This is a genomic window from Arthrobacter sp. B2060 (assembly GCF_059090445.1).
Genome location: NZ_JBNHFR010000002.1, coordinates 343,096 through 398,511, shown reverse-complemented (window position 1 = coordinate 398,511; position 55,416 = coordinate 343,096). Strand labels below are relative to the sequence as shown.

Annotated in this window: 56 protein-coding genes and 1 pseudogene (1 of these 57 only partly in view); 20 read left to right on the top strand and 37 right to left on the bottom strand. The window is 66.4% G+C overall.

From position 1 onward, the window contains the following. The 5 genes from AC5RUM_RS06640 to AC5RUM_RS06620 form a co-directional block, all read left to right on the top strand. Positions 1 to 396, top strand: the final stretch of a protein-coding gene (locus AC5RUM_RS06640; protein ID WP_494034186.1) for an arylsulfatase. Its footprint begins 1,959 nt before the window's first position; 396 of the gene's 2,355 nt are visible here — the last part of the coding sequence; its start codon lies beyond the left edge, outside the window; the stop codon is at positions 394 to 396. 284 nt (positions 397 to 680) lie between these two features. After that, positions 681 to 1,679, top strand: coding sequence for a formylglycine-generating enzyme family protein (locus AC5RUM_RS06635; protein ID WP_494034225.1), 999 nt, complete (start codon positions 681 to 683; stop codon positions 1,677 to 1,679). Positions 1,680 to 1,712: 33 nt separating this feature from the next. Then, entirely contained in the window at positions 1,713 to 2,108 is a 396-nt protein-coding gene (locus AC5RUM_RS06630; protein WP_494034185.1) for a YidH family protein, read from the top strand. A gap of 3 nt (positions 2,109 to 2,111) precedes the next feature. Further along, positions 2,112 to 2,285: a DUF202 domain-containing protein gene (locus AC5RUM_RS06625; protein WP_494034184.1), complete on the top strand. Its 174-nt coding sequence runs from the start codon at positions 2,112 to 2,114 to the stop codon at positions 2,283 to 2,285. Further along, entirely contained in the window at positions 2,267 to 2,455 is a 189-nt protein-coding gene (locus AC5RUM_RS06620; RefSeq protein ID WP_494034183.1) for a hypothetical protein, read from the top strand. The genes AC5RUM_RS06625 and AC5RUM_RS06620 overlap by 19 nt, the downstream gene beginning before the upstream one ends. A 10-nt stretch (positions 2,456 to 2,465) precedes the next feature. Here the strand turns inward: AC5RUM_RS06620 and AC5RUM_RS06615 are convergent, their stop codons facing one another. After that, positions 2,466 to 2,651 carry a hypothetical protein gene (locus AC5RUM_RS06615; RefSeq protein ID WP_494034228.1) on the bottom strand — a complete coding sequence of 62 codons (186 nt, stop codon included), beginning with the start codon at positions 2,649 to 2,651 and terminating at the stop codon, positions 2,466 to 2,468. A 184-nt stretch (positions 2,652 to 2,835) separates the two neighbouring features. Here AC5RUM_RS06615 and AC5RUM_RS06610 point away from each other — a divergent pair, with 184 nt between their 5' ends. Then, on the top strand, positions 2,836 to 3,099 hold the full coding sequence (locus tag AC5RUM_RS06610) for a hypothetical protein (RefSeq protein ID WP_494034182.1): 264 nt from the start codon (positions 2,836 to 2,838) through the stop codon (positions 3,097 to 3,099). 57 nt (positions 3,100 to 3,156) lie between these two features. On the opposite strand, the gene AC5RUM_RS06605 is transcribed toward AC5RUM_RS06610, so the two are convergent. Next, positions 3,157 to 4,305, bottom strand: coding sequence for a D-TA family PLP-dependent enzyme (locus AC5RUM_RS06605; RefSeq protein WP_494034181.1), 1,149 nt, complete (start codon positions 4,303 to 4,305; stop codon positions 3,157 to 3,159). Positions 4,306 to 4,490: 185 nt separating this feature from the next. On the opposite strand from AC5RUM_RS06605, the gene AC5RUM_RS06600 reads away from it, so the two are divergent. The 3 genes from AC5RUM_RS06600 to AC5RUM_RS06590 all read left to right on the top strand — a co-directional run bounded on the left by AC5RUM_RS06600 (position 4,491) and on the right by AC5RUM_RS06590 (position 10,946). Next, on the top strand, positions 4,491 to 5,456 hold the full coding sequence (locus AC5RUM_RS06600; protein ID WP_494034180.1) for a quinone oxidoreductase family protein: 966 nt from the start codon (positions 4,491 to 4,493) through the stop codon (positions 5,454 to 5,456). Between the two features lie 96 nt (positions 5,457 to 5,552). After that, on the top strand, positions 5,553 to 9,530 hold the full coding sequence (locus tag AC5RUM_RS06595) for a Pls/PosA family non-ribosomal peptide synthetase (protein ID WP_494034179.1): 3,978 nt from the start codon (positions 5,553 to 5,555) through the stop codon (positions 9,528 to 9,530). Between the two features lie 60 nt (positions 9,531 to 9,590). Next, positions 9,591 to 10,946: a M1 family metallopeptidase gene (locus AC5RUM_RS06590; protein WP_494034178.1), complete on the top strand. Its 1,356-nt coding sequence runs from the start codon at positions 9,591 to 9,593 to the stop codon at positions 10,944 to 10,946. Between the two features lie 192 nt (positions 10,947 to 11,138). On the opposite strand, the gene pheT is transcribed toward AC5RUM_RS06590, so the two are convergent. Continuing rightward, positions 11,139 to 13,682: a phenylalanine--tRNA ligase subunit beta gene (pheT, locus tag AC5RUM_RS06585; protein WP_494034177.1), complete on the bottom strand. Its 2,544-nt coding sequence runs from the start codon at positions 13,680 to 13,682 to the stop codon at positions 11,139 to 11,141. Between the two features lie 3 nt (positions 13,683 to 13,685). Then, positions 13,686 to 14,747, bottom strand: coding sequence for a phenylalanine--tRNA ligase subunit alpha (pheS, locus tag AC5RUM_RS06580; RefSeq protein WP_494034176.1), 1,062 nt, complete (start codon positions 14,745 to 14,747; stop codon positions 13,686 to 13,688). Between the two features lie 242 nt (positions 14,748 to 14,989). On the opposite strand from pheS, the gene AC5RUM_RS06575 reads away from it, so the two are divergent. After that, positions 14,990 to 15,457 carry a hypothetical protein gene (locus AC5RUM_RS06575; protein WP_494034175.1) on the top strand — a complete coding sequence of 156 codons (468 nt, stop codon included), beginning with the start codon at positions 14,990 to 14,992 and terminating at the stop codon, positions 15,455 to 15,457. Positions 15,458 to 15,488: 31 nt separating this feature from the next. After that, positions 15,489 to 16,634, top strand: a complete 1,146-nt coding sequence (locus AC5RUM_RS06570) for an Rv2578c family radical SAM protein (RefSeq protein WP_494034174.1) — start codon at positions 15,489 to 15,491, stop codon at positions 16,632 to 16,634. Here the strand turns inward: AC5RUM_RS06570 and AC5RUM_RS06565 are convergent, their stop codons facing one another. Next, positions 16,635 to 17,090, bottom strand: coding sequence for a (deoxy)nucleoside triphosphate pyrophosphohydrolase (locus tag AC5RUM_RS06565; RefSeq protein ID WP_494034173.1), 456 nt, complete (start codon positions 17,088 to 17,090; stop codon positions 16,635 to 16,637). Between the two features lie 187 nt (positions 17,091 to 17,277). Between AC5RUM_RS06565 and AC5RUM_RS06560 the strand changes: the two genes are divergently transcribed. Further along, complete coding sequence (locus AC5RUM_RS06560; protein ID WP_494034172.1) at positions 17,278 to 18,486, top strand: MFS transporter; 1,209 nt, start codon at positions 17,278 to 17,280, stop codon at positions 18,484 to 18,486. Positions 18,487 to 18,603: 117 nt separating this feature from the next. On the opposite strand, the pseudogene AC5RUM_RS06555 reads toward AC5RUM_RS06560, so the two are convergent. Further along, positions 18,604 to 19,409 (bottom strand): annotated as a pseudogene (locus AC5RUM_RS06555) (cation diffusion facilitator family transporter); the annotation flags it as partial. A gap of 218 nt (positions 19,410 to 19,627) precedes the next feature. On the opposite strand from AC5RUM_RS06555, the gene AC5RUM_RS06550 reads away from it, so the two are divergent. Continuing rightward, positions 19,628 to 19,894, top strand: a complete 267-nt coding sequence (locus AC5RUM_RS06550; protein WP_400577751.1) for a GlsB/YeaQ/YmgE family stress response membrane protein — start codon at positions 19,628 to 19,630, stop codon at positions 19,892 to 19,894. A gap of 91 nt (positions 19,895 to 19,985) precedes the next feature. Here AC5RUM_RS06550 and AC5RUM_RS06545 read toward each other — a convergent pair whose 3' ends face one another. From AC5RUM_RS06545 to infC, 4 genes are all read right to left on the bottom strand, one after another. Further along, the gene (locus AC5RUM_RS06545; RefSeq protein ID WP_494034171.1) at positions 19,986 to 20,879 is read right to left on the bottom strand and encodes a TrmH family RNA methyltransferase; all 894 of its coding nucleotides are present in this window, start codon (positions 20,877 to 20,879) and stop codon (positions 19,986 to 19,988) included. Between the two features lie 57 nt (positions 20,880 to 20,936). After that, positions 20,937 to 21,407: a 50S ribosomal protein L20 gene (gene rplT / locus AC5RUM_RS06540; RefSeq protein WP_400577754.1), complete on the bottom strand. Its 471-nt coding sequence runs from the start codon at positions 21,405 to 21,407 to the stop codon at positions 20,937 to 20,939. Between the two features lie 119 nt (positions 21,408 to 21,526). Then, positions 21,527 to 21,721, bottom strand: a complete 195-nt coding sequence (gene rpmI / locus AC5RUM_RS06535; protein WP_009358635.1) for a 50S ribosomal protein L35 — start codon at positions 21,719 to 21,721, stop codon at positions 21,527 to 21,529. Between the two features lie 117 nt (positions 21,722 to 21,838). Then, complete coding sequence (gene infC, locus AC5RUM_RS06530) at positions 21,839 to 22,852, bottom strand: translation initiation factor IF-3 (RefSeq protein WP_494034170.1); 1,014 nt, start codon at positions 22,850 to 22,852, stop codon at positions 21,839 to 21,841. Positions 22,853 to 23,231: 379 nt separating this feature from the next. On the opposite strand from infC, the gene AC5RUM_RS06525 reads away from it, so the two are divergent. Together AC5RUM_RS06525 and AC5RUM_RS06520 are read left to right on the top strand one after the other, a co-directional pair. Beyond that, entirely contained in the window at positions 23,232 to 23,618 is a 387-nt protein-coding gene (locus AC5RUM_RS06525; RefSeq protein WP_400577757.1) for a DUF1844 domain-containing protein, read from the top strand. A gap of 326 nt (positions 23,619 to 23,944) precedes the next feature. Beyond that, positions 23,945 to 24,406 (top strand): hypothetical protein, encoded by a 462-nt coding sequence (locus AC5RUM_RS06520; protein WP_494034169.1) that lies wholly within the window; start codon positions 23,945 to 23,947, stop codon positions 24,404 to 24,406. Between the two features lie 91 nt (positions 24,407 to 24,497). Here the strand turns inward: AC5RUM_RS06520 and AC5RUM_RS06515 are convergent, their stop codons facing one another. From AC5RUM_RS06515 to AC5RUM_RS06480, 8 genes are all read right to left on the bottom strand, one after another. Then, the gene (locus AC5RUM_RS06515) at positions 24,498 to 25,880 is read right to left on the bottom strand and encodes an MFS transporter (protein WP_494034168.1); all 1,383 of its coding nucleotides are present in this window, start codon (positions 25,878 to 25,880) and stop codon (positions 24,498 to 24,500) included. A gap of 61 nt (positions 25,881 to 25,941) precedes the next feature. Continuing rightward, positions 25,942 to 26,835, bottom strand: coding sequence for an SseB family protein (locus tag AC5RUM_RS06510; RefSeq protein ID WP_494034224.1), 894 nt, complete (start codon positions 26,833 to 26,835; stop codon positions 25,942 to 25,944). 24 nt (positions 26,836 to 26,859) lie between these two features. Further along, positions 26,860 to 27,606 carry a bifunctional 1-(5-phosphoribosyl)-5-((5-phosphoribosylamino)methylideneamino)imidazole-4-carboxamide isomerase/phosphoribosylanthranilate isomerase PriA gene (priA, locus tag AC5RUM_RS06505; protein ID WP_494034167.1) on the bottom strand — a complete coding sequence of 249 codons (747 nt, stop codon included), beginning with the start codon at positions 27,604 to 27,606 and terminating at the stop codon, positions 26,860 to 26,862. A gap of 119 nt (positions 27,607 to 27,725) precedes the next feature. Further along, the gene (locus AC5RUM_RS06500; protein ID WP_400577764.1) at positions 27,726 to 27,884 is read right to left on the bottom strand and encodes a hypothetical protein; all 159 of its coding nucleotides are present in this window, start codon (positions 27,882 to 27,884) and stop codon (positions 27,726 to 27,728) included. Next, positions 27,885 to 28,673 carry an imidazole glycerol phosphate synthase subunit HisH gene (gene hisH / locus AC5RUM_RS06495; protein WP_494034166.1) on the bottom strand — a complete coding sequence of 263 codons (789 nt, stop codon included), beginning with the start codon at positions 28,671 to 28,673 and terminating at the stop codon, positions 27,885 to 27,887. Further along, positions 28,670 to 29,296, bottom strand: a complete 627-nt coding sequence (gene hisB, locus AC5RUM_RS06490) for an imidazoleglycerol-phosphate dehydratase HisB (RefSeq protein ID WP_056627824.1) — start codon at positions 29,294 to 29,296, stop codon at positions 28,670 to 28,672. Before hisB ends, hisH begins: the two co-directional genes overlap by 4 nt. 60 nt (positions 29,297 to 29,356) lie before the next feature. Then, complete coding sequence (locus AC5RUM_RS06485; protein ID WP_494034165.1) at positions 29,357 to 30,475, bottom strand: histidinol-phosphate transaminase; 1,119 nt, start codon at positions 30,473 to 30,475, stop codon at positions 29,357 to 29,359. Between the two features lie 77 nt (positions 30,476 to 30,552). Beyond that, positions 30,553 to 30,993, bottom strand: coding sequence for a LysM peptidoglycan-binding domain-containing protein (locus AC5RUM_RS06480; RefSeq protein ID WP_494034164.1), 441 nt, complete (start codon positions 30,991 to 30,993; stop codon positions 30,553 to 30,555). A gap of 321 nt (positions 30,994 to 31,314) precedes the next feature. Here AC5RUM_RS06480 and lexA point away from each other — a divergent pair, with 321 nt between their 5' ends. After that, positions 31,315 to 32,064 carry a transcriptional repressor LexA gene (gene lexA, locus AC5RUM_RS06475; RefSeq protein WP_494034163.1) on the top strand — a complete coding sequence of 250 codons (750 nt, stop codon included), beginning with the start codon at positions 31,315 to 31,317 and terminating at the stop codon, positions 32,062 to 32,064. An 82-nt stretch (positions 32,065 to 32,146) separates the two neighbouring features. Here lexA and AC5RUM_RS06470 read toward each other — a convergent pair whose 3' ends face one another. Together AC5RUM_RS06470 and hflX are read right to left on the bottom strand one after the other, a co-directional pair. After that, positions 32,147 to 34,201: an ATP-dependent DNA helicase gene (locus AC5RUM_RS06470; RefSeq protein ID WP_494034162.1), complete on the bottom strand. Its 2,055-nt coding sequence runs from the start codon at positions 34,199 to 34,201 to the stop codon at positions 32,147 to 32,149. After that, positions 34,194 to 35,771 (bottom strand): GTPase HflX, encoded by a 1,578-nt coding sequence (gene hflX, locus AC5RUM_RS06465; protein WP_400577774.1) that lies wholly within the window; start codon positions 35,769 to 35,771, stop codon positions 34,194 to 34,196. Before hflX ends, AC5RUM_RS06470 begins: the two co-directional genes overlap by 8 nt. Before the next feature lie 370 nt (positions 35,772 to 36,141). Here hflX and AC5RUM_RS06460 point away from each other — a divergent pair, with 370 nt between their 5' ends. Beyond that, on the top strand, positions 36,142 to 36,756 hold the full coding sequence (locus AC5RUM_RS06460; RefSeq protein ID WP_494034161.1) for a class I SAM-dependent methyltransferase: 615 nt from the start codon (positions 36,142 to 36,144) through the stop codon (positions 36,754 to 36,756). Here AC5RUM_RS06460 and dapF read toward each other — a convergent pair. From dapF to AC5RUM_RS06430, 6 genes are all read right to left on the bottom strand, one after another. Beyond that, complete coding sequence (dapF, locus tag AC5RUM_RS06455; protein ID WP_494034160.1) at positions 36,737 to 37,681, bottom strand: diaminopimelate epimerase; 945 nt, start codon at positions 37,679 to 37,681, stop codon at positions 36,737 to 36,739. The two genes, AC5RUM_RS06460 and dapF, sit on opposite strands and share 20 nt — an antisense overlap. 58 nt (positions 37,682 to 37,739) lie before the next feature. Continuing rightward, entirely contained in the window at positions 37,740 to 38,642 is a 903-nt protein-coding gene (miaA, locus tag AC5RUM_RS06450) for a tRNA (adenosine(37)-N6)-dimethylallyltransferase MiaA (protein WP_494034159.1), read from the bottom strand. Between the two features lie 3 nt (positions 38,643 to 38,645). Then, a complete protein-coding gene (gene miaB, locus AC5RUM_RS06445) occupies positions 38,646 to 40,190 on the bottom strand; it encodes a tRNA (N6-isopentenyl adenosine(37)-C2)-methylthiotransferase MiaB (RefSeq protein ID WP_494034158.1) in 1,545 nt (514 codons plus the stop codon). A gap of 52 nt (positions 40,191 to 40,242) precedes the next feature. Then, positions 40,243 to 40,749, bottom strand: coding sequence for a regulatory protein RecX (locus tag AC5RUM_RS06440; RefSeq protein ID WP_494034157.1), 507 nt, complete (start codon positions 40,747 to 40,749; stop codon positions 40,243 to 40,245). A 70-nt stretch (positions 40,750 to 40,819) separates the two neighbouring features. After that, complete coding sequence (recA, locus tag AC5RUM_RS06435) at positions 40,820 to 41,872, bottom strand: recombinase RecA (protein WP_400577781.1); 1,053 nt, start codon at positions 41,870 to 41,872, stop codon at positions 40,820 to 40,822. Positions 41,873 to 42,081: 209 nt separating this feature from the next. Next, positions 42,082 to 42,306, bottom strand: a complete 225-nt coding sequence (locus tag AC5RUM_RS06430) for a DUF3046 domain-containing protein (protein ID WP_494034156.1) — start codon at positions 42,304 to 42,306, stop codon at positions 42,082 to 42,084. Positions 42,307 to 42,348: 42 nt separating this feature from the next. On the opposite strand from AC5RUM_RS06430, the gene AC5RUM_RS06425 reads away from it, so the two are divergent. Beyond that, the gene (locus tag AC5RUM_RS06425; RefSeq protein WP_494034155.1) at positions 42,349 to 42,858 is read left to right on the top strand and encodes a MarR family winged helix-turn-helix transcriptional regulator; all 510 of its coding nucleotides are present in this window, start codon (positions 42,349 to 42,351) and stop codon (positions 42,856 to 42,858) included. A gap of 123 nt (positions 42,859 to 42,981) precedes the next feature. Here AC5RUM_RS06425 and AC5RUM_RS06420 read toward each other — a convergent pair whose 3' ends face one another. From AC5RUM_RS06420 to AC5RUM_RS06385, 8 genes are all read right to left on the bottom strand, one after another. Next, complete coding sequence (locus AC5RUM_RS06420; protein ID WP_400577784.1) at positions 42,982 to 43,434, bottom strand: helix-turn-helix domain-containing protein; 453 nt, start codon at positions 43,432 to 43,434, stop codon at positions 42,982 to 42,984. Positions 43,435 to 43,572: 138 nt separating this feature from the next. Next, positions 43,573 to 44,067, bottom strand: a complete 495-nt coding sequence (locus tag AC5RUM_RS06415) for a CinA family protein (protein WP_494034154.1) — start codon at positions 44,065 to 44,067, stop codon at positions 43,573 to 43,575. Continuing rightward, a complete protein-coding gene (pgsA, locus tag AC5RUM_RS06410) occupies positions 44,064 to 44,729 on the bottom strand; it encodes a CDP-diacylglycerol--glycerol-3-phosphate 3-phosphatidyltransferase (RefSeq protein ID WP_494034153.1) in 666 nt (221 codons plus the stop codon). Before pgsA ends, AC5RUM_RS06415 begins: the two co-directional genes overlap by 4 nt. Before the next feature lie 67 nt (positions 44,730 to 44,796). Continuing rightward, positions 44,797 to 47,712, bottom strand: coding sequence for an FtsK/SpoIIIE family DNA translocase (locus AC5RUM_RS06405; protein ID WP_494034152.1), 2,916 nt, complete (start codon positions 47,710 to 47,712; stop codon positions 44,797 to 44,799). Positions 47,713 to 47,816: 104 nt separating this feature from the next. Continuing rightward, complete coding sequence (locus AC5RUM_RS06400; protein ID WP_494034151.1) at positions 47,817 to 49,508, bottom strand: ribonuclease J; 1,692 nt, start codon at positions 49,506 to 49,508, stop codon at positions 47,817 to 47,819. Between the two features lie 42 nt (positions 49,509 to 49,550). Continuing rightward, positions 49,551 to 50,459 carry a 4-hydroxy-tetrahydrodipicolinate synthase gene (gene dapA, locus AC5RUM_RS06395; protein ID WP_494034150.1) on the bottom strand — a complete coding sequence of 303 codons (909 nt, stop codon included), beginning with the start codon at positions 50,457 to 50,459 and terminating at the stop codon, positions 49,551 to 49,553. Positions 50,460 to 50,557: 98 nt separating this feature from the next. Beyond that, entirely contained in the window at positions 50,558 to 51,316 is a 759-nt protein-coding gene (locus AC5RUM_RS06390) for a carbon-nitrogen hydrolase family protein (protein ID WP_494034149.1), read from the bottom strand. A 9-nt stretch (positions 51,317 to 51,325) separates the two neighbouring features. Next, entirely contained in the window at positions 51,326 to 51,760 is a 435-nt protein-coding gene (locus AC5RUM_RS06385) for a hypothetical protein (protein WP_494034148.1), read from the bottom strand. 146 nt (positions 51,761 to 51,906) lie between these two features. On the opposite strand from AC5RUM_RS06385, the gene AC5RUM_RS06380 reads away from it, so the two are divergent. Beyond that, positions 51,907 to 53,142: a heparan-alpha-glucosaminide N-acetyltransferase domain-containing protein gene (locus AC5RUM_RS06380; protein WP_494034147.1), complete on the top strand. Its 1,236-nt coding sequence runs from the start codon at positions 51,907 to 51,909 to the stop codon at positions 53,140 to 53,142. A gap of 105 nt (positions 53,143 to 53,247) precedes the next feature. Here AC5RUM_RS06380 and AC5RUM_RS06375 read toward each other — a convergent pair whose 3' ends face one another. Together AC5RUM_RS06375 and dapB are read right to left on the bottom strand one after the other, a co-directional pair. Beyond that, positions 53,248 to 53,736: a hypothetical protein gene (locus tag AC5RUM_RS06375; RefSeq protein ID WP_494034146.1), complete on the bottom strand. Its 489-nt coding sequence runs from the start codon at positions 53,734 to 53,736 to the stop codon at positions 53,248 to 53,250. A 5-nt stretch (positions 53,737 to 53,741) separates the two neighbouring features. Next, the gene (dapB, locus tag AC5RUM_RS06370) at positions 53,742 to 54,500 is read right to left on the bottom strand and encodes a 4-hydroxy-tetrahydrodipicolinate reductase (protein ID WP_494034145.1); all 759 of its coding nucleotides are present in this window, start codon (positions 54,498 to 54,500) and stop codon (positions 53,742 to 53,744) included. A gap of 208 nt (positions 54,501 to 54,708) precedes the next feature. Between dapB and AC5RUM_RS06365 the strand changes: the two genes are divergently transcribed. Then, positions 54,709 to 55,026, top strand: a complete 318-nt coding sequence (locus tag AC5RUM_RS06365) for a hypothetical protein (protein WP_494034144.1) — start codon at positions 54,709 to 54,711, stop codon at positions 55,024 to 55,026. On the opposite strand, the gene AC5RUM_RS06360 is transcribed toward AC5RUM_RS06365, so the two are convergent. After that, the gene (locus AC5RUM_RS06360; RefSeq protein ID WP_494034143.1) at positions 54,997 to 55,302 is read right to left on the bottom strand and encodes a hypothetical protein; all 306 of its coding nucleotides are present in this window, start codon (positions 55,300 to 55,302) and stop codon (positions 54,997 to 54,999) included. The two genes, AC5RUM_RS06365 and AC5RUM_RS06360, sit on opposite strands and share 30 nt — an antisense overlap. Positions 55,303 to 55,416 lie beyond the last annotated feature (114 nt).

Below are 55,416 nucleotides of genomic sequence, written 5' to 3'. Positions count from 1 at the left end.
GCGGACGGGCACCTCAGCTACGCCCACAACTGCTACGGGCGGGACCTCTACATCGTCCGCTCCGAGGAGCGCCTCGTGCCGGGAACCCAGGAAGTCACCCTGGAATTCCAGTACGACGGCGGCGGCATCGGCAAGGGCGCGGAAATCCGGCTCGCCGCTGATGGCAAGATCGTCGGCAAGGGCAGGGTAGAGGAGACCACGGCCTACTACTTCTCCTTCGACGAAACGCTCAACGTCGGCGTCGACCGCGGAACGCCGGTCACCGATGAATACCGCCCGATCGACAACGCTTTCACCGGCACGATCCACACCGTGCGCATCGACCTGCACGACGACAGCCACGACCAGCACCTCACGGCTGCAGACCGTCAGCGCATGGCACTGGCGCACCAGTAGCCGAAGGAGGCGGGGGAACCAAAGCCCCAGGGCGCCACGCGGGGCGCGGTCTCGTACAAAACCCCCGTCCGTGCCCCTACGCCGTCCATACAGTAGCCCTCCGGCACGGAGCACGCCCGCCCTCGCCGAAGAACGTATTCCAGCAAGCGGCTGACCCAGAGCCCCCGCGGGTGGCCTCGCCTAGCCAGCAAGGTCACCTGCGGAGGCCGCGGACCAGCGAAACACCCGAAAAGCCCCTCTACACCTCGAGAACAGCCGCAAGAAGAGGAAATATGAACCTGCCAATCACTGACTCCACAACAGACTCATCTGGTGGCGAACCCCTCAGCACCGGCCAAGCGAAAGGATGTTGTTCACCCTCCCGTGAGCCGTTTCTGCCTGATGTTGCCAACGACGGGCCCGCCCGCAGCATAGGCCTGACAGGGCAGGAATCCCACCGCAGCATTGACATCCCCGGGGGGACATTCAGCATGGGTGACGCATTTGGGGAAGGCTATACAACCGACGGCGAGACGCCTGTCCACGAGGTCAGACTGGACGGTTTCCGGATCGATGCCACCACCGTCACCAACAACATGTTCGCCGCCTTCATCCAGGCCGCCGGATACCGCACCGAGGCTGAGCAGTATGGCTGCTCGGCAGTGTTCCACCTGCTCTCCACTGCCACGGGCAAAGACGTCCTCGGAACCGCTGCCGGAGCGCCCTGGTGGCTGAACATCCGCGGCGCCGACTGGGCACACCCCACCGGCCCAAACTCGAACTGGCAGGACATCCCGGACCATCCCGTGGTGCACGTCTCCCACCACGACGCCTTGGCCTACTGCACCTGGGCCGGCCGCCGGCTGCCCACTGAAGCCGAATGGGAATACGCCGCGCGCGGCGGCCTGGACGGAATGCGCTACCCCTGGGGCAACGAACTCACCCCGGAAGGGGAACACCGCTGCAACATCTGGCAAGGCGCATTTCCAGCAGCCAATACACGCGATGACGGCCACCTCGGTACCGCCCCCGTCAGGTCCTTCCCGCCCAACGGGTACGGCCTGTATGAGATGGCCGGTAACGTCTGGGAATGGTGCGCGGACTGGTTCCTGCCCAAGTACTACCGCAACTCCCCCACCCACAACCCGCAAGGACCCACCATCGGCGCCGGACGCGTGATGCGCGGCGGCTCCTACCTCTGCCACGACTCCTACTGCAACCGCTACCGAGTCGCAGCACGCACCTCCAACACACCCGAATCATCCTCCGGCAACCAGGGCTTTCGCACTATAGCGATGGACTGAACAGGCATCGTCGACAACAAAGGGAAACCCCACGTGGCAGCTACAAACTCCCAGGGCGGCGAGCGAAGCGGCCTTTCCGCCCGGATCCTTGGCGGCGGAACCGAACCCGACCCCCGGTTCACCCTCGCCAACGAGCGCACCTTCCTGGCCTGGATCCGCACCTCCCTGGCCCTGCTCGCCGGCGGCGTCGCCGTCGAAGCCTTCATGGCCGACCTCTTCGCCCCGGAACTCCGCAAAACCATCGCGGTGCTCCTGCTCGTGCTCGCCCTCGTCATCGGCGGCGGATCGTTCTTCCGCTGGCTGAACGTCGAACGCTCCATGCGGCACAAGACCCCACTGCCGCTGCCCTGGATCGCACCCATCCTCGCCGCCGGCGGCGCCCTCGTCGCCGCCGTCATGGTCGTCTTCGTCCTCGTCCGCACCACCTGACCCGTGCCGCGACAGCGCGATACACAGACACACGGCGACGCCGGCCTCCAACCCGAGCGCACAGACCTCGCCTGGGGCCGCACCACCATGTCCATGATGGTGGCCGCCGCCATCTTCCTGCGCTGGATGCCGCACCACGGCTGGTTCGCCGGCACCTTGTGGCCGCCGCCGTCCTGACCGCCCTGGCCATCAACCTCACCCGCAGACGCCGCCTCCACCGCGCCATCCGCGGCATCCAACAGGATGCGATGGCCCCGGACATCGCTTCGACGGCGGCCGTCGCGGCGAGCGTCGTCCTTCTCGCCGTCCTGGGGATCTACACCGTCCTCTTCCTGCCCCTCACGTAACTGGCTCTTCCTACCTGAGGTGGGGGTGGGACAGTCCGCCGCCGATGAGCAGCATGCGTAGTCGGTAGTGCTCCCGGTTGCGGAAGCAGCGGGCAACGCGGCGGTGGAGTTCGATGAGGCCGTTGATCGCTTCGGTGCCGACGCGGACGGTGAGCAACGCGCCGCTCACCCCCACCGCAACTCGGAAGAGCCACATAACTGGCGAAGGTCCTTAAACTCCGGCAGCGGGACCCATGCCGTGGCTCCGCCGCGCAGCTACGCCCATCCGCATCCGGTTCCGCTCCGAACAACACATGTCTCTGGACAGATCCGGCCTATACCAGAGGCGGCGAGATCTGACACGAGACCGGAAGCGATGAACAACCCTGAAACGAGCGCACATGACCTCCACCCCAGACTTTGACCGGTTTCTTTACGAGGCCATTGCCTCCGATCGGGAAGCAGGAGCCGGACTCGGGCCCGACTCCCTGTACGGTCTCTACACGAGTTGGTGCATGGTGAGTCGCTCCCCTATCGCCTCACCGGGGGCGTTGTTCACGGCGCTCAGGGACCGGCATGGCATCAGCCCCTCGGACAATTGCCTTGCCATGACTGGTCCGGCCGCGATCGATTACATCCTGGCCAGTGCACCAAACATCGTTTGAAGCAGCCAACCCCACTCCGGCCAGGCCTGCCACGCGTCTCCTAAAGACACACCCTGGTCAGCTGTTCCGTCCCCGTGCCGCAACCGTCCATCGGCCTGCCGGTGCCCCCTGCTGGACGACGGCCACCTCGTCCACCAGGTTCATGGTCAGGCACACGTGGTTGGGGATCACCCTGAGCACGTCTCCGCGGCCGGGCAGCGGGAGTCCCCCCGGCCATTCCACCGTGGCGTGGTGTTCTGACAGCGCCGTGATTCTGGCATCCGGATGGTCGAGCAGCCTGCCATAGCCACTGGCCCAGGCCGGACGGTCGCTGCCCAGGACCTTGCTCCCGGCGTCGATGATGAAGCGTCCGGGTTCGCCCGGTTCCGTCCGGTGGTGGCTGACCACCGTGCTGGCCACCGTCAGCGCGATGTCCTCGGTGCCGCAGCGCCCGAGCTCGAGCTGCTGGGCATCACCGAACACGTAGACGCCGGGGCGCAATTCTGTTGCTGCCGTCTCGCCTTCGAGCAGGGCAGTGGGCGTGGATCCTCCGCTGATGGTTCGTACAGGGAAGCCCGCGGCCGCCAGAGCGTCGGCTCCTCGGCGCAGCGCCTCATCCTCCTGCCGGACCGCTGCCAGCGGCATCCCCGGCGCGTAGCTGTGGCCGGGAAACGTGAAGACGCCGGCGACGTCCAGCCCGGCATCGGCGGCCGCGCGGGCAACCGCGGGGGCGTCGTCCGGGTGGACTCCGCTGCGGTGGTGCCCGCTGTCGAGCTCCACCAGGACGGCAATCCTGCCGGCGGCGGCGCCGAGGTTTTGCCCCATGAACGATGCGCTCTCCGCCGAGTCCACTCCCACCGTGATGCTGCTGGACTCCAAGAGGGTGCGCAGCCGTTCCGCGTGGGGTGCTGTCACCCACAGCGGGTAGGCGATGAAGAAGTCGCGGACCCCGGCCTTGGCAAAGACTTCCGCTTCGCCGATGGTCGCGACGGTCAGCCCGACTGCCCCGGCCGCGAGTTGCCGCTCCGCTATTTCCAGAACCTTGTGGGTCTTCGCGTGCGGGCGGAGCCGCAGTCCGCGGGCCCGGGTGGCGGACGCCATCCGGGCGATGTTCCGGTCCAGGACGTCGACGTCGATCATCACCTCCGGGGTAACGGTGCCGGGAGGGATCACAGCCGTGACCGGGACGTGTTGGTTCTCGTGTCCCCGGGCGTTGACGGTACTCATGTATTCCCCTTCGTGACGGCGGCCCTTCCTCATGTTATGGGCTGGACCGACGGGCTTGGGTCACGGGGGATGCCAGGCCGCGGGAACCCATGGCTGCCGTCCGGCTTCGCCTCACGCGCCGCCCTCCTTAGGATGGACTGAGCATCCGGCAGCCGGAAGTCCCGGCCCGGGAAAGGAGAGATTCCATGACGCACGCCATCGTCGCCCAGCAGCCGGGCGGACCGGAGGTCCTGGACTTCACGGAGATTGACCGCCCCGTTCCCGGCCCCGGCCAGCTGCTCATCAAGGTGGCGGCAACAGGCGTGAACTTCATTGACACGTACCAGCGCGGTGGCATGTACCAGGTTCCTTTCCCCTTCACTCCGGGGTCTGAAGCGGCCGGCACCGTCGAGGAAGTCGGCGAGGGCGTCGAGGATTTCGCGGTCGGCAGCCGGGTCGCCACGGCAGAGGGGTCGAAATGCTACGCCGGCTACACGGTACTGGATGCGGCCAAGGCCCTTCCGGTGCCGGACGGCGTCGACGACCTCACAGCCGCAGCGCTGCCGCTCCAAGGCATGACAGCCCATTACCTGATCAATTCCTCCTTCAGGGTGGAGCCGGGCCACACGGTGCTGACGCACGCGGGCGCCGGCGGGGTAGGCCTGCTGCTGACCCAGTTGCTCAAGGAACGGGGCGCACGGGTCATCACCACTGTTTCCTCCGATGCCAAGGAAGAGCTCGCCCGCGAGGCCGGCGCCGACCATGTGCTGCGGTACGAGGGCTTCCCCCGGCACATCCGCGAGTTGACCGGAGGGAAAGGCGTGGACGTGGTGTACGACGGCGTGGGCAGGAACACCTTTGACGGTTCGCTCTCCTGCCTGCGCACCCGGGGAACGCTGGTCCTTTTCGGTGCCGCCTCGGGTGCTGTTCCGCCGGTGGACCCCCAGCGCCTGAACTCCGGCGGATCGTTGACTCTGACCCGTCCTTCACTGGGGCATTTCCTGCTCAACGCACAGGAGCGCCACTGGCGATCAGGTGAGATTTTCGCCGCCGCGGCGAACGGGCACCTCAAGGTCCGCATCGGCGGCACCTATCCCCTGGCCGAAGCCCGGCGGGCCCACGAGGACCTCGAAGGGCGGCGCACCACGGGCAAGGTACTTCTCGTTCCCTGAATCCGGGGCAATCCCTGAGTACAGGGCAATGCCGCCATGTGAACACCCGGTAAAGCGCGCTACCTTTTGTTCATCTTGGCGGGAGAGAATCCCCCAGTGAATGAGCAACTCCCGGAGAGCAACCCAACCGCAAGCCTTGGAGCGCGCGGGACAGCGGCCGCCGCCGTCCACGCTGCCCAGCTGCCGGGTTCGCGGTCAGCCCCTCCGGAGCGGACACTGGTGGACATACTGCAGGAGACTGCGGTCCGGTACCCGGACGCGTCGGCGCTGGATGACGGCCGGCAGTCCCTAAGTTACGCGCAGCTGATGGCGGCGGTCCGCGCCGAGGGCCGCCGTCTTCATGCGGCGGGCCTGGGCGCCGGTGACAGGATAGGCGTCAGGATCCCCTCCGGAACCAACGAGCTCTACATATCAATCCTCGCCGTCATGATGATCGGAGCGGCCTACGTTCCGGTCGACGCAGACGACCCGGACGAACGTGCCAAGCTCGTGTTCAGTGAGGCGGGCGTCGCCGGCATCCTGCGCGCCAAAGGCGACATTGTCACTGACAAGGAGCGCCCGCGCCCCTTTCCGGCGCCCCGGCCGGCGACCCCCGACGACGACGCCTGGGTGATCTTCACCTCAGGTTCCACGGGCACACCCAAGGGTGTGGCGGTCAACCACCGGTCAGCGGCCGCCTTCGTCGACGCCGAGGCGAGGATCTTCCTGCGCGAAGATCCCATCGGCCCCCTGGACCGCGTCCTTGCCGGCCTTTCCGTGGCCTTCGACGCCTCGTGTGAGGAAATGTGGCTGGCATGGCGCCACGGAGCGTGCCTGGTGCCGGCTCCGCGTGCTCTGGTCCGGACCGGGATGGATCTGGGGCCGTGGCTGATCAGCCACGGCATAACGGTGGTGTCCACGGTGCCCACTCTCGCGGCGCTCTGGCCCTCCGAGGCCCTTGAAAACGTCCGGCTGCTGATCTTCGGCGGGGAAGCGTGCCCGCCGGAACTGGCTGAACGGCTCGCGGTGGAGGGCCGCGAAGTCTGGAACACCTACGGGCCGACCGAAGCGACAGTGGTCGCCTGCGCCGCTCCCCTGGGAGGCACCGGCCCGGTCCGGATCGGTTTGCCGCTCGATGGCTGGGACCTCGCTGTGGTCGGTTCCGACGACGTTCCCGTCGCCGAGGGCGGAATCGGTGAACTGATCATCGGAGGCGTGGGCCTGGCCCGCTACCTCGACCCGCTCAAGGACGCGGAAAAGTACGCCCCCATGCCGGCGCTGGGGTGGGACCGGGCCTACCGCTCCGGCGACCTGGTCCGCTACGAACGCGAGGGACTGATCTTCATCGGACGCGCCGATGAACAGGTCAAGCTGGGCGGCCGCAGGATCGAACTCGGTGAAATCGACGCTGCACTCCAGTCGCTGCCAGGCGTGGCGGGCGCGGCTGCCGCGGTACGCACGACGGCGGCAGGCAACCAGGTCCTGGTCGGTTACCTCGCCCCCGCCGGCGGTTCCGACCCGGATCTGGCGGCCGCCCGGGAGCTGCTGCTCGCCACGCTCCCCGCTGCGCTGATTCCGCTGCTGACGGTTGTCAGCAGCCTGCCCACGAAAACCAGCGGCAAAGTGGACAGGCATTCGCTGCCCTGGCCGCTGCCCGGAGCCGGCGCCGCAGACGCGGACGCCGCCCCGCTCAACCTGCCCGACGACGCCCAGTGGATCGTGGAGCAGTGGGCGGCAGTTCTGGGAAGCAGCGTGGCAAACCTCGACGCGGACTTCTTCGCCCACGGCGGCGGCTCACTGGCCGCAGCCCAGCTCGTGTCGGCCCTCCGCGTCCGCTATCCCACGATCACGGTGGCGGACATCTACGCCACTCCCCGTGTTGGCGCCCTCATCGACACTGCCCGCCAGTCACTGCCGGACGGCGTTGCTGCCGGCCCGGCACCGGTGCGGCCCGTGCGGCCCACCGCCCGCAGGTCTCAGGTGTTCCAGACCCTGATGGGAGCCCCGCTGCACATTCTCGTGGGAATGCGCTGGCTGACCTACCTCATGGCAGCGAACAACCTGCTGGCCGCATTTGCAGGTTTTACGGCGGCTCCGGTGCTCTCCTGGTGGTGGATCGCAGCGTCCTGGCTGGTTTTCGTCAGCCCGCCGGGACGGATGGCCATCTCAGTCGCCGCGGCCCGCCTGCTGCTGCGCGACGTTGTCCCGGGCACGTACCCGAGGTCCGGGCGCGTGCATCTGCGGCTCTGGCTGGCCGAGCAGATCCAGGATCTCTCCAGCGCCATCAGCCTTGCCAGCGCACCGTGGGTTCCGTACTACGCCCGGGCGCTCGGGGCCAAGATCGGGAGCAACGTCCACCTGCATTCACTGCCGCCCGTGACCGGTTTCCTGTCGCTCGGCAACGGCAGCAATGTCGAGCCCGAAGTGGACCTTTGCGGCTGGTGGATTGACGGCGACCGGGTGCACATCGGCCAGATTCACGTCGGCGCGGGGGCATCGGTCGGTGCCCGGAGCACGCTCATGCCCGGGGCGAGCATCGGAGCCGGCGGGCAGGTGGAGCCAGGCTCCGCTGTGCTCGGCAAAGTGAAAGCCGGCCAGCTGGTGGCGGGATCTCCCGCTGAACGCCGGGGCAAGGCCAAGCAGGACTGGCCGGATTCCACGCCGTCTGGCTCCCTCATGGGCAGGCTGTGGTTTGCCGCCTTTGCCGGCGCCTCGGCGGTCCTGGCCATGATTCCCTACATCTCGGCGCTTGCGGCGGCGCTGGTTGTGTTTCTCTTCATCAGGGGAAACGAGTCACTGGCCGGCGCCTGGCCCCAGCTCCTGGCCTCGCTGCCGCTGGCAGCCCTGACGTGGTTCGTGGCCAACCTGCTGCTGGTCCTGGCGGTCACGAGGCTGCTGGGGACGGGCCTCGCGGAGGGCCACTACCGGGTACGCAGCCGCATCGGCTGGCAGGTGTGGGCCACCGAGCGGGTCCTGGACATGGCCCGGGACCTGCTCTTTCCCATCTACGCGAGCCTGTTCACGCCGGTCTGGCTGAGGCTACTGGGCGCCAAAGTGGGCAAGAACGTTGAGGCGTCTACGGTCCTGCTGCTCCCCAAAATGACGACCGTGGGCGAGGGGGCCTTCCTCGCAGACGACACCATGGTGGCATCCTACGAACTGGCTGGCGGCTGGATACACATCGCCCCCGCCAAGATCGGCAAGCGCTCGTTTCTGGGCAACTCGGGGATGACCGCCGCCGGGCGCAACGTACCCAAGAATTCGCTCGTGGCGGTACTTTCGGCGACGCCGAGCAAGGCCAAGTCGGGAACGTCGTGGCTCGGCAGCCCTCCCGTCAGGCTTAGGCGCACGGCCATTGCGTCGGACAACACGCGGACTTACCGGCCGCCTGCCAGGTTGAAGGCGGCAAGGATGCTGTGGGAGCTGTGCCGCTTCGTTCCAGTCATGCTGACGGTGGCCTTGGCGATAGGCGTGATGGCCGTCTTCGATTGGCTGGCAGCCCAGCTGGGCTATGCAGCCACGGCAGCGCTCGGGGGACTGGTGCTCATGGCCGTCGGGGGCATTGCGGCAGGAAGCGCCGTTGCGGCCAAATGGATCCTGGTGGGACGAATCAAGCCGGGGGAACATCCGCTGTGGAGCTCGTTCATCTGGCGCAACGAGGTGGTGGACACTTTCATCGAGATGGTCAGCGCCCCATGGTTCGCACGGGCAGCCACCGGCACGCCGGCCCTCGTCTGGTGGTTGCGTGCCCTTGGCGCAAAGATTGGCCGCGGAACGTGGTGTGAAAGTTACTGGCTTCCCGAGGCCGATCTCGTGACCCTGGGCCACAGCTCGACGGTCAATCGCGGCTGCGTCGTGCAGACGCACCTCTTCCACGACCGCATCATGAGCATCGACGCTGTTACGCTCGAAGACGGCGCCACCATGGGACCGCACGGTGTCATCCTGCCACAGGCACGGATCGGCGACGGCGGAACTGTGGGCCCGGCTTCACTGGTGATGCGCGGGGAGACCGTCCCGGCCGCAACGTACTGGATGGGCAACCCCGTGACTCCCTGGACGGGACCGGGGGTTCCCGCGCGGCGCCTGAAGTAGTTGCCCGCCAGAAATACCACCGCAAGACCGCCCGACTAGCTTGATTGAGGCATCCGCCTGATGAGTTCTCCAGAATCCCCCGGCCCGGCGGCCGTGCTGTCCGCGGCCGGGTCCGGCACCACCGATCCTTACGTCTCGGGGCACGGCACGGATGCCTACCGCGTCCTGCGCTACGAGCTGGAGCTTGATTACCGGCTTGCCAGCAACCGGCTTATCGGCCGCGCAGTGGTTCAGGCCGTCGCGGCCCGCCGCACCTCCGCTGTGGTGCTGGACATGACGGGCCTCCGCGCCCAGAAAATCGCCTTGAACGGATCCCGGGTCCGGAGGTTTACGCAACGCGCCGAGCAGCTGGTGGTTCACTGCGAACGTCCCCTGAATCCCGGCGAAGAATTCACGCTGGACGTCCGCTACGCCGGCAACCCGGAGCCGCGCAACGGCCTCTGGGGCGAAGTGGGGTGGGAGGAACTGACGGACGGGGTGCTGGTCGCCGGCCAGCCCAACGGGGCCCCGTCATGGTTTCCGTGCAATGACCACCCCCGGAACAAGGCAAGCTACCGTATTTCCGTCACCACCGATGCGGGCTACCGGGCTGTATGCAACGGCTTGCTGGTGGGCCACTTCACGAGGTCCAGCAGGCAGACCTGGGTTTATGAACAGACGGAGCCCATGGCGACGTACCTGGCGACGGTGCAGATCGGCAGGTATGAGCTGCTGGCCCTGCCGGCGGCTGCAGGCGTGGCGCAGTTCGTTGCCGTGCCGGCCCCGCTGGCCGGTTCCGCCCGCTCTGGACTGGCACGCCAGCCGGACATGATGCGCACCTTCATTGGCTGCTTTGGGCCATACCCCTTCCCCGAGTACACCGTGGTGGTCGCCGACGACGATCTCGAAATTCCGCTCGAAGCCCAGTCCCTGTCCATCCTCGGCCGCAACCACCTGGACCCCGGGTGGGAGTCCCAGCGGCTCATTGCGCACGAACTGGCCCACCAGTGGTTCGGGAATTCGCTGACGCTCAGCTCGTGGAGCGATATCTGGCTCCATGAGGGCTTTGCCTGCTATGCCGAATGGATCTGGTCCGAGGAGGCCGGCATCATGCCCGTCCAGGAGCGGGCCGCAGCGGCGTGGCGAAAGCTTGAGGCCGGCATCCAGGACATCCTCGTGGGAGATCCCGGCCCCGAACTCATGTTCGACGACCGGGTGTACAAACGCGGTGCGCTGGCCCTGCATGCCCTCCGCCGGCGATGCGGTGACCTGGCGTTCTTCGCCGTGCTGCAAGAATGGACCAGGGGCATGCGCCACGGTTCGGTCACCACGGCTGAGTTCATCCTGACAGCCGACCGGGTCACGGGGCTGGACTCGGAGTCTGTGCTGCATCCCTGGCTGTACGAGGAATCTCTTCCCCCGCTGCCCGGCGCATAAGGCCTGGGGCCCGAGCGGCGGACTGCCGGCTCCATTGCGGCGGCGCGTGCAAGCTCAGCAGGATCAAGCAGCGATTCGTCAGCCGGGCGTTCCGGGGAGGCGCGAAAGACCACGCCGGACGGCGTGGTCTTTCGCGTTGTTCCCTGGCCGATGCTCAGGCGACTCGTCCCCTGCCTAGCACCGGGCGGCTGGCTAGCGCTGGACGGCGCCGAAGCGCTCTGCGGCCAGTGCTACCGCGCCCTCGCGGGCCGCCGAGGCCTCGTCGGCGGTCAGCGTCCGGTCGTTGGCGCGGAACCGAAGCCCGAACGCCAGTGATTTCTTGCCGTCCTCGATGCCCTTGCCGGCGTAGACGTCGAACAGTGCGACATCTTCCAGGAGTTCACCGGCACCTTCGCGCAGGGCGGCCAGCACCTCGTCTGCCGGAATCTCCTGCGGCACCACGAGGGCCACGTCCTGGGTTGCGACCGGGAAGGTGGAGATGTGGCGCGCCACAATAACATCCGCGGCGGCACTGAAAAGGACGTCGGCGTTGATTTCGAGCGCGACGGAGCGGGCGGGCATGTCCGAGGCTGCCAGGAGCTTCGGGTGCAGCTCGCCGGCGTAGCCCACGATTTCGCCGCTGCGCAATGACAGCTGGGCTGCACGGCCAGGATGGAAGGCCTGGTGATGGCCCTGCCCCACCACGATGTCAACGCCCAGGACCTCGCCCGCAAGCCGCGCGATGTCCAGCGCGTCCGCCCAGTCCCAGACCCGCGGGGTGTGGCCGGCGGCAGCCGGTGAGTCGTGGCCGGTCAGGACCGCGGCGACGTGCAGCGGCTGGTCAGGAACGCCGTCGTACAGTGCGTCCAGCACCTCGTCGGATGGCTTGACGCCGAGCGGCGGAATGGAGGCCGTGCCCACAGTCCCTCCCGGCAGGAAGACAAGCCCAGCCTCGAACAGGGCCAGGTCGCGGAAGCCGCGCGAGTGGTTGCGCTTTGCCACCTCGATCAGGCCGGGCAGCACGGACGTCCGCAGGTATCCGTGCTCCTCGCTGATCGGGTTGGCCAGCTTGACGGCGCTACGGGGAGCCCCGGCCTCCGGCACGCCGAAGGTGTCGTTGGCAGCCTTCGAGACAAACGGGTAGGCCAGGACTTCCGTGAGCCCGGCGTCGGCGAGGGCCTGGATGAGGCGCCGCCGCTGCTGCTGGACGCGCGTCAGCCCCCGGCCCGGAGGAGCGACGGGAAGCGTCGCCGGGATCTTGTCGTAGCCAACCAGACGGGCGATCTCTTCGGACAGGTCTTCCTTGGTCTCAAGGTCGTTCCGCCAGCTCGGCGCCGAAACGGTCCAGCCGCCGTCGGCCTTTTCCACGACGGCGCCGAGATCCTCGAGGGAGGTGACGATTTGCTCTTCGGTGAAGTCGATGCCGATCCGCTTGGCGGCGAAAGCGGCGGGCAGGGCAATGGACACGGCGTCCGGAGCTGTACCGACGTCGGTCCCCGCCTCGTCGGCGGTGCCGCCGGCGAGTTCGACCAGGAGGTCGGCAGCGCGCTGGGCAGCAACGTTCGCCACCTGCCAGTCGACGCCGCGTTCGAAGCGCTTGGAGGCCTCCGACGGCAGCTTGTGGCGGCGGCGTGAGCGGGCGATCGAGACTTCTTCGAAGTGGGCCGCCTCAATCAGGACGGTGGACGTGGTGTCCGAGACCTCGGTGGAGGCGCCGCCCATGACGCCGGCGATGCCGATCGGTCCGGAATCGTCGGTGATCAGCAGATCCTCGACGTCGAGCTGGCGCTCCTTGCCGTCCAGCGTGGTGAGCTTCTCCCCCGCCACGGCCCGCCGGACCACGATGTCCCCGGACAGCCTGTCCTGGTCATAGAAGTGCAGGGGCTGTCCCAGCTCGAGCATCACATAGTTGGAGATGTCCACGGGCAGGGAGATCGAACGGATCCCGGCCAACCGAAGTCTGGAAGTCATCCACGGCGGCGTGGGACGGGTGGCATCCACGCCCCGGACGGTACGGGCCACGAAGCGGTCGCAGCCAGGCTTGCCGTAGATGGGGGCGTCGTCGTTGATCTTGACGCCGTAACCGCCGGCCAGCGACACCGGGGCCGCGACCTTCGAGGCGGGGTCGGTGAAGACCGTGCCCGTGGCATGGGCGTACTCACGGGCGACGCCGCGGATCGAGAAGGCGTAGCCGCGGTCCGGGGTGACGTTGATCTCGGCGGCTTCATCGTAGAGGCCCAGGAGGTCCATGGCGTCGGTGCCGATTACCGGGTCCAGCCCGATCCTCGAAAGCACCAGGATTCCGTCATGGTCTTCGCCGATGCCGAGTTCGCGCACAGAGGCGATCATCCCCGCGGACAGGTGCCCGTAGGTTTTACGCGCGGAGATGTGGAAATCGCCGGGCAGCACGGCACCGGGAAGGGTGACAACAACCTTGTCCCCCTCCACGAAGTTATGGGCGCCGCAGATGATGCCCTGGACGCCCGAAGGGTCAATGCCCTTGCCGGTGAGGGTCTGTTCCTGCCCCTCGGGGACAACGCGGACCTGGCACCAGTTGATGGTCTTGCCGTTGGTCTGCGGTTCCTTGACCAGGCTGAGCACCTGGCCCACCACGATGGGCCCGCGCAGGGCGTCGGTGGGACGGTGGACCGCTTCTTCTTCAAAGCCGACTTTGACGAGCTCGGCCATGACGTCTTCAGCCGTTGCTCCGGCCGGTACCTGCGCGAATTCACGCAGCCAGGAAAGTGGGATACGCACTGTTTAGATCTCCATCCCGAAGTGCTCGCTGAAACGTACATCGCCTTCGATCATGTCGCGCATGTCGCTGACCTCGTTGCGGAACATGAGCGTGCGCTCGATGCCCATGCCGAAGGCAAACCCTGAATAGACATCCGGATCGATGCCTGCGGCGCGCAGGACATTGGGGTTGACCATGCCGCAGCCGCCCCACTCGATCCACCGCGGCCCGCCCTTGGCACCGGGGTGGAAGATGTCCAGTTCCGCGGACGGCTCGGTGAAGGGGAAGTAGTTGGGGCGCAGCCGGATCTGCGCTTCGTCTCCGAACATCTGGCGGGCGAAGTGCTCCAGCGTGCCGCGCAGATCGGCCATGCTGAGGTTCTTGTCGATCGCGAGGCCCTCGAACTGGTGGAAAACGGGAGTGTGCGTGGCGTCGAGCTCATCGGTGCGGAACACCTTGCCTGGGCACAGCACGTAGATCGGCACCTCGCGTTCCAGCATGGAGCGGACCTGCACCGGGGAGGTGTGGGTGCGCATGAGGAGGTGCGCCTCCGGCGGTTCCACGAAGAAGGTGTCCTGCATCTCGCGGGCCGGGTGGTCCGGCTTGAAGTTCAGTGCGTCGAAGTTGAACCATTCAGACTCGACTTCCGGGCCCTCGGCGATTTCCCAGCCCATGCCGACGAAGATGTCTGCCACGCGGTCCTGCAGGGTGGAGAGCGGATGGCGCGCTCCAGCCCGGCGGCGGCGCGGCGCGGCTGTCACATCGACAGTTTCCTCGACCAGGATGCGGGCGTCGTTCTCGGCCTCAAGCTCGGCGGTGCGCTCCGCGAGTGCCTTGTTGACGCGTCCCCGGGAGGAACCCATGAGCTTCCCGGCGGCGGCCTTCTGGTCTTTTGGCAGGCCTCCGATTTCGCGGTTCGCGAGGCTCAGCGGTGATTTCTCCCCGGTGTGGGTCAAACGGACAGCCTTGAGTTCATCGAGCGTGGAGGCACCGGCGATGGCGGAGATTGCCTGCTCGACGGCGGCGGTGATGGCGGCTTCATCCAGAGGGTTCGGGACGGCAGCGCCCGGCAAAGTTTCAGTCATCTACTGTTCTTAGCTACGAGTCGGGTGATGCCAGCGGCCGGTGCTGCTGTGCCGGTTTCCCCGGCAGCGCGTCCGTCACTGGCACGTCATTGCATGACGCCATCCGGTGACGCCCTGCAAAGACAAGGGCAGGCTCGCCGGAGGTTGGCCGGCAGGCACTGTTCCCAGTCTAATTGACCGGGCCCGGCTGCCCGAACGGGACGGCCGATGTGCTGTTCGCGTGCCGCGGCTAGCATTGCCTCATGACCCCGGGACAGCGGTTGCGCCGGCTAGCGAACCTGCTCAATGGCTCCACTCTGATGGGACTGCTGCTCGCCAGGCTGGCCGGAACCACGGTCGTGAGCGGCCCGCGGGGCCTCGCAATCGCCACCAACTACACCTGGAAACTCCCCTTCGCCGGGGCGTTCACGGTAGGCAATGTGGTCATCTTCCGCGCCGGGCCCGAGGCGGCCCTGGGAAACCCCGTCCTCCTGGGTCACGAGGAACGGCACAGCACGCAGTACGCCTGCCTCGGGCTGCCCTTCCTGGTTCTCTACTTCGCCGCCGCCGGGTGGTCGCTGCTGCGCCACGGCGACGCGGCATCGGGAAATCCCTTTGAACGCCATGCCGGGCTCGAAGCCGGCGGCTACGCCGGCCGAACGGCATCACCGCCCAACCGCACGCTCGCCGGCAGGCGGCGGATCAGGCGAAACACCGACGGCGGGCCTTGACTTTGATTCGAACATACCTTCGAATTGAAGCATGAGATGGGACGCGCAGGCACTCAATCCCGCACCCCGGGCGCCCGGCACTGACAGCTCGCCGAACAGTGGCACGGGCAGCGGCACGGACAACCGCACAGCCGCCGCGGCCGCGGTGCCGCTGCTGCCGCTGGCGGGGCTTGTACGCTCTGTCTCCACCCCTGAATTTGCCGGGGTCACCTTCCATGAGGTCACCGCAAAATCGGTGCTCAACAAGGTGGCCGCCGGTTCCCGCATGCCGTTCGAATGGACAGTCAATCCCTACCGGGGCTGCAGCCACGCGTGTGTCTACTGCTTTGCCCGCAAGAGCCACACCTATCTGGATTTCGATGCGGGGCTGGATTTCGACAGCCAGGTGGTCGTCAAGATCAATGCCGCAGAGGTGCTGCGCAGGGAACTGGCCAAGCCGTCCTGGGGGCGGCAGCACGTCGCGCTCGGCACCAACACCGATCCCTACCAGCGCGCCGAGGGCCGGTACCGGCTGATGCCGGGAATCATCGGCGCGTTGGCCGACTCCGGGACGCCCCTGTCCATCCTGACCAAGGGAACGCTGCTGGCCCGCGACATCCCGCTGCTGAAACACGCGGCTGCCCAGGTGCCGGTGGGAATCGGCATTTCACTCGCCATGACAGATGAACGGCTGTCCGGGGCCATTGAGCCGGGGACGCCCGGACCGAGGGCCAGGCTCAAGCTCATATCGAGGCTGCGCGATGCCGGGCTGCCGTGCGGAGTGATGGCCATGCCGATCCTGCCCTGGCTGTCGGACAGCGACGAAGCCCTGGATTCCCTGTTCAGTTCGCTGGCCGCCGCCGGGGCAACCGGCGTGACGGCCGGAGCCCTGTATCTGAAGCCCGGTACGCGTGAATGGTTCATGCAGTGGATTGCGGCAAGGCACCCGGAACTCGCTGGACGGTACAGGCGGCTGTACGGCACGGGATCCTACGCTTCGAAGGAGTACCGCGCCTGGCTCGCAGGACGGGTCCGCTACTTCAAGGCCCGGTACGGGTTTTCCGGCTCACACGGCTTCAGCCACCGGGATGCCGACGACCCCCGCGGCGAAGAAGCCGCCTACCCGGAGGGCAGCTTGCCCCCGGCATGTGCCAAGACGCCCGGGACGGCCCAGGCGTCCCAGCCAACGCTCTTCTGATCACACCGCGTAGTTTTTCAGCGGGGCAGTGGCGCCGAGTTCCGTCAACAGTGCCTGGACAATCGGAAGGTCGGCAGGAATCCACGGAAGGCTGAGAGCTTCCTCACGTTCCCGAAGGCCGATCCAGGCGAGTTCGTCATGGTCCTCGAGGGGCCGGGGCTCGCCGTCAGTGAGTTCGGCAAACCATACCCGCATCGTCGCGCGTTCGTTGAGCGGCCAGCCTGCGTGGTGCGGGGATGTCAGCTCGGACCCCAGGCGGACGCCGATGCCCAACTCCTCGCGCAGTTCCCGGTGCAAGGCGGTTTCGGGCGTCTCGCCGGCTTCCACCTTGCCGCCCGGAAACTCCCACATGCCTGCGAACTGTGGAGGCGCCGTCCTCCTGGCCACCAGCAAACGGGTTGGCCGGGCAAGTGAATCGAGTACGGCACCGCCCACAACGCTTATCAGTTCGCTCACCTCCCCAGTGTATGGGGGAGAATGGTTGGGGGGCGCACCTCTGCCGCCAGCCCTCCCCCAACGACGTGCGGAATACCTTCTACAGACCCGTCGTTATAAAAATCAGATTTGTCCGAGCAATTTAGGTGTGCGGGCAGCTTCACGCACAATGCCGAGACTCCACCCCCAAGCTCCGAAAAGCAGGCACATGACCACCACCACTCACGCTCCCGGCAAAGCCACAACCCACAAGTCCCATCTCGGACTCGCCATTTTGGCGCTGGGGATGGGAGGCTTCGGAATCGGTGTCACCGAGTTCGCCATGATGGGCCTGCTCAAGGAAGTGGAGGTTGGGCTCAACATCGGGACGCCGGAGGCCGGGCACTTGATCTCTGCCTATGCACTGGGCGTGGTCGTCGGCGCACCGGTACTGGCCGCCGTCGGAGCGAAACTTCCGCGCAAGTACCTTGCCCTGGGCCTCATGCTGTTCTTCAGCATCGCCAACCTGACGTCGTTCATCGCCCCTGACTACGGGAGCATGCTGGTGTCCCGGTTCGCGGCCGGACTGCCGCACGGCGCCTTCTTTGGCGTGGCGGCCGTGATCGCCGCGTCACTGGTGGCGCCCACGAAGCGGGGCTGGGCCATTTCCATGGTCATGGCCGGGCTCACCGTGGCCAACGTGATCGGCGTGCCGTTCGCCACCTGGCTTGGCCAGACCTTCGGCTGGCGGTTGCTCTTCGTCCTGGTCGGCGCCTTGGGGCTGGTGACGCTGGCCCTGATCTGGAAGTTTGTGCCCTTCCAAAAGGCCCATGCCGACGCAAGTATCCGCCGGGAACTTGGGGCGTTGAAGCGGACGCAGGTGTGGCTTGCCATTCTGATCGGGATCGTCGGATTCGGCGGATTCTTCGCAACGTACACCTACATTGCCCACACCATGACCTCCGTTGCCGGCATCCCGTCCGCGTTCCTGCCGTTCGTGGTGGCCCTCTACGGCCTCGGAATGGTCGCGGGCAACATCGTGGGCGGCAGGATCGCCGACAAGTCCGTCATGGGAACCATTTACCGGGTGCTTCCGGGAATCGCCGTGGCGCTGGTGGTGTACGCGATCGCCGTGCACTCGCCCTGGTCCGCGTTCGTGATGGTCTTCGTAGTGGGGGCGGCAGGGGCCATGCTGGTGCCCGCGCTGCAAACCAGGCTGCTCGATGCCTCACCGGACGCGCCCTCCCTGGCGTCCTCCCTCAACCACGCCGCCCTCAACGTGGCCAACGCGCTGGGAGCTTTCCTCGGCGGACTCGTCATCGCCTGGGGCTGGGGTTATGTTGCACCGGCCCTTGTGGGCGCCGTGCTGGCGGTCCTCGGCCTTGGTGTGGCTGTGCTCAGCGGAATGCTGGAACGTAAAAGGCCGCTGGCCCCGTAACCTTTCGGGTCACAGGGCCAGCGTCCGTGTCTGTTATTTGAGCGCCGGTCCTTTGAGTGCCGGTCCTTTGAGGGCCGGGATTATCTGCCGGTCATGCCCGGCGGACCGCAGCGACGGCTAGGATCCGGTGCCCCCGACGACGGCCTGACCGGTAGGCAGGACCGAACGGTGCGCGTCCGGCTCCAGGTAGATCACCCGCGCCATAGGCACCGCCGTGCGGATGGGCTCTTCAGCGGCATCGATCAGCCGGGCGATTTCAAGGCCGGATGCTGCAGCGCCTACCGTGATCTTGGCAGCTACAAGCAGTTCCTCCGGCCCGAGGTGCAGCGTCTTGAGGTGGATGATTCCGGTGCCGTCGGACTCAATGGCTCCGCGGATCCTGGCAACGTCGTCCCGCGTGGCGGATTCACCCAGCAGCAACGACTTCGTTTCAAGGGCCAGGACCACCGCGATGGCCACCAGCAGCAGGCCGATCATGGCTGTTCCGAGCGCGTCCCAGAAGCCGTCATGCGTCAGCAGCGTCAGGCTGACACCAAAGAGCGCAGAGATCAGGCCAACCAGCGCGCCCAGATCCTCAAGGAGAATCACGGGCAGCTCTGGCTGTTTGGCATTGCGCACAAAGCTGACCCAGCTTTGCTTTCCCCGGACGTGGTTCGATTCGATGATGGCGGTCCGGAATGAGAACGCTTCCGCGATGATGGCCCCGACCAGCACAGCCAGGGGAACCCACCAGAAGTCCCCCTCGATCGCGTGCGGATGCTGGAACTTGTCCCACGCCTCGTACAGGGCGAACAGGCCGCCGACACTGAACAGCACGATGGAGACGAGGAACGCGTAGATGTAGCGTTCCCGGCCGTAGCCGAAGGGATGCTCCTCGATGGCGGCCCTTTTGCCCGTTTCCCGCCGACGAGCCGCAGGATCCTCTTCAAGTGGGGATTGCAACGAATTGGACCCGGCCCCGCAGCAGGCCACTGGTCATTACCGTACCCGCCCGGCCTTGGGCGGAGCAGCACTCGTGGCGTCACGGCGCCACAAAAAACCTTGAAACTAAGCGTGCTGACAAATAAACATGCGTTGTGTTAGCTTGAAGCCATGTCGGGACTGACTTGTATCAATCCCGACAAATATGAAGGAGGAGACAATGGGTTTTCTTGCTTGGATTATTCTCGGCCTGATCGTAGGCGCAATTGTTAAAGCCGTTATGCCCGGCAGGGTCGGCGGTGGCTGGGTCACCAGCCTGGTTCTGGGCGTTGTAGGCGCCATCGTTGGTGGCTGGATTGGCAGCCTTCTGTTCGGCAGGGGTGACCTGGCGTTCTTCGACCTCGGCACCTGGATCCTCGCCATTATCGGCGGCCTGGTAGTCGCCGGTGTCTACGGGGCAATTACCGGACGTAACCGGACCACCTAAAGACCACCAAGGCCCGCCCGACTGGCGGACCTGCCCAAAGAAAAATGCGGGAGCCCACCATGTGGGCCCCCGTTTTTTGTGGGCCCCGTTTTTAGGCCTGTTGGGATCTCGCGCTGGCGTACAGGCAGACCGTGGCCGCCGTCCCCAGGTTCAGGCTTTCGGCGGCACCGTAGACGGGAACGGCCACCCGGTGGTCAGCCAGGGCGAGCTCCGCTTCGGACAGTCCCTGCGCCTCATTTCCGAACAGCCAGGCAGTGGGGCCTTCCAGTGCATAATCTGAACTGGCCGAGGAGCTGCCGAGCCGCCGCGCCGCGCTCTCGTCCTGGAGGCGGTCCAGGTTCAGCTTCCCGTAGCCGTCGGCGGCCAGCACGCCGATTCCGCGAGACCGGCACTGCGCCACGAGCTCTTCGACGTCAGCGCCGAGGACCACCGGCAGATGAAACAGCGAGCCTGCGGTGGAACGCACGGCCTTCGGGTTGTAGATATCCACGCTGGAGCCGGTCAGCACCACAGCATCCGCGCCGGCGGCGTCGGCTGCCCGCAGGACGGTCCCGGCGTTGCCCGGGTCCCGGACCTGGCACAGCACGGCGATCAGCCGCGGCCCGGCATCGAGAACATCCTGCAGTGGAACATCGACGAAATCACACACAGCGATGATGCCTTGTGGAGTCACGGTGTCTGCCATGGCGGCAAGTACATCATCCGTTGCCAGCCTCGCGCTGGTGCCGGTGGCCAACTCATCGAACTCCGGAAACCGGTCCAGGCACGCCTCGCTGGCATACACCTCACGGACAACACCGGGCTCCCCCGCGTCGATTTTCTTGCGGTGCAGCGTCAGGGCTTCACGGACAGCCTGGGGTCCCTCCGCCAAGAACTGCCGGCGCCTTAAACGGGCCGGGCGCCCGGCAAGCTTTGCCACGTCCCGGACCCGATCAGCTCGGGGGTTGGACAGTGGAAAGTCTTGCGGGCGCCCGGTTTCGTTCATATAAGAACCTTAGTTGCTGCAGCAGCAGGTTCTCGAACTACCCAGAACGGGGAGCTGCTACTCGGCAGCCTCGTCAGCGGCCGGCTTCTTGGCAGCAGCCTTCTTGGCGGCCGGCTTCTTGGCCTTCGGAGCCGCTGCAGCGTCAGCCGCAACAGCCGGAGCGGAGGTGTCGGCCGGCAGGGAGTCCTTGGCGACCTTGACCAGCGCAGCAAAGGCGTTGGCGTCAGACACAGCCAGCTCGGCCAGCATGCGGCGGTCAACCTCGACCTCAGCGGCCTTGAGGCCCTGGATCAGGCGGTTGTAGGTGAGGCCGTTGGCGCGGGATGCAGCGTTGATGCGCTGGATCCACAGGCGGCGGAAGTCGCCCTTCTTCTTCTTGCGGTCGCCGTAGCTGTACACAAACGAGTGCAGCAGCTGCTCTTTGGCCTTGCGGTACAGGCGTGAGCGCTGTCCGCGGTAACCTTTGGCGCGTTCGAGGATAACCCGGCGCTTCTTGTGGGCGTTTACCGCCCGCTTCACACGTGCCACGTGCGTACTCCTTCAGAATTCTTATCCCAAGCATCTACTGCCGGTAACCCGGCTGGCCTGAGAAGGCTTATTGGTAGTTTGACTGGTGCCAGGCGGCACTCAGTCAGAGTGCTTGGAAATTAGATGCCGAGCATCTTCCGGATGACCTTGGCGTCGCCCTTGAAGACGATCTTGTCGCCGGCAAGGCGACGGGTCAGCCTGGAGGATTTGTGCTCGAGGTAGTGGCGGCGGTTGGCCTGCTGGCGGCGCAGCTTGCCGCTGCCGGTCAGCTTGAAGCGCTTCTTAGCACCACTGTGGGTCTTCATCTTCGGCATGGGAACCGATCTCCTAACGTATCCGCAGACTATGTCTGCAGTCTTTCGTGCAGCCGCCCCTGCGGGCGGCATGCTGGTTGTTGACTGCCTGAAGGCGGTGCCTTCCGCAGCTTTGAACTAGGTGGTCTTCTTGCCTGCCGGCTTGGGCGTGGCCCGGGGCGCCGTGGGGCGTGCCGTGGGCTTCGGCGCAGCGGGCCTGGCCACCGGCTTCGGTGGAGCAGGCACTGCCGCAGGCTTTGGTGCTGCCGCAGCAGGAGCCTCAGCTTCGGCGGGCTTCGGCGCGGCGGGAGCCGCGGCCGCAGGAGCCGGGGCCTTCGCCGCAGGAGCCTTCGGCGCTTCCGGAGCCGCTGCAGCCTTGGGCGCTTCGCGCTTCGGCTCGGCGGCCTTGGGAGCCTCCTGCTTGGGCGTTTCCGGAGCCGCTGCAGCCTTGGGCGCTTCGCGCTTCGGCTCGGCGGCTTCCGGAGCAGCTGCTGCTGCCGGTTCCTCCGGCGCGGCTGCTTCGGTGTTGACCTGGTAGCCCTCGGGCAGCAGGTCCGCGAGTGACTGGGTCAGGGGTGCCTGGTCGGCGCCCGAGGTGTCGACGCGGCCGGCGGCCTTGGCTTCGTTCTGGGCCTTGGCCTCAGCACGCTGCGTGGCGCGGCGGGCCTCTGCCTTGGCCTCGGCCTTGTTCTTAAGCGGACCAATCACCATGACCATGTTTCGGCCGTCGATGCGCGGGCTCGACTCCACAACACCGACTTCAGCGACGTCTTCAGCGAAGCGCTGGAGCAGGCGCAGGCCCATTTCGGGGCGCTGCTGTTCGCGGCCACGGAACTGGATCATGGCCTTGACCTTGTCGCCGGCTCCGAGGAACCGCAGGGCGTGCCCGCGCTTCGTCTCGTAGTCGTGCGTGTCGATCTTCAGGCGGAACCGGATTTCCTTCAGAACTGTGTTGGTCTGGTTCTTCCGGGCCTCACGGGCCTTGACTGCGGCCTCGTACTTGTATTTGCCGAAGTCCATCAGCTTGCACACCGGAGGCTTGGCCTGAGGTGCAACTTCAACGAGATCAAGATCGGACTCGGCAGCCAGGCGCAGGGCATCCTCGATACGGACGATTCCTACCTGTTCGCCGGCAGGGCCGACCAGCCGCACCTCAGGGACGCGGATACGCTCATTGATTCTTGGCTCGCTAATGTTAAAGCTCCTGTGTTTGTGATGAATATTCCACCGGCAAAAAGAGAAGGCCCCCAATTGCCGGAGCAATCGAAGGCCTCGAGGATCGGATGCGCTGGCCCTGAGGGCTGCACGCGCTGCCGCAGGACTGTGCCTGCCGGTAACGCCCGACCTTTACCCGGCAACCTTGCTTCCCTCTGGAACTGCGAGGAAAATCGGCTGGCGCGGGTGGGAGAGAACTCCGCTTGCAAACTGAAGTCGATTCTACAGAAAGATACCCGTCTCCGCACAAGGCGGCGATGGGTCTCTTACACGGCAAAATAACGACATCCAGTCGGTCTGTGTCAAGCTTACCAGTATGAGCACTCCAGACAGTAATTCACACGTTTACCAGGCCCCCGGCGAGCAGGCTGACGTCTCGCAGCAGGTCCGGGACATCTCCGAAGTTCCCGCCATCGAGGTCATCACCACAGCCGCTGTCCACCTCATGAGCGCTGCAGCCGTGAAGCTGGGCCTGGCCGCCGAAGAGAACGCCGAGGAGCTCAAGGACCTGGACGAGGCCCGCAAACTCATCACCGCCCTCGCCGGACTCGTGACGGCCGCTGCTCCGGAGATCGGCTCCCAGCATGCCGGGCCGTTGCGCGACGGTCTGCGTTCCCTGCAGCTCGCCTTCCGGGAAGAGTCGATTATCCCCGATCCCCCGGGCAAGGGTCCGGGTGAAAAATACACCGGCGCGGTGAACTGACGCCGGAGAGCAACGACGACGACGGCGGGCTGTCCTTGAGGGGACGGCGCGCCGTCGTTTCTGCTTAAGTTCCTGTCCGCTTAAGTTCCCGCCTGAATTTCTGCTGAGGCTTCTGCTTTAGTGGGGATGCCTTGGAAACAATTGACTATTGTCACGGCACGGCAGACTGAGTAAGCTCGGCGGCCAGCCGGCTTTCCGGTTTGAACCTGGCCGCGTCTGAGCGGCGCTGCCGTCAGGGGCACGCCCCGTACCCCCAGGCGTCCGGCTTGCATGCCGCCACAGCCTGGTCGGCCAAAGATGCCGCCCTTCCAAAAAGGCAGAACCCCATGTTAGGCACCAAAACCCGTATCGCCGTCGTCCTGGCCGCCAGCCTCGCACTGACGGCAACCGCCACGCCAGCTTATGCCGCCCCCGCAACGCTCGTGAGCGTGGGGCCCGGAACACTCGTCGCCGACGGCGCAGCGGTTGACGTCCCGGTCACGTTCGTCTGTGACAGCGACCCCACTCGCATCATTGCGGTACCCGTGGTGGAAATGAACCAGAGAGTGACCGACGGCCGGATTGCCAACGGCTTCGGGAACGCACAGCTGGGCTGCACCAGAGAAAGCCAAACCGTCACCATACGGGTCATTCCCCGCGTGATGGCATTCGACCCCGGAGCTGCCGTTGCGTTCGTCGTCTTGCAAACCTGCAGTGCGGAATTTCAGTGCGCGGCTGTGACCGCCAGCGAAGTCATACAGCTCACACAGTCAGGACAGGCCCAGATTCCTCCGATCCTTCCCGAATAACTCGCGTCCTTCCCGAATAACGGGGTTCACAAAGGAGTCCCGACTCCGGTGCCCTCAGCTGACTCCAGGCAGGGCGGCCGGCGCAGTACGTCTACGCGCCGGCCGCCTGGCGCCGGCGCTGCTGCAGCGCTATGCCGACGGCGCAAAGCAGGACGCCGGCTGCGCCCACCGACACGAAACCGGCCCATGGTCCTACACCGTCGATGAACAGGCCCGCGAGCGGCGCACCAAGGGCCACGCCGGCGGTGAGCGCCGACCCGTACCACCCCATCGCTTCACCCCGCCGTGCCTCGTCCACGAGCTCGGCCACCTTCTCCGACGCAGCCGAAAGGACCGGTGCACACAACAGGCCCGGGGCCAGCGAGAGCAGGCTCAGGGTCAAAGTGTCGGTGGCGAACCCCATCGGGATGGTCAGTGCGGCCATGCCCATCAGGAGCAGGATCGGCGAAAGGGGACGGTGCAAGGCGCCGTAGATGATGCCGCCAACGACTGAAGCGGCGCACCAAAAGAGGAAGACCATCCCGATCTCCCCCTGGTGGCCGCCGGTTTCCAGGGCAGCGACGATTCCCACATCAGTCCCGCTCAGCACCATTCCTGCCCCGGCGGCGACCGCGAACACAGCTGCGACGGCTGCGGTGAACCACCCGAAGTTGGAAGCGACTTTGCCCCGCAGCCCACCGCTCGGCAGCCCAGTGCTCGACAGCGGGGCGTTCCGCAGCCCTGTTCCCGGCTGTCCGGCCCGGCGCGGCGTGCCGTCTAATGGGCGTCCCAGCCCGGCGGCAGCCTCCTGGCCATCGCCGGGTGCGGCAGCGGTCACCGCCACCTCCGCTGCCTCCTCCTGGTCTGCTTCGGAAGCTTCATTGCCAACAGCGGTGCTGGCCATGCTGTGGGCGGTGCTGCGAGTGGGCGGATTGAACCACATGAGGAACAGCCCCGCGATGGAGGTGGCAACGCCGACGACCGTCAGGCCTAGGACCGAGTGGCCGCTGGTGGCCACCACCGCTCCGGCCGCCGGCCCGATCATGAAGACCATCTCCGTACTGATGGCATCAAGGGCGAAGGCCGTCCGCCGCTGATCACCGGTGGCAAGCACGCCCAGCGACTGGCGCACAACGCTGAAGATGGGAAGCGTCAGCAGGCCGCCCACGAATACCAGCGGCAGCAGCCACTCGTAGGAAACGTGGGGGACGATGGACCAGATGACGGTCTCGGACACGACCGACGGGATCAGTGCCCTCCGCAGCCCCACAGTGTCCACACGGCGCCCGCGCCACGGGGCGCCCACGGCAATGCCGATAGTCATGACGGCGGCTGCTGTGCCGGCCGCCGCATACCCCTGGCCCAGGGTCAGCACGATGTGCAGTGTGAGCAGCACACCTGCGGCCGAATGGGGTATGCGGGCAATCATGCCCACCGCCAGGAGACGGCGTATGGGTCTGACGGCCAGCAACTCCCGGTACAGGGTGAAATTCACGGTGGATCCTTCGGTCTGCCGCCGGGCAGCATGAGGACGGACCGACCCCTTGGACCGGCGGTTACTGCGTGGCGCGCCTTAGTTTGATTTCGATCGAGTCAACGCGCTCACCGAACAATTCATTCCGGCTCCACTCCTGCTGCAGGCCGGCAACCACTGACTGGACGCCGGCAGCATCCAGCCCCTCCTCCAGGTAGAGGACTACGCGCAGCTCCGGTCCCGGACCTCCGCCGGCGATCCGGCGGCCCGACGCGGTCGAGGCTGCCACGCCTGCACCCGGCAGGACTTCCAAGCGCCGGACCGCGGGCGAACCCGCTGCCGCAGTGCCGAGAGTGTCAGCCAGTTCGGTGTCGCGGTAGGAGGGAACCCAGGGCTGCTGCTGTGCCAGTGACCAGACCGCCGGCCGCCGCACGACGAACGTCACTTCGGAACCGGGGTCAACAACGAGCAATTCCGCACCTTCTGCCACGGCGGAGAGCGCCGCCCGTGCTGCGTAGACCGCAACGGGTCGGGCCTCGGGGTGCCAGGCCGTCAAAGCCGCGGACGAGGTGAAGACAGGCATGGCCAGCCTGCCGTCCGGGGCTTTCAGGGTCACGAGCGCCATGTCCGCCTGCTTGTCGGCGTGCAGCCCGCCGGCGCCTTCGGCTTCCTCCGCCAGCTGTGCAACAACAGGAACGAAAACGCGGGCAGTCGCCAGCGCCGCGACAACGGCGGCTTCATCGCCATCGGCGCCGAGGAGCGCGTCGATAGCGGCGAGATAACCGCTGTCCGCCGTGCCGTCGTCGTCCTCGAAATTGTGGATCTTTCCGTCTTCGCCGGCGAGGCTCCGCCCGGCCCAGGGCTGGCCCGCAGAATCCGTGGCGCCGCCCGCGCCCGCAAGGGCCGCCTCGATGTGGGCAGGAAGCCTGCGGGCAGGCGGCTGGTGCGCTGCCCGGTCCTGTTCCCCGGGCGTCATCCCCTGTCCTGCCACGGCCGCAGCCTAGCGGCGACCGGCGACGTCGAGGGCCTCCGGCAGCGTGAAGGCGCCCGCGTAGAGAGCCTTGCCGACAATCGCGCCCTCGACGCCGAGCGGCACGAGGGAGCGCAGGACCTTAAGGTCATCGAGGCTGGAAATACCGCCCGAAGCCACCACGGGCTTGCCGGTTTTTTCAACCATCTGCCGCAGCAGTTCAACGTTGGGCCCCTGCAGGGTGCCGTCCTTCGTCACGTCGGTGACGACGTAGCGGGCGCAGCCAGCTTCCTCGAGTCGGCCCAGCACGTCCCAGAGGTCCCCGCCTTCCTTGGTCCAGCCACGGCCAGCGAGCGTCGTTCCCCGGACATCCAGCCCGACGGCGATCTTGTCACCGAACCGGTCGATGACCCGGGCCGTCCACTCGGGATTCTCCAGGGCAGCGGTTCCGAGGTTGACCCGGGCCACACCCAGGTCAAGGGCCTTCTCGAGGGACTCGTCGTCGCGCAGGCCGCCGGAGAGCTCAACCTTGATGTCGAGCCGGCCCACGACTTCCCGGAGGAGCTCGGCATTGGAGCCACGGCCGAACGCTGCATCCAGATCGACGAGATGAACCCACTCGGCGCCCTGCTCCTGCCAGTTCAGGGCCGCCTCCAGCGGGGTGCCGTAGCTCGTTTCACTGCCGGCCTCGCCCTGGACCAGGCGTACCGCCTGGCCGTTCACGACGTCGACCGCGGGAAGCAGTTCCAGTGCCGGCAGATCGGTTTGGCTGGTCATCTCGGGTCCTCAGTTCTCATGTAGCGGTTTCCGGAGCGGCGCTGTCTTGTGCGTCCGGGTCTCGGGGATTGGCGTTCAGTGTGGGCAGGGTGGCCGAGAGGCGTTTTCCGGCCAGCAGGTCAGGCGGCAGGAAGGGTCAGCAGGTAAGCGGCCAGCAGCGACATGGCTGCCAGCACCGAGAACGCGATCTGCGTCCAGAGTGGTTTCTTCTGCTGCCTGAAGGACAACGCGCCGCCCGCCAGCAGGCCTGCAAGCCCCATCAGGACGATGGACCACATCTAGGCGTCCGCAGCGGGCGTTGCAGCCGCCGGCGTCGTCTCGGCGGCAGGCACTGCTTCCGCTCCGGTCCGGCCGTGCGGGTGGCGGAGGCCGTTCACCCAGTTCCGGAGGAGCCGCGCGCCGGCATCGCCCGACTTTTCCGGGTGAAACTGCGTGGCGCAGAGCGGCCCGTTTTCCACAGCGGCAATGAAGGGCCCGCCGTGTTCCGACCAGGTCACGAGAGGTGCCGCCATGCGCGGCTGCACGACTTCGAAGTCCCAGGTCTGCACGCCGTAGGAGTGCACGAAATAGAAACGATCGTTTTCCACACCCTGGAAGAGCTTGGAACCGTTCGGAACCTTGACCGTGTTCCATCCCATGTGCGGAACGACGTCGGCAGGGAGGAGTTCGACCTTGCCTGGCCACTCCCCCATGCCCTCGGCTTCGGTCCCGTGTTCCACGCCGGCTTCGAAGAGCACCTGAAGGCCCACGCAGATGCCGAGGACGGGTCTGCCGCCCGCGACACGGCGGCCTATCATGCGGATGGCGTCGACGGCTTTCAGTTCGCGCATGACGGTTTCAAAGGCGCCGACTCCGGGAACCACCAGGCCGTCGGCATTGAGGACGTCCTCCGGCTTCGAGCTCAGGATCACCTCAGCGCCGGCCCGCTCGAGGGCACGCACAGCAGACCGGACGTTGCCTGAACCGTAGTCCAGGACAGTAACGGTGGGCTTTCCCTCGGGCGACGCCGGCTTGACGGTGGCCGAGGGGTCGATGATGGCGCCGTCCTTCAGGATCTTGCCGGTCACAATGCCCCCTTGGTGGACGGAATACCCTCAACGCGCGGGTCGGGCTCGACGGCGGCGCGCAGTGCCCTTGCAAAGGCCTTGAACTGGGCTTCGACGATGTGGTGCGGGTCGCGGCCGGCGATGACGTTCATGTGGAGGCAGATGCCGGCGTGCAGCGTGATGGCCTCGAAGACGTGCCGCGTGAGCGAACCGGTGAAGTGGCCGCCGATGAGGTGGTATTCCTGGCCCGCCGGTTCCCCGCCGTGGACCAGATAGGGCCTGCCGGACACGTCGACAACGGCGTGGGCAAGTGCCTCGTCCAGCGGCACGGTGGCTTCGCCGAAGCGGCGGATGCCGGCTTTGTTGCCAAGGGCGGTCCGCAGTACTTCGCCGAACGTGATGGCCACATCCTCCACGGTGTGGTGCACATCGATGTGGATGTCGCCGGTGGCCTTGACCGTCATGTCGATGAGTGAGTGCTTGCACAGTGCGGTCAGCATGTGGTCGTAGAACGGGACGGAGGTGCTGATGTCTGAAACGCCGGTGCCGTCGAGGTTGATCTCCACCAGAACGGAAGATTCGCTGGTGGCACGCTCGAGGCGTGCTGTGCGGGCCTCGGCAGCCTTGATTCCGGTGTCGCTCATAGTGATAGGTGTCCTTTTGACGCAGGAAGGGTGCAGACGTTGCGGGGGTCTACCTCAAGTTTAGGCCGGAAGAGCAGCCTGCCTCGCCAGGATGCGTTCCAGCGCTTCCAGGAAGGCTGTGGTTTCCGTCTCAGTGCCGGCCGTGACGCGCAGGTGGCCGGGGATGCCGACATCCCTGATCAGGACACCGGAATCCAGCAGGGCCTGCCAGACCTCGTGCGGGTTCTCGAGGCCGCCGAAGAAGACGTAGTTCGAGTCCGAGGCGGCCGGTCGAAGCCCCATCCTGGTGAGTTCGGTGACGATCCTGTCGCGCTGCTGCTTGATGTCCTCAACGTCGGCCATGAGCGCCTCGCGGTGCCGCAGCGCCGCCAGTGCGGTGGCCTGGGTGACGGCGGACAGGTGGTACGGGAGACGGACGAGGCGCAGGGCGTCTGCCACCTCGGGGGCGGCGGCCATGTATCCAAGACGGGCGCCCGCCAGGGCGAACGCCTTGCTCATGGTCCGGGACACAATGAGCCGCTCCCGCCCCGGCAGCAGGGTAAGCGCGCTGGGAGTGCCGTCGTGGGCGAACTCGTGGTACGCCTCGTCGACGATGACGATGGTCCGGCTGGATTCGCCGGCCTCATAGACGGCTTCCACGACGTCCAGCCCCAGACCGGTGCCGGTGGGGTTGTTTGGTGAGCACAGGAACACGACGTTCGGCCGCAGCTCCCGGACCTGGCGGGCCGCGGACTCGGCGCTCAGGCCATAGTCCTCCGCACGCTGTCCGACGATGTATTCGGTATCTGTTCCGCTGGCCAGCAAGGGGTACATGGAGTACGTGGGCGGGAAGCCCAGCGCCGTTCGGCCCGGCCCGCCGAACGCCTGGAGTATCTGCTGGAGGACTTCGTTGGAGCCGTTGGCCGCCCAGATGTTGTCGGCGGAGAGGCCGTGGCCCAGGTATTCCGCCAGGGCCTCCCGGAGTTCGGTGAATTCCCGGTCGGGGTAGCGGTTGAGTCCCGCCGCCGCCTCAGTGACGGCCTCGGATATCGCGGCCCTGACATCGGCCGGCACCCCGTGGGTGTTCTCATTGACGTTAAGGAGGATCGGCACCTCGAGCTGCGGCGCCCCGTAAGGCGTCAGCCCCCGCAAATTGGTGCGCAGGGGAAGTCGGTTCAGTCGCTCAAGCTGGTCAGTCACTTGGACAGTTTAAGTGCCCCGGGCGGCGAGCGGGAAACTGTGACGGGTAAGGCCGACCGGCCGTGACGGATCGGTACCTATTTGGACGGGACGAACAGCTGCTGTCCCGGCATGACCTTGCCGTTGTCCAGGTTGTTTAGCTGGACAATATCCGCGATGACGTCCCGCGGGTCCCTGTCCGGGTCCACGCTGCCGGCAATGGCCCACAGCGATTCCCCTGGCTGCACCGTCACGGAGACGGTCTCCGTCACCGACAGACCGCCGGCGGTGTCGGCAGCCTTGGCCGGTGAGTTGAACAGGCCGGCGAGTGACAGGAGCAGTGCCGCCAGCAGTACCAGCGGCAGTCCGATCAGGACGATCCGCCCGCGGCGGGTGAGCCGCAGGCGCGGCGGCTTGCCTGACGGCCCGCCTGGCCGCCCGCCGGCATGCGGGCCCTGCAGGCCTTGGGTGGCCTGCCGGCTCTGGGGGCTGCGCCGCTTCTCGGGACGGTAATGGTGACCTGCTGTTGTAGCTGACATGAACTGAGCCCTCCTGGACCATTCTGTGCTGCCCGTGTGCCCGGTCCGCCGGACATACGCCGGAATCTTCGAATAACCGGACTGCTTCGCAGCTGAACTAGAACACATGTTCGAACTTTGCTTCTCCATTTTTAGCACCTATCAACGAACAAAGTCGAGACTCGCTAGAACAAATGTTTGAAAAAGCTTTATGGCTGGCCTACGTTGGAAATCAAAGAACAACCACTTCTGCAGTTGATCAGCAGGGTCTGACATTTCAGGCCGGAAGTTCCCGGCAACTGCAGCCACGCAAGCCGGGAGGAACGAAAGGCGTTGGCGAACATGGCAGCACAAGCCTCCGACGGCAAAGCCACCCAGCGCAGCCAGCGGTCCCGGACAGCACCCAAGGGACTCACTGTCCGCCAGAAGAAGATCCTGGAAACCATCCAGCGCTCGGTCAATGACAACGGATACCCTCCCTCCATGCGGGAGATCGGGGACACGGTTGGCCTGGCCAGCCTGTCCAGCGTCACCCACCAGCTCTCACAGCTCGAGAAGCTCGGATATCTGCGGCGCGATCCCAAACGTCCCCGGGCCATGGAAGTCCTCATGCCCCTGACGCTCGACGCCGGAGTCCCCAAATCTGCAGGCGCCGAGAAGGAAGCCAGACTGCACAGCGTGGGCGGTGCCTCCGTTACGGAGTTGCCCAGCGCCACAGACACGGCCCTCGTTCCGCTGGTCGGCAGGATCGCAGCCGGCGGCCCCATCCTCGCCGACCAGATGGTGGAGGACCTCATGCCGCTGCCCCGCCAGCTCGTTGGCCACGGGGAACTGTTCATGCTGAGAGTCGCCGGGGACTCCATGGTGGACGCCGCGATCTGCGACGGTGACTGGGTGGTGGTGCGGCGCCAAAGCGACGCCGCCAACGGCGACATCGTGGCCGCGCTGCTGGACGACGAAGCAACCGTCAAGACCTTCCGGCAGCGGGACGGCCACACCTGGCTGCTTCCCCAGAACACCCAGTACGAGCCCATCCTGGGCGACCACGCCGTGGTCATGGGCAAGGTCGTGTCCGTCCTGCGTTCGCTGTAGGTCACCACACGCTGTAGGTCACAGCCCGCTTTCGGTTCCGGCCCGCCCCAGGTTCCGGGCCGCCGTCAACGAGTCCCCCGGACTACCGCGCTCCGGCGAGCCTTTCCAGCGCCGCCACGGCGATCTTGCGGTCCGTCGTGGGCCAGAACGGCGGGAGCGCCGCGCGGAGAAACCCGCCGTAGCGTTCTGTCGAAAGGCGCGAATCCAGGACTGCCACCACGCCCTTGTCGTCCGTGGACCGGATGAGTCGTCCGGCGCCCTGCGCGAGACGGATCGCGGCATGGGTGGCCGACACCGACATGAAGCCGTTGCCGCCTGCCTGGGCCACGGCCCGGGAGCGTGCCGTCATCAGGGGGTCGTCGGGCCGCGGGAACGGAATCCTGTCGATGACCACCAGCCGGCACGAACCGCCGGGAACATCAACACCCTGCCACAGGGACATGGTGCCGAACAGGCAGGTGTCGGGTTCGTCGGCGAACTGCTTTACCAGTGCGGTCATGGTTGAGTCGCCTTGGCAGAGCACGCTGACGTCCAGGCGGGGGCGCAGCGCCTCGGCAGCATCCTCGGCGGCCCGGCGGGACGAGAAGAGGCACAGCGCTCCCCCGCCGGAGGCGCGGATCAGCGTTTCCAGTTCGTCGAGAGCTTCCGGCGAGGTCCCCCTGCCCGGCTTGGGCAGGTGCCCGGCCACGTACAGGATGCCCTGCTTCGGGTAGTCGAAGGGGGACCCGACGTCCACGCCAGTCCAGCTTGGGGCGCCTTCGCCCAGGAGACCGAGTCCGCCTGCGGCGGGTTCGAACGCGGAGCCGATTGCCAGCGTGGCGGAGGTCAGGACCACGGTGTGGCCTTCGAACAGGCCCTCCCGGAGGCGCCCGGCAACACTCAGGGGTGCGATGTTGATCAGGGCGGGCTGCGTGTCGTCGGGTGCCGAATAGCCCTGTTGCGGGTCAAAGGTGCTGTTCCGAGAAAACCACACCACCTCGCGGTTCTCGCGCGCGGCGAGCAGCCGTTCACACAGCTCCAGGATGACGAGGAGGCGGGACCGCGCGAGTTGCCGCCCGCCGTCGACCGCGTTGTTGCTGTCCCCTTTGGAATCGGACAGCGCCGCCCGGCACGCCTCGCGAAGCTGGTCCACGCAGTCGAGTTGCTCCGTGTTGAGTCCGTTCGGAAGCAGCCCGCTGGGAACGCCGGTGAGGGCAAGTTCAAGGTTGGCCGCGGCGTTGTTGAGGGCATCCACGGTAATGCCTGTGTGCTTGCGGGCGCCCGAGGCTGCGGCATGCACCATGGCGACAGACAACTGCCCGGAAACAGCGCCGGTGACACGGTCCTGGAGCTCGTGGGCCTCGTCCACCACCACAACGTCGTACTCCGGCAGGACGGCCAGGCCCTCGAAGGCGCTGACGGCGAGCATGGCATGGTTGGTCACCACGACATCGGCCTCGGCGGCTTCGTGCCGGGCCAGTTCACTGAAGCATTCCTCGGCGAGGGGGCACTTCTGCGCGCCGAGGCATTCCATGGACGTGACAGAGACCTGCCTCCAGGCACGGTCGGTCACGCCCGGGAGGAGTTCGTCGCGGTCCCCCGTGGTGGTCTTTTCCGCCCATTCGCGGAGCCGGACCACCTCTTTGCCGAGCTGTGAAGACGGTCCGCCCATCGCCGCGGCGAAGTGCGGGACGCTGGTGTCCTCGCCCAGCGAAAAGAGCTGCCCTTCGGAGGGCTCCTCGGACGGGAACCCGCCTTCGAGCTTGTGCCGGCACACGTAGTTGGCGCGGCCCTTGACGAGAGCCACCTTCACCGGCCTGTCCAGCGCCGGGGTGATGTTCTTCAGCAACCGCGGCAGGTCCCGGCCCACGATCTGCGTCTGCAGCGCCAGGGTGGCAGTGGAGACGAGGGTGGGCTTGTCGCTCTCGAGCGAATGGGCGATCAGCGGGATCAGGTAGGCCAGCGACTTGCCGGTGCCCGTACCCGCCTGGACCAGCAGGTGGTCGCCGGTTTCAATCGCCCGCGCCACCTGACGCGCCATCTCGTGCTGGCCGGTGCGGCTTTGTCCGCCCATGGCTGCCACGGCACGGTCGAGGAGCCCGAGGACGAACTCCTCGCCGGCCGTGGCACCGGCGGGCTTTGCGGCCTGCTCAGTCATTGCTGATGAAGGATTCCAGTTCAGCCGCGAGGCCTTCCCGGACCATGACCACGGCGCGGGTGCCGCCCTCTTCGTGATCCATGCTCAGGATCTCCGCGTCGGAGTCGTGGAGTTTGCTGATCAGGTCGCCGCGGTGGTACGGCACCAGCAGTTCCAGCTTGACGTTCGGCCGCGGGATGCCGTCGCTGATCGCCTTCAGCAGTTCCTGGATTCCCTGGCCGGTTCGGGCAGACACCACCACGTGGCGCGGTTCGCGCTGCTTGAGGCGCTCCACGACGAACGGATCGGCGGCGTCGGCCTTGTTGAGCACGATAATCTCGGGCACCTTGCGGGCGTCCACTTCGGAGAACACCGAGCGCACGGCGGCGATCTGGCCCTCCGGATCGGGGTGGGAGACGTCCACCACGTGCAGGATGAGGTCCGCGTCCGCCACCTCCTCGAGCGTGGACCGGAATGCCTCCACCAGCTGCGTGGGAAGGGATCGGACAAAGCCGACAGTATCGGCCAGGGTGTAGCCCAGCCCGTCCGCCGTCTCCGCCTTGCGGACCGTGGGATCCAGCGTGGCGAACAGGGCATTCTCCACCAGGACTCCGGCGTCGGTGAGCCGGTTCAGCAGGGAGGACTTGCCCGCGTTCGTGTATCCCGCGATGGCCACAGAGGGAACTGCATTACGACGGCGGTTGGCCCGCTTGGTCTCGCGTGCCGGCTTCATCGCGGCGATCTCCCGGCGCAGCTTTGCCATCCGCGTGCGGATCCGGCGCCGGTCCAGTTCGATCTTCGTTTCACCAGGACCACGTGAGCCCATGCCTGCACCTGCGCCGCCCACCTGGCCACCGGCCTGGCGGGACATCGATTCGCCCCAGCCGCGGAGGCGCGGGAGCAGGTATTCGAGCTGTGCCAGCTCGACCTGAGCCTTGCCCTCGCGGCTCTTGGCGTGCTGCGCGAAGATGTCGAGAATGAGGGCGGTGCGGTCGATGACCTTGACCTTGACAATGTCTTCCAGTCCGCGGCGCTGCGACGGCGCCAGCTCGGCATCCACCACCACGGTGTCAGCACCGGTGGACATCACCACGTCCTTGAGCTCCAGGGCCTTGCCCGAACCGAGGAACGTGCCGGGATCCGGCTTCGCCCGGCGCTGGACCAGCCCGTCGAGAACTTCCGATCCCGCGGTTTCCGCAAGCGCAGCGAGTTCACGCAGGGAGTTCTCGGCGTCGGCGAGGGTGCCTTCGGTCCACAGCCCGGCCAGGACCACGCGCTCCAGGCGCAGCTGCCGGTACTCGACTTCGGTGACGTCTTCGAGTTCGGTGGACAGCCCGGCCGTTCGGCGCAGGGCCCGGCGTTCCTCAAGATCCTGTTGGTCACCGTCGAACGTGCTGTGTTCCTCGTCAAGCCGCGAGATGGCCTGCGCCTGGCCAAAGACGGCCTTGCTGCCGGCTCCAGCGCCGTTGGCAGCCGCGGCATTCCGCGCCGGGACGTCTTTGGAGAGAATCCGGTCGATGACAGCTTGGATTTCCTCGGGACTCATGTCCTGGGCTGCTGGCTCGGATCCGGAATTGTGCTGACTGGTCATGGTCTCCTTAAAAGGTTCTGCATCTTCAGAATAGTGCTGATTGTTGCCCTTGGCTGCGGTATTCGCGCTGGGCTGACGGCGAGGGGTCATGAGGGCTCCTGAAATGCCGACGGCGTGCAGGCCGGAGCGGCAGGAAGTGGACTGATTGAGTGTGGTTGTGCGCGCTCCGGGCGGAAGGTGGTACATACACCTGCGTCGCAACGGGAAGCACGCGGCCGGCGCCACGGCTGGAAGCCTGCGGCGGAAAATACCGGCTACTCAAAGATCAGGAACATGCCTTCCAGAGTAGCAGATGCGGACCACCCGGTTTCCCATCCCGTTTCCCACCCAGTTTCCCATCCGGGTGGGACGCCCACTAATCTGGCCAGTTATGGATTCTGCCCACTATTTCAGCGCCTCGCCCGCCGGGCCGTTCACCCGCAAGCCGCTCACGGTGGACCTGGCCGGCGAAACGCGCAGGCTGCAGACCTCCTCAGGCATCTTCAGCCCTGACGGCATCGACAAGGGCACCGCTGTTCTGCTCGCGGAGGTCCCCGCCCCCGCTCCGCAGGGAAACCTGCTGGACATCGGCTGCGGCTGGGGTCCCATCGCCCTGACCATGGCACTTCGGGCGCCGCACGCCCACGTGTATGCGGTGGACGTCAACGAACGCTGTATCACGCTCACCAACGAGAACGCCGCACTGCTGGGGCTTGGCAATGTCACGGCCAGCACGCCCGAGGCCGTGGATCCGGAGTTGCGCTTCGACACCATCTGGTCCAATCCGCCGATCCGGATTGGCAAGGATGAACTGCACTCACTGCTGCTGCTGTGGCTCCCCCGTCTCGCGCCGGGAGGTTCAGCCTGGCTGGTGGTGCAGAAGAATCTGGGGTCCGATTCGCTTCAGCGCTGGCTGGTGGAGGCGCTTGACGACTCGTTTGCGGTGACCCGCGAGAGCACGTCCAAGTCCTTCCGCATCCTGCGGGTCAGGAAAGCGTCCCGCTAGCAACGATCGTTGCGGGCCCGCTCAGTTCCACATGCTCGTGGCCGTCTGCCACGGTGAAGAATTTAACGCCGACGACGCCGCCTGGCACCTTGACGTGCCAGGCGTCCGGTGCACTCTGGCCCGCCCAGTGGCGGATCGCCACGGCGGCGGCACACGCGCCGGTGCCGCACGACTGCGTTTCACCGACGCCGCGCTCGTGCACGCGCATGGTCACCGTGCCGACTCCGTCGTGGACCAGCGGCTCCGACGGGACAACGAATTCGACGTTGGTGCCGTGGGCCGGCTTGGGGTCGACGTGGGGTGCAGTGAAGAGCCTCGTGGCTTCCAGCTCGGACAGTTCGGCCAGCGCGACGACGGTGTGCGGGTTTCCCATGCTGACTGACAGTGCCGGCCGCGGCACTTCCAGGCCGTCGGCAGTGACCAGGGAGTCCATGGCGCGGGCGGCTGCCTCGGCGGGGAAGATGAACTCCCACGGGCCCATGTCCACGGCGTAGCCGTCGGCCGTGCGGACGATGGTCTTCACTCCGCCGCGCGTACCGATCGTCAGTGAGCCGCCCTCCGGGAGTTCCGCAAGGCCCTCGGCGAGGAGGAAGTGGACGAAGACCCGCACGCCGTTGCCGCACATCTCAGACAGCGAGCCATCGCCGTTGCGGTAGTCCATGAACCACTCCGCGTTGGGATGTTCGGTCAGGAGCCGGCGGCCCTCGTCGAGGAGACGCGAGGGGACGGCCCGGATGAGCCCGTCCCCGCCGATGCCGCGGTGGCGGTCGCACAGCTCGGCGACCTGTTCCGGGTAAATGGACTGCGTGCCCTCGGGGTCGGCGATCAGGACAAAGTCATTGCCGGTTCCGTGGCCCTTGGAGAAGCGGAGGCCGCTCAGGTTTGAGATGGCGCGCTCAGCGGTTTCTGCAAGGGCTTCGTTCATGTTTCAAGCGTACCTGCACGCCGCAGCGTCCCGGAAACAGCCGGGGAGCGTCTTGGCGTCAGGAGCAGAGAGCCGCGGCCTTCTCGGCAAGGGCGGGATCTTGCCAGCCCAGCCAGGCGATGCGCGGGTCGGCCCGGAACCAGGTGAGCTGTCGGCGGGCGAACTGGCGGGTGGCCACGATGGTCTCCTCTGCTGCCTGCGCAACATTTGCTTCGCCGTCGAGCACTTTGAGGAACTGGGCATACCCCAGTGCGCGGGGCGCCGTCCGGCCGCGCCGGAGTCCGGCAGCATCCAGCCGTTCGACCTCGGCCAGCAGTCCGCGGTCCACCATGCGGTGGACCCGGACGGCCAGGCGCTCGCGCAGTTCGTCCCGGTCCACTGCCAGGCCGATCTGCACGGCGGGCTGAAAATACTCCCGGCTGGGCATGAACGAGCTGAACGGGCGGCCTGTCAGTTCAAAGACCTCCAGGGCCCGGATGATCCGCCGGGCATCTCCGAGCCGGCCTGCGGACACCGGGTCGACGTCCCGGAGGCGTTGCAGGAGCGGGGCAGTTCCGGCGTCGGCGTGTTCCTGCTCGAGGCGGGCGCGGATGCCGGGGTCGGTGCCAGGAAATTCCAGGACGTCCAGGGCGGCGCGCACATACAGCCCGGACCCGCCCGCAAGGATGGCCCGCTTGCCGCGGCGGTGGATGTCCGCGACCGCTGCTCTTGCCTGCTGCTGGAACTCGGACACAGACGCTTCCTCGGTGACGTCCAGGATGTCCAGGAGATGGTGCGGAACTCCCCTGCGCTCGGATTCGGTGATCTTGGCTGTTCCGATATCCATGCCGCGGTAGAACTGCATGGCGTCAGCGTTGATCACCTCGCCGTCGAGCTCCAGCGCCAGCTCGACGGCAAGGTCGGATTTTCCGGAACCCGTCGGCCCGACCACCGCAATGACGGGCGGCTGCCTGCCGGCCACGAGCTAGCGGCTGCGCACGGGAAGTGATGGCATGCCGAGCGAAACGCCGGTTTTGCCGCCGGCGGCCGCCGGTGCGGGTGCGCCGCACGAGTCGGCCTGCGACCTGTCCCAGGCATCGCCGGCACGGGAACGCCGCAGGGAGTAGTCGGCGGCCGTTGCCGGGTCGGCGACCAGATGGAAAGCCGCGGCCTCGGTGACAGTGACCGTGACCAGGTCCCCGGGCCGGGGTGAGGCGGCGCCGTCGGGCACGGAGAAGTGGACGAGCCGCTGGTCCTGGGACCGCCCGGACAGCCGGTGGGTTTCCTCTGCCTTGCGCCCTGACTGCGCGGTCACCATGACCTCGACCTGGCGTCCGAGCTGCTTGGCGTTCTCCTCCGCGGCGATCCGGTCCTGCAGGGCTGTGAGCCGTTCGAACCTTTCCTGCACGACGGCTTTGGGAAGCTGGCCGGGAAGATCAGCGGCCGGTGTGCCGGGCCGCTTGGAGTACTGGAAGGTGAAGGCCGTGGCGAAGCGCGACTTTTCGACGACGTCCAGGGTTGCCTGGAAATCCTCCTCGGTCTCGCCCGGGAAGCCGACAATGATGTCCGTCGAAATCGCGGCGTGCGGGATCTTCTCCCGGACCTTGTCCAGGATCCCGAGGAACTTCGCCGAGCGGTAGGAGCGCCTCATGTCCTTGAGGACCTTGTCCGAGCCGGACTGCAGCGGCATGTGCAGCTGGGGCATGACGTTGGGCGTCTCGGCCATGGCGTCAATCACGTCGTCGGTGAAGGCGGCCGGGTGAGGGCTGGTGAAGCGGACCCGTTCCAGGCCGGGAATGTCCCCGCAGGCGCGGAGCAGCTTGGAGAACGCCAGACGGTCGCCGAACTCCACACCATAGGAGTTGACGTTCTGTCCCAGCAGGGTCACCTCGATGGCTCCGTCGTCTACCAGCGCCTGGACCTCGGCCAGGATGTCCCCCGGCCTGCGGTCCTTCTCCTTGCCGCGGAGGGCAGGGACGATGCAGAACGTGCACGTGTTGTTGCAGCCCACCGAAATAGACACCCACCCGGAGTACACGGAGTCCCGTTTGGTGGGCAGCGTGGACGGGAAAACGTCGAGGGACTCAAGGATCTCGAGTTGGGCTTCGCTGTTGTGGCGGGCCCGGTCCAGGAGCGCCGGAAGGGCGCCGACGTTGTGCGTCCCGAAGACAGCGTCCACCCACGGAGCCTTCTTCAGGATGGTTTCACGGTCTTTCTGCGCCAAGCAGCCGCCGACAGCGATCTGCATTCCCGGGTTGGCTTCCTTGACGGGCGCCAGCATGCCGAGGTTCCCGTACAGCTTGTTGTCCGCGTTCTCCCTCACGGCACACGTGTTGAAGACCACGACGTCGGCCTGGGCACCCTCCGCTGGAACGTAACCCGCCGCCTCGAGCATCCCGGCCATCCGCTCGGAATCGTGGACGTTCATCTGGCAGCCGAACGTCCGCACCTGGTAGGTGCGGGGCGCTCTGGAGGCGTCGGCTGCTGAGGGGACGGCGCCGGAGGAGGGGGAAGGGTAGGTCAGACTCACCCGTTAAGCGTACCGGCTGTGGCCAACTGTCGGGTGTGCTTCAGTATCGCCGCTATGCCTGGTCGACGGAGGCGGCGTCAAGCACTTCCCCGACGATCCGGAATGCCTGCGAGGGCTGGTACCCCTTGCGGGCGAGCATCGAGGCCAGGCGCCGGGTGGTTTTGTCCCGCTCTGCACGGTCAGACAGGTCTGCCCCCGGCCGGAGCTTGCGTTCCACCAGGTGCCTGGCCGCGGCTTCCTCGTCTTCGTCGCTGAGTTGCTGCAGTGCCGCAGCGGCCGTCTCCGGATCAATCCCCTTGTCGGCGAGCTCGCGGCGGAGGGCTCCCTTGGCCAGCTTGCGAGTCTGGGAACGGCTCCGCACCCACATGTCCGCGAATTCTGCGTCGTCGACGAGCCTGACCTCTTCGAACCGGTCCAGGACCGCGGCGGCGACATCCTCGGGCACATTGCGTTCAGCCAGCTTGCGCTCAAGCTGGAGCCTGCTCTTGGGCGCGCTGGTCAACTGGCGCAGCACAATGGCTCGAGCCACGGACGCGGGATCTGCGTCCGGGTCTTCCATGGCTTCGCGCGGCGTAGAGGCAGGCGTCCGGCCTGCCTCAGCGCCGCGTGCCCGACCGCGCGCCCTGCTGCTAGAAACCGTCAACGGCCTTCAGCTTCGGTGAAGCCTCGGCGTCGGCGGCGGGCTTAACTCCGACACCGAGCTTTTCCTTGATAAGCCGCTCGAGTTCCGCCGCCAGCTCGGGGTTGTCGCGGAGGAAGCGCCGGGAATTCTCCATACCCTGGCCCAGCTGGTCGCCGTCGTAGGTGAACCAGGAACCTGACTTCTTGATGAGGCCGTGCTCCACGCCCATGTCGATGATGCCGCCCTCGCGGGAGATGCCCTGGCCGTAGATGATGTCGAATTCGGCGACCTTGAAGGGCGGGGCCATCTTGTTCTTGACGATCTTGGCCTTGGTGCGGTTGCCGACGGAGTCGGCGCCTTCCTTCAGGGTCTGGATGCGGCGGACGTCGATGCGGATGGAAGCGTAGAACTTGAGGGCCTTGCCGCCGGTGGTGGTTTCGGGCGAGCCGAAGAACACACCGATCTTTTCGCGAAGCTGGTTGATGAAGATGGCAGTGGTCTTGGTCTGGCTCAGCCGTCCGGTGATCTTCCGCAGCGCCTGGCTCATCAGGCGCGCCTGCAGACCGACGTGGCTGTCTCCCATGTCACCTTCGATTTCGGCACGCGGCACGAGGGCGGCCACGGAGTCGATGACGACGATGTCCAGCGAGCCGGAACCCACCAGCATATCCATGATTTCCAGGGCCTGCTCGCCGGTGTCTGGCTGCGACACGAGCAGTGCGTCGGTGTCCACGCCCAGCTTGGCGGCGTACTCGGGGTCGAGAGCGTGCTCGGCGTCGATGAAGGCCGCGATGCCGCCGTTGCGCTGGGCGTTCGCCACAGCGTGGAGGGCCACCGTGGTTTTACCGGACGATTCCGGGCCGTAGATCTCGACGACCCTGCCCCGCGGGAGCCCGCCTATGCCGAGCGCGACGTCCAGTGCGATGGAGCCGGTGGGAATGACTTCGATGGGGGCCCGGGTTTCATCGCCCAGGCGCATGATCGATCCCTTGCCGAACTGCTTGTCAATCTGGGCAAGCGCTGCTTCCAACGCCTTTGCACGATCCGGGGCTGCCGCCATGGTTCACACCTCTATTGCTTTCTCGCTGTGGAGTGGCCTGTGCGGCCCTGTCTCTGTCATCACTGACGCTAGCGCCGCCCTGTGACAATGTTGCCGGGCGGGACTGCGTATGTGGATAACCCGCTGGAAAAAAGCATAGTCCCGTCCGAACAGATATTCGAACAATCGGTCGGCGTGTCAGGACTCTGCCGGCGGGCGGGCGGGCGGAATCAGTTAGGGCTGGGCTTGATGTCCCTGCCGAGCCGCCGTTCCGCGGGAACGTCCTGGACGTCGCACACGGCGAGCCAGACATCTCGGGGATTGACGCCGGCGGCCAAGGCCTCGTCGGCCGTCTTGCCTCCCACGCCCGCGAGGCTCAGTGAGCTGCTGAGCACGCGGGAATAGCCTGCGCCGAACTCGTCGTCCATGAGCCGCCAAAAATCACTAATCCGCACGCCATAGAGTCTCTCATGGCTGCGGACTCTAGAATGGTTGCCATGAGCAACCCCGTTGACGTCCCGGGTGGGTCCGCCCCCGCCGAGGACACGCTTGATGCCGCGCTGAAGTCAGTGGAGCATCAAATCAGCATTTTTTGGCGGCGCGCCCGCTCCGTCTCCCAGCAGCTCTCACGCGAGGTGCATCCGGACATGGAGCCTGCTGCATACGGGCTGCTCACCATGATCCGGAAGACGGGACCCATCCGGCTGACCGAGCTCGCATCCTGCATCGGCGTGGGAAAGCCCTCCGTGAGCCGGCAGATCGCGTTCCTGGAGGGCATCGGCCTCGTGCTCAAGGAAGCCGATCCACTGGACGGACGCGCCCAGACCATCCGCCTCACGCCCAAGGGTGAAGAGAAGATGCACCAGGTGCAGGACGCAAGGCGGCAGGTCTTCCGGGAGCGGCTGGGTGAATGGCCGGTGGAGGACCTTGAGGCCCTGGCCACGTACATGGCCAAGCTCAATGCCACGTACGAACGTGACGGGTTTCCCAAGGACGGCGAGCTCTAGGCGTACTTACATCCAGGGCACGGCGCACGCCAACAGCATCGAATCAACGACGTCGAATCAATGACGATGGCCCCCGGCTTATGCCGGGGGCCATCGCTCTAAGTCTTTCCTGCGGGCTTCGGATTACCGGGCGCTGGACAGCAGGCCCTTGGCCAGCTCGTTGTTCAGTTCGGTGCTGAGGTCGCGCTCCAAGTCACGGCCGTAGCGCTGCGAGAACTCCTGCGGCACTGTGTCCGGTACGGCAACACCTTCTGCCATGGCCACGCGGTCGCTGACCTCGCGGAGCATGCTGGACAACGGAACATCCAAGGCCGAACAGATCGAGGACAGCAGCTCCGAAGAGGCTTCCTTCTGGCCGCGCTCCACTTCACTCAGGTAGCCCAGGGAAACTCGGGCGCTGTGCGACACTTCGCGGAGGGTACGCCCTTGACGCTGGCGGACATCGCGCAGGACATCACCGATTTCGTGACGAAGTACTACCATCTTGCGCTCCTTCTGTTCGCTCTTGGCCTGATCGGCGAGGCCCACATCCTTCCAGCGGACAACGCCGTTTACGGATACGGGCTGCTTTACCATCTGTATCGCCTTGCTCCCTCATGTGTCCGGTCCGCTGGGAAGCGAACCGATGTTGGTCTTTTCATCCTAGGCGCCTCCCTCTTGGAGAAGCGACACAATGTAACAACTATTCGGTAATGCTTTTTGTTCCCGGCAACCTTACTCCCGGTAGCTTAGCGACGCCAGAGCCTCCTGGAGCCGCGTCAGCGCGGCCTCGCAGGCCAGTGCGCGGATCTCCGCGCGGGTTCCTTCGAAACTGTAGGGATAGGACGTGGCGCCCTGCGCGGTGGCGATGCCGATGAAGACAGTCCCCACCGGTTTGCCGTCGTGCCCGTTCGGCCCGGCCACGCCGGTGGTGGAAACACCCAGGTCAGCCCCGCAGGCGTTCCGTGCACCCTCGGCCATGGCCGCCGCGACGTCGCCGTCGACGGAGCCGACGGCGTCGAGCAGTTCCTGCGGAACGCGGAGCAGATCCCGCTTGACGGAGTTGCTGTAAGAGACGACGCCGCCCCGCAACATGGCCGACGCCCCTGCCGTGTCCGCCAGCATGGCCGTGACCATGCCGGCGGTCAGGGATTCGGCGGTGGCAACGGTGACGCCCCGCGCGACGGCGGCCGCGACTGTCTCGCCGGCGATTCGGTGAAGGTTGCTCATGCCTTTCCCTCCTGCGTGTCCGGGTTCTGGTTCTGCCGTTCCTCGGCCCTGCGCCGCAGCCCCTGGGCGCGGACTTTCAGAGCTTCAAGAATGTACTCCACGCCGGTCCAGACCGTGATGATGACGGCCACCAGCATCACGGCGAGGGCCACCCAAACCAGCCAGGGCGCAATCGCGGACAGCGGAAGAAGGTAGAGGAAGATCGCTGCCGTCTGCACGACGGTCTTGAGCTTTCCGCCGCGGGAGGCGGGAATCACTCCATAGCGGATAACAAAGAACCGCAGCGCGGTGATGCCCCACTCGCGGACGAGGATGACGGCCGTAATCCACCAGGACAGTTCGTCCAGCACGGAAAGCATGACCAGGGCCGAACCGATCAGCAGCTTGTCGGCAATGGGGTCGGCGATCTTTCCGAAGTCGGTGACCAGTCCGCGGCTCCGGGCGATGTCGCCGTCGAGCTTGTCCGTGTAGATCGCGACGGCGAAGGCAGCGACGGCGGCCCAGCGCCATGGCCCGGATTCGCTCTGCAGGCCCGGAGCATCTGCGATGAGGAACCATACGAAGAACGGCACCAGCACAATGCGGAGCATCGTGAGGATATTGGGAAGGTTCCAGATCCCGGAGCTGTTGGAGCCGGCCGCGGTCGCTTCGGTGCTAGTCACCCTCCTAGGCTACCGTCTTCCGGGCTGCGGCTCCCGGGCTACAAACTTCGGAGCTGCCTCTTCCGGGCTAGCGTCCGGTGAGGGACCAGGCGTCCTCGGACCCTTCGTCGTCATCCCCGGAACCGTCCGCGCCGTCGTAGTACTCAGCGCTCTGCGCACGGTTGTCGAGGTCGGCGGCGACGAGGTCTTCCGCATAGCCGCCCTGCGCCATGTTGGCGTTTGCGTTGTCGCTCAGGGCCGCTGTCTGCGAATCAGGCGCCGCAGGGGCTTCCTGGCCCTTCATGGCGGCCAGCACCGCCGCGAGGTCATCAGGCTTGACCAGCACATCGCGGGCCTTGGACCCTTCCGAGGGTCCCACCACGCCCCTGGACTCGAGCAGGTCCATGAGGCGGCCGGCCTTGGCGAACCCGACGCGGAGCTTGCGCTGCAGCATCGATGTGGAGCCGAACTGCGTGGTGACCACCAGTTCCGTGGCCTGCAGCAGCACTTCGAGGTCGTCGCCGATGTCGTCGTCGATCTGCTTCTTGGGCGCATCGGCCGCGACGTCGTCCCGGTAATCGGCCTTGAGCTGGCCCTTGACGTGCTCCACCACCTTGTGGATCTCGGACTCCGTCACCCACGCGCCCTGCACACGCATGGCCTTGGAGGCACCCATGGGCAGGAAGAGGGCGTCACCCTGCCCGATGAGTTTCTCGGCGCCCGGCTGGTCGAGGACCACGCGGGAGTCGGTGACGGAGGACGTCGCGAAGGCCATGCGCGAGGGAACGTTGGCCTTGATCAGGCCTGTGACCACGTCCACCGAAGGCCGCTGGGTGGCCAGGACCAGGTGGATGCCGGCGGCACGCGCGAGCTGCGTGATTCGGACAATGGAATCCTCGACGTCGCGCGGTGCCACCATCATGAGGTCGGCGAGCTCGTCCACGATCACCAGCAGGTACGGGTAAGGCCGTATGACGCGCTTGGAATCCACTGGAGGATGGACCTTGCCTGCGCGGACGGCCTTGTTGAAGTCATCGATGTGCTTGAAGCCGTAGTTCGCCAGGTCGTCGTAGCGGGCGTCCATCTCGCGGACCACCCACTGCAGCGCCTCCGCCGCCTTCTTCGGGTTTGTGATGATGGGCGTAATGAGGTGCGGCACGCCCTCATAGGCCGTCAGTTCCACGCGCTTGGGGTCCACCATGACCATACGGACCTCATCCGGTGTGGCGCGCATGAGGATGGAGGTGATCATCGAGTTCACGAACGATGACTTACCTGCGCCGGTGGCGCCGGCCACGAGGAGGTGGGGCATCTTGGCCAGGTTAGCCACGACATAGCCACCCTCGACGTCCTTGCCCACGCCCATGACCATGGGGTGGTCCGTGCGGCGGGCGTTCTGGCTGCGCAGGACATCGCCCAGCGAGACAGTCTCACGGTCGGTGTTCGGGATCTCGATGCCGATGGCCGACTTGCCCGGAATGGGGCTCAGGATGCGCACGTCGGAGCTGGCGACGGCGTAGGAGATGTTCTTGGACAGCGCCGTGACGCGCTCCACCTTGGTGCCGGACGCCAGCTCGATTTCGTAGCGGGTGACCGTGGGGCCTCGGCTAAAGCCGGTGACGCTGGCATCCACGTTGAACTGCGTCAGGGTGTCCGTCAGCGCCGCGACGACGGCGTCGTTGGCTTCCGTCCGCTCCTTGGGGATGGACCCGGGGGTCAGCATGTCCGACGACGGCAGGGTGTACGTGACGTCCCCGGCCAGGGAGAGCTGCTCGGTGCGCTGCGGGATCGGCGTGGGCGGCGGCGCGGGCGCCACCGGTTTGGAGGGCACCTGCGAGGCGGCACCGGCACCGGCCGGGTTGAGTGAACCGGCGGCCACCATGCCCGGAGTGACGAGCGGGATGGCCTCCGTGGCGTTGTCCCCGTCTGCGTCCCCGCCCTTGGAGCCGAGCCCCTGGGCGGCCTTGATCTTTTCGACGGCGATCTCGGCCTGCGTGGGGCGGCGGACACCCGGCGCCACGGCCGGGGCGCCCGTGCCGGACGGTGCTCCCTTGCCGGACGGGGCTGCAGGATCGTCGTCATCAATGACCGCATGCTCAAAGGCCTCGTCGCCGACGTAGCCCTCCAGGCGCCCATCGCCTTCCGGGTCCTTGCCGAAGAGCCGCTTGCGCTTCTTTTTCGGTGCCGCCGCGGCCGTGTTTTCGTAAAGGTAACTGCGGTCGTGGACATCGCCGTCGTGGGCCTGGAGGTCCACTCCCATCAGATGCTCATAAGCTGCCCGCAGGCGCCGCGGGATGGCGGTGAAAGGTGTTGCCGTCACAATGAGCAGCGAGACGAAGGCCAGCAATCCGTACAGGGCCACCGGCACCGCCGCGTGGATGGCGGCCAGCGGGGATGCCGCCAGGAAGCCCAGCATGCCGCCTGCCTGGCGCAGGCCGTCGAATCCCTGGGCGACGGTCGGCTGGCCACCAATGATGTGGGCCAGCCCGCAACCCGCGAAGGTCATGATCAGGAAGCCGATCCCCACGCGGTTGTTGCCGCGGCCGTCGGCCGGCTGGCGGAACAGCCGCACAGCGCAGACGAACAGCATGAGCGGCAGCACCAGCGACATCCAGCCGAAAGTGCCGTTGACCACGGCGTAGACGGCATCCGGGAACCAGCCCCGGAAGCCCCACCAGGCAAAAGTGGCGATGAAGACGGCGAGTGCGAGATTGAACAGGGCGGCGCCGTCACGGCGGTCTTCCGGTGCGAGGTCGCTGACGTCGTGGCCGATCCGCCGCACTCCCCCGCCGACCAGGTGGCCAATTCCGAGCCACGCACCACCCAACACCCTCAGCAGCCACGGCTGCCGGGGTTCGACGGCGGCCAGCTGGCGCGTGCGCGCCGTTCCGCCGGATGCTCCGCCCCGGCCGGATTTGGACGCCGTGGAGCCGGAGCGGCCCGCTGACGTGCCTGATTTAGCGCTGGGAGTGCGTTTTGGCGCGGAAGAAGTACGTGTGGCCATATGTGCCACGGTACTCCAACCCCGGCCGGATTCCGCGGATTTTCCGGGCATCCGGGGACTGTGTTCGCCGCCGCCCCGGAGCCCTTGGAGCCCCGAACGGCGGCTTAGGCCTCGAGGACCACCGGAATAATCATCGGGCGGCGCCGCAGCTTGCGGTTGACCCACGTTCCGACGATCCGGCGGACCACCTGCTGCAACTGGTGGGCGGTGTGGTCCGCGTTGCTCAGCACGGCCTCCTCCAGGGCGTTGTTGATCTTGGGGATGATGTCGTCGAACACCGAGTCATCCTCCGCGACGCCCCTGGCGTGGATCTCAGGTCCGGAGACCACCTTGCCGGTGGCCCGGTTGATAACGGTGATAATGGAGATGAAGCCTTCGTCTCCGAGAACCCGCCGGTCCTTGAGGTCGGCGTCGGTGATCTCGCCCACGCTGGAACCGTCCACATAGACGAAGCCGACCTCGATCTGGCCCACCACGTCGGCGCGGTGGTCCTTGAGGTCGATCACGGTGCCATTGTCCGCGAGGAGGATGCTGGCCTCGGGCACGCCCGATTCCTCGGCAATCTTGCCGTTCGCGATTAGGTGCCGGGTCTCGCCGTGCACTGGCATGGCGTTCAGCGGCTCAAGGATGTTGTAGCAGTACAGCAGCTCACCGGCAGCGGCATGGCCGGACACGTGGACCTTGGCGTTGCCCTTGTGAATGACGTCGGCGCCGAGCTTAAGCAGTCCGTTTATGATGCGGAACACCGCGTTTTCGTTGCCGGGGATCAGGCTGGAGGCCAGGATAACGGTGTCACCGTGGCCAACCACCACCCGGTGGTCGCCGTTGGCCATGCGGGACAGCGCGGCCATGGGCTCACCCTGCGAGCCGGTGGACATCAGCACCACCTTGTTGTCCGGCAGGCTATCGATGTTCTTCAGGTCCACTACGATGCCGTCCGGCACGTCCAGGTACCCGAGCTTTTCAGCGATGGCCATGTTCCGGACCATGGAACGCCCGACGAACGCCACGTTGCGGCCATGTTTGGCCGCGGCATCCAGGACCTGCTGCACACGGTGGACATGCGAGGAGAAGGACGCCACGATGATGCGCTTGGTGGCCTGTCCGAAGACACGGTCCAAGGTAGGGCCGATCTCCTTTTCCGCTGTGGTGAAGCCCGGAACATCGGCGTTCGTGGAGTCAGACATGAACAGGTCCACGCCTTCTTCGCCGAGCTTGGCAAAGTGCCGGAGGTCCGTGATCCGCCCGTCCAGCGGGAGCTGGTCCATCTTGAAGTCGCCAGTGTGCAGCACAGTTCCGCCGGCGGTGCGGAGGAAAACAGCCAGAGCATCCGGGATGGAGTGGTTGACTGCAACGAACTCGCACTGGAACGGGCCGAACTGCTCCACCTGCCCTTCGGTCACCGTCAGCGTGTAGGGCCTGATGCGGTGTTCCTGCAGCTTGGCTTCGACAAGGGCGAGCGTCAGCTGCGAACCCACGAGCGGGATATCGCTGCGGAGCCGCAAAAGGTACGGCACAGCGCCGATGTGGTCTTCGTGGCCATGGGTCAGCACCACAGCCACGATGTCATCCAGCCGGTCCTCGATGTAGGAGAAGTCGGGCAGGATCAGGTCAACGCCCGGCTGGGTCTCCTCCGGGAAGAGGACGCCGCAGTCAACGATCAGCAGCTTGCCGTCGATTTCGAAGACTGCCATGTTCCGGCCGATCTCGCCCAGGCCACCCAGGGGAACGATCCGAAGGGTGCCTTCGGCAAGGCGGGGAGGCGTGACGAGGCCGGGTAGGGCAACTTGGGTCATAATGCACTTCTTTCCAGGCGGAAGAGTGCCGGTCCTAGTCCGTCAGGAATAGACCAGCCCTCCTTCCGCCAAATCCTCGCGGATGGTTTCGATCTCGGCTTCGTCCGGCTCCACGAGGGGCAAACGGACAATCGAGTTGGGCAGGACTCCCTGCCATTTAAGAATTTGCTTGGCTGCAACGGCACCCTGGACGCGGGTCATCGTTGCGCGCACAACGGGTTCAAGCTCGAAATTGATCTTGCGGGCCTTGCCCAGGTCGTTCGCGTTGACGGCGTCGATAAGTTCCCGGAAGCGGCGGGTGACGACGTGTGTTGTGACACCCACCAGGCCCACGGCGCCCATTGCCATCCACTGGAGGGTAAGGCCGTCGTCACCGGAGTAGAAGAGGAGGTCCGTCTCGGCCATGACGCGTGTCGCGGCGGCGAAATCCGCTTTGGCGTCCTTGACGGCGACGATATTCGGGTGCTGCGAAAGACGGATCATGGTCTCGGGCGCAATCGGAATGGAGGAGCGGCCGGGGATGTCGTACAGCATCACGGGCAGATCGGTTGCCGACGCGATGGTCTCGAAGTGTGCGCGGACGCCGGCCTGGCTGGGCTTGTTGTAGTACGGCGTGACAATCAGGAGTCCGTCGACCCCGAGCGCGGCCGCCCGCTGCGAAAGCTGCACGGAGTGCGCGGTGTCGTTGGTTCCGGTGCCGGCGATGATCGCTGCGCGTCCTCCGACGGCATCCTTGACGGCACGGAACATGCCAAGGTTTTCCTCGTCGGTGAGGGTGGAGGTTTCCCCTGTGGTTCCGGTCACCACCAGGCCGTCACAGCCGTCGTCCACGAGTTTCACGGCCAGTTCCGCCGCCTGCTGGTAGTCCACTTTGCCGTCCCTGGTGAAGGGCGTGACCATGGCGGTCAGGAGGGTGCCAAGAGCAGGAATGTTCGCGGAAGTGTCAGCCATGGGAAAAACGTTACCCTGTCACCGGCAGGTTAGGACAATGGCGGGCGCGTGATGATGGTCAAACTCGCGGACGCCGTCAAACCCGGAGGGCGGGCCCGTCACATTGCCGGGCGGCGGTATCGCTCCAGGGCACCCCTCCCAAGTACCGCCGTGAGCACTTCCGTTCCCGTGCCCTTGGCGCGCTGCATGGCGAGTCCGTCCGGCCCCCAAAAACCGCTCAGCCCGCAGGAGGGTCCAAGAGACGTCCGGCCGCCAAGGTTGGCCAAGAGCGTGTACATGCGGTTGTCCATGGCGCGCGCCCCAAGATGCAGGCCCAGCCGCGTCCCCTCACCCTGGGTGTAAAGGCCCGAAACGGCATACAAGTCCGCGCCTGCTTCCGCGGCGGTGCCGGAGTGCACGGGATGGGCGGCATCGAAGCAGACGGCCAGGGCGACCTTCCAGCCGTCCACGTCGAGGACAGCCGGACCCGGACCGGCCCGAAACAGCGCGGCCTCCCCGCCGTGCAGATGGGCTTTGAACCCCGCTTCCTCCGACCCGTCGGGGTGGACGGCCAGCGATGCCAGCCGGGGCGTGCCGTCAGGCTCCCGCAGGGCGGCCCCCACGACGGCAGTAACCCCCGTGCGCCGGCAGATCTCGCGCACCTCGGCAAGGCGGGCATCGCCTGGCACCAGCCACTGCTCCGCACTCCGCAGCAATGGCAGGTTGTAGCCGGTCAGGGAAAGTTCCGGAAAAATCACGAGCCGGGCGCCGTGGGAATCCGCGTCCTCGATGAGACGGACATGCTCCGGCACGTTGGCCACAACGCCGCCCTCAAGGGCCTCGTATTGGATGACAGATACGGTCAGCGGTCCGGTCACGCCTCCATCCTAGGCAGGATCCTTTCCTGCGCAGTAACGGCCCACAGCAGCTTCCCGCAAGGACTCCGCCCAGGTGGCCAGGCGCTGGGCGGCGCGGACGTAATGGAAGAGCTCCGTGGGTGTCAGGGCATCAAGATCGGTCTCCGAAAGCCGCCGCGCCAGCTCTGCCCCGGGCGGTTGGGCGGCGAGCGGAATTCCTTCGCGGCCCCACTGCACGTCCTCAGCCGGATTGCCCGCGACGAGCTGCCTGAAAAGGTAGTCCACCACTCCCGGACTCATCGCCTGCAGCGGCCCGTCGGCGCTGGTTGCAGGTGCGCTGCGCGGTTCCCTGAACGGCTCGTTGCGCGGTTGCCTGTCCGGTTCCATGCGGGGTCCCCCGTCGGCGCCGCCTCTGGAGCCTGAGCCGTGTCTGGACCCTGAGCCGCGCCCGAATGAGTTGATCATGCCGAAATAGTATTCGAACATATATTCGAATACAACCCTGCGGCAGGATTGCGTTCCGCACGACGGAGGCCGGCATCCCCATCAGCCGCACCAGGCCGAGAACTTGCTAGCGGATCACCGGCACCTGGATGTGAGACGATCACATCATGACCTCGGGGAGTACCGCTGCATCGTCCAGAACGTCGAAAGGACCTACAGCCAGCACCCGTCTTGGGGGCATCGACGCAGCCCGCGGCCTGGCCCTCCTCGGCATGATGGCCACGCACCTGCTGCCCACATTCGAGTCGGATGCCAATCTGACCCCCACCTGGATCGGGCTGACATTCTCAGGCCGGGCAGCCGCGCTGTTTGCTGTCCTGGCCGGAATCGGCCTGGCGCTGTCCACCGGCAAGCAGCGTCCCCTGGAAGGCACCGCCCTCACAGCAGCCCGGCGGGGCATAGCCATGCGTGCTCTGGTGATCGCCGTCGTCGGACTGGCCCTGGGTGGCCTTGAGGTCAACGTCGCGGTCATCCTCGTGCACTATGCCGTGCTGTTCCTGTGCATACTCCCGTTTATCGGGCTGCGGCTGAAAGCCCTCTGCGCCTGGGCCGCGGGCTGGATCGTGGGCTCCCCCCTGCTGGCCTTTCTGCTTCGGCCCTGGCTCATGGCGGCGGATCCGCCCCTGCAGCTGAACCACAACCCTGGCTGGGAGGACCTGTCCACGCCCGCACAGCTGCTTGGCGACCTGTTCCTGACGGGCTATTACCCCGTTTTTCAGTGGATCTCATATCTGCTGGTGGGACTTGTCATTGGCAGGCTGTCCCTGTCAGCGGCCGGCCTGCCCCTGCTGCTGCTGACCGTCGGCAGCGCCGTGGCCGCGTTCGCCAAGGTTCTGGGCACGGCGGCGATGGAGTCCTGGGGCGGCCGGGCCGCGCTGCAGGACGTGCTCACGGATCCCAACTACCCGCTGGCGAGCATTCTGCAGGTCAACCTGGCAGGCGTCCGCCAGGAGGGGTCGTGGTGGTGGCTGGCCACAAGTGCACCGCATTCGGGGACCACCCTGGACCTGCTGCACACCAGCGGCGTGGCCGCGGCCGTCGTCGGGCTCTGCCTGTTGGTTGGCAGGCTCGGACAATGGCTGGACCTGGACCTGTTGCTGCCGCTGCGCGGCGCGGGCGCCATGACCCTGACCCTGTACACGGTGCACGTGTGGGTCGTGGCGTCGTCCCGTCTCCAGCCCCTTCCGTCGGGCTGGACCGAGGATGGCGTGTATTTCGCCCATGCCGCACTGGCCGTGCTGATCGGAACGGCCTTCGCGATCCTGAAGAAGCGGGGACCGCTCGAATGGCTCGGCCACGCCGCGAACCAGGTGGGGCGGCACGAGCCGGACAGAGTCCGCTAAGACGCCGGAGACCGCGCGGCCAGGCTATTTCAGGCAGGCTGGTTACAGGCCCGGCACTTATCAGGCAGGGCACTTACCAGGCAGGGCAGTTACCGGGAAGGGCAGTTACGGGGCGAGGGCGCCCTTGGAGGCCTGGAAGAGCCGCACCGCGTCCCGCATGGCAGCACGGGCACGCTTGCGGTCTCCTGCGGCGTCGTAGGCGCAGCTGAGGCGGAACCAGGAACGCCAGTCATCGGGGGCGGCCTCGGCCTCGCTGCGGTACTTCTCGAATTCCTGGTCCGCTGCTGCGCGGATAATCCTTCCCGCCGGGGTGCGCGGCAGGTTGTCAACGGGCAGGCCGCCTTCGGCCTCCAGCACGTTCGCCATCTGTTCGGTGCGGGCACCGAACAGCAGTTCACGAATCAGGGCCCAGGCGCCGATAACCGGGAGAATCAGGTACGCCGCACCGATGGCTTTGGCCACCGGCTCGGGGTCCGTCAGCAGAAGGACGGACCGCTGGAAGGACACGACGAGGTAGAACACCAGAAGAAGCGTCACCGCGCCCACCCAGATTTTGGTGCGGTTCTTCTTCAGCTGGTCAAAAAGACGTCCCACGTTCCTTACAGCCCCAAATCAAGGTAGCCGTCAAGGCCCACGGTCAGGCCGGGGTGCTGCGCCACGTTCCGCACGCCCAGAAGGACCCCGGGCATGAACGAGGCGCGGTCGAACGAATCGTGCCTGATGGTCAGCTGCTCCCCGGGGCCTCCGAGCAGCACCTCCTGGTGCGCCACCAGTCCGCGAAGCCTGACACTGTGCACGCGGATTCCCTCCACGTCGCAGCCGCGGGCGCCCGCAAGCTCAGTGGTGGTGGCGTCCGGGCCGGGCTCGACGCCCGCCGCTGCACGCTCCGCTGCGATCAGCTGGGCCGTGCGGACTGCCGTACCGGAGGGCGCGTCGACCTTGTCGGGGTGGTGGAGTTCAATGACCTCCACCGACTCGAAATATCTGGACGCCGTGGCCGCGAAGGCGGATGCCAGTACGGAACCAAGGGCAAAATTCGGTGCAATCAGGACGCCTACGCCCTGATGGTCCGCGAGCAGCGATTCAAGGCTTTCCAGCCTGCCGATGTCCCAGCCGGTGGTCCCGACAACGGCATGCATGCCGTTCTCGACGGCGAAACGGACGTTGGCCTCAGTGCTCTCCGGCACGGTGAGGTCCACCACGAACCTGGCGCCGGTGCCCTTCAGCGAGTCCAGGGAATCGCCGCGCCCGAGGGCCGCAACGAGCTTCATGTCGGGGGCGGATTCCACGGCCTTGACGGCTTCGGCGCCCATGCGCCCGTTCGCGCCCAGAACGGCGACAGGGAGTTGTTCGATCATGGTTTCAACCCTACCTTTCGTCCGGCGGCGGGGCAGAACCCCGGACACTGCATTACCACCGCCGCGGGGTGCAGCCGGAGACCGGTGGCGCCACGGCTTATGAGAAGACTCTCAGACGAGTCTCATTCATGCTTCACGTTCGGGGCCCATGATGGAAAGCACCAAGGGGGCATGGATCGAGACTTTAACGAGCCGAAGGAGGCCTCAAATGCGCATGGGGATTCGCGAGCTGCACCAGCCCACGGCGTCACAGGAACCAGTTTCACAGGAATGGGAAACAGCCGGGCCAGCTCAGCTTTCATACGTCCGGCTGGGCAATCCGGAACTCCGCCGGCAGATCGTGGACATCATCCTCGATGTCCTCTCCGACGAGGAGCCCGCGCGCCCAGAGGTCCGTGCCCGCATGCTGCAGCACCTGGCCGAAAACCCGGGCCACCCCGAACGGGCGCTGCTGGACCACCTTCGTGATCCACACATCCGGGCAGCTGCAACAGACTCAGGGCCCTTCGAAGTCCAGGATATGTAAGAGCAGGGCCTGCTCCGGGTTTCCAGGGTTGTCCTCCAGCTGCCTTAGCAGCCGCCGCCGGACATCGGGGGACGTGGCCGTTCCGGAAATGATGTCAGCGATGATGTCCAGGACCTGTCCGCGCAGGGACGGATCCCCCCGCCTTGGAATCCCTGGCATGTACTCCCCCGCCGATTCCCCGGGAATTCCAGATTTCCCGGGGCTCTCCCCGGGCATCGAACTTCCGGCCTGCAGCCCCTGGAACAGGGACTCCGTGTGAGGGTCGCCCGGCTCCATCGGCCCACTCCTTCCTGCAACCGGCCGGTGAGCCCCTTCACCCACTGACCTGAGACCGGCCCGGGCAAACGTCCGGGCCGCAGGGAACACTCGGCCCGCCGGCTTCAACGGCTG

What these genes read in the sequence shown, in the direction of transcription:
- AC5RUM_RS06440 (WP_494034157.1), bottom strand. Translation starts at nt 40,749, where the DNA reads ATGGAAGACCCGGACGCAGATCCCGCGTCCGTGGCTCGAGCCATTGTG.
- rpmI (WP_009358635.1), bottom strand. Translation starts at nt 21,721, where the DNA reads ATGCCGAAGATGAAGACCCACAGTGGTGCTAAGAAGCGCTTCAAGCTG.
- AC5RUM_RS06590 (WP_494034178.1), top strand. Translation starts at nt 9,591, where the DNA reads ATGAGTTCTCCAGAATCCCCCGGCCCGGCGGCCGTGCTGTCCGCGGCC.
- AC5RUM_RS06405 (WP_494034152.1), bottom strand. Translation starts at nt 47,712, where the DNA reads ATGGCCACACGTACTTCTTCCGCGCCAAAACGCACTCCCAGCGCTAAA.
- AC5RUM_RS06510 (WP_494034224.1), bottom strand. Translation starts at nt 26,835, where the DNA reads ATGACGCCCGGGGAACAGGACCGGGCAGCGCACCAGCCGCCTGCCCGC.
- AC5RUM_RS06500 (WP_400577764.1), bottom strand. Translation starts at nt 27,884, where the DNA reads ATGTGGTCCATCGTCCTGATGGGGCTTGCAGGCCTGCTGGCGGGCGGC.
- AC5RUM_RS06525 (WP_400577757.1), top strand. Translation starts at nt 23,232, where the DNA reads ATGAGCACTCCAGACAGTAATTCACACGTTTACCAGGCCCCCGGCGAG.
- AC5RUM_RS06600 (WP_494034180.1), top strand. Translation starts at nt 4,491, where the DNA reads ATGACGCACGCCATCGTCGCCCAGCAGCCGGGCGGACCGGAGGTCCTG.
- AC5RUM_RS06470 (WP_494034162.1), bottom strand. Translation starts at nt 34,201, where the DNA reads ATGACTGAGCAGGCCGCAAAGCCCGCCGGTGCCACGGCCGGCGAGGAG.
- AC5RUM_RS06605 (WP_494034181.1), bottom strand. Translation starts at nt 4,305, where the DNA reads ATGAGTACCGTCAACGCCCGGGGACACGAGAACCAACACGTCCCGGTC.
- AC5RUM_RS06365 (WP_494034144.1), top strand. Translation starts at nt 54,709, where the DNA reads ATGCGCATGGGGATTCGCGAGCTGCACCAGCCCACGGCGTCACAGGAA.
- AC5RUM_RS06520 (WP_494034169.1), top strand. Translation starts at nt 23,945, where the DNA reads ATGTTAGGCACCAAAACCCGTATCGCCGTCGTCCTGGCCGCCAGCCTC.
- AC5RUM_RS06545 (WP_494034171.1), bottom strand. Translation starts at nt 20,879, where the DNA reads ATGAACGAAACCGGGCGCCCGCAAGACTTTCCACTGTCCAACCCCCGA.
- AC5RUM_RS06400 (WP_494034151.1), bottom strand. Translation starts at nt 49,508, where the DNA reads ATGACCCAAGTTGCCCTACCCGGCCTCGTCACGCCTCCCCGCCTTGCC.
- AC5RUM_RS06415 (WP_494034154.1), bottom strand. Translation starts at nt 44,067, where the DNA reads ATGAGCAACCTTCACCGAATCGCCGGCGAGACAGTCGCGGCCGCCGTC.
- AC5RUM_RS06615 (WP_494034228.1), bottom strand. Translation starts at nt 2,651, where the DNA reads ATGTGGCTCTTCCGAGTTGCGGTGGGGGTGAGCGGCGCGTTGCTCACC.
- AC5RUM_RS06550 (WP_400577751.1), top strand. Translation starts at nt 19,628, where the DNA reads ATGGGTTTTCTTGCTTGGATTATTCTCGGCCTGATCGTAGGCGCAATT.
- AC5RUM_RS06570 (WP_494034174.1), top strand. Translation starts at nt 15,489, where the DNA reads ATGAGATGGGACGCGCAGGCACTCAATCCCGCACCCCGGGCGCCCGGC.
- dapF (WP_494034160.1), bottom strand. Translation starts at nt 37,681, where the DNA reads ATGAACGAAGCCCTTGCAGAAACCGCTGAGCGCGCCATCTCAAACCTG.
- AC5RUM_RS06385 (WP_494034148.1), bottom strand. Translation starts at nt 51,760, where the DNA reads ATGATCAACTCATTCGGGCGCGGCTCAGGGTCCAGACACGGCTCAGGC.
- pheS (WP_494034176.1), bottom strand. Translation starts at nt 14,747, where the DNA reads ATGACTGAAACTTTGCCGGGCGCTGCCGTCCCGAACCCTCTGGATGAA.
- AC5RUM_RS06560 (WP_494034172.1), top strand. Translation starts at nt 17,278, where the DNA reads ATGACCACCACCACTCACGCTCCCGGCAAAGCCACAACCCACAAGTCC.
- AC5RUM_RS06460 (WP_494034161.1), top strand. Translation starts at nt 36,142, where the DNA reads ATGGATTCTGCCCACTATTTCAGCGCCTCGCCCGCCGGGCCGTTCACC.
- AC5RUM_RS06480 (WP_494034164.1), bottom strand. Translation starts at nt 30,993, where the DNA reads ATGTCAGCTACAACAGCAGGTCACCATTACCGTCCCGAGAAGCGGCGC.
- AC5RUM_RS06420 (WP_400577784.1), bottom strand. Translation starts at nt 43,434, where the DNA reads ATGGTAAAGCAGCCCGTATCCGTAAACGGCGTTGTCCGCTGGAAGGAT.
- AC5RUM_RS06360 (WP_494034143.1), bottom strand. Translation starts at nt 55,302, where the DNA reads ATGGAGCCGGGCGACCCTCACACGGAGTCCCTGTTCCAGGGGCTGCAG.
- recA (WP_400577781.1), bottom strand. Translation starts at nt 41,872, where the DNA reads ATGGCGGCAGCCCCGGATCGTGCAAAGGCGTTGGAAGCAGCGCTTGCC.
- hisB (WP_056627824.1), bottom strand. Translation starts at nt 29,296, where the DNA reads ATGAGCGACACCGGAATCAAGGCTGCCGAGGCCCGCACAGCACGCCTC.
- priA (WP_494034167.1), bottom strand. Translation starts at nt 27,606, where the DNA reads ATGACCAGCCAAACCGATCTGCCGGCACTGGAACTGCTTCCCGCGGTC.
- dapB (WP_494034145.1), bottom strand. Translation starts at nt 54,500, where the DNA reads ATGATCGAACAACTCCCTGTCGCCGTTCTGGGCGCGAACGGGCGCATG.
- lexA (WP_494034163.1), top strand. Translation starts at nt 31,315, where the DNA reads ATGGCAGCACAAGCCTCCGACGGCAAAGCCACCCAGCGCAGCCAGCGG.
- AC5RUM_RS06575 (WP_494034175.1), top strand. Translation starts at nt 14,990, where the DNA reads ATGACCCCGGGACAGCGGTTGCGCCGGCTAGCGAACCTGCTCAATGGC.
- AC5RUM_RS06610 (WP_494034182.1), top strand. Translation starts at nt 2,836, where the DNA reads ATGACCTCCACCCCAGACTTTGACCGGTTTCTTTACGAGGCCATTGCC.
- AC5RUM_RS06425 (WP_494034155.1), top strand. Translation starts at nt 42,349, where the DNA reads ATGAGCAACCCCGTTGACGTCCCGGGTGGGTCCGCCCCCGCCGAGGAC.
- hflX (WP_400577774.1), bottom strand. Translation starts at nt 35,771, where the DNA reads ATGACCAGTCAGCACAATTCCGGATCCGAGCCAGCAGCCCAGGACATG.
- AC5RUM_RS06380 (WP_494034147.1), top strand. Translation starts at nt 51,907, where the DNA reads ATGACCTCGGGGAGTACCGCTGCATCGTCCAGAACGTCGAAAGGACCT.
- dapA (WP_494034150.1), bottom strand. Translation starts at nt 50,459, where the DNA reads ATGGCTGACACTTCCGCGAACATTCCTGCTCTTGGCACCCTCCTGACC.